Raw genomic sequence first — 57,671 nt, forward strand, 5'->3', positions numbered from 1 at the left:
AAATCGCCAGAGCCATCGAGCTGGCAAACCTGCGCAATGAATGCGACGTGCTCATTGTGGGACGTGGAGGCGGGTCACTGGAAGATTTATGGGCATTCAACGAAGAGGTCGTAGCACGCGCTATTTTTGCTAGCCGATTACCAATCATAAGCGCTGTTGGGCATGAAACGGATGTGACCATCGCCGATTATGTTGCCGACGTACGCGCACCTACGCCATCTGCAGCCGCAGAGCTTGTCAGTCGCAATCAAACCGAAATGCTTCGCCAATTGAAATCAGGGCAACAGCACCTAGAAATGGCGATGGATTATTATTTGGCGGCTCAGCAGCAACGTTTCGCACGTCTTCAGCACCGTTTACAGCAGCAACACCCACAATTACGCCTTGCTCGGCAACAAAATCAGCTTTCAGTCTTACGCCAAAAACTGACCAATTCCATCAGCCGTCAGCTACAATCCGCTACCTTTACCTTCGATAAAAACCAACGCCGTTTGATGCAAAATGATCTGCGCCCTCAATTGCAACGCCAACAGCGCCAATTGCAGCAAACTCAGTATCATTTGCAGAATATGCTGACCCAGTTAGTGAATAACTACCGCCAGCGTTTTGCTGTTGCCTGCTCAAAAATGGAGGCTGTCAGCCCTCTTGCTACCCTCGCCCGAGGTTTCAGTATCAGTGAAACCTCGGATGGCGCGGTATTGAAAAAAACCAGCCAAGTGAAATTAGGTCAACAGCTCAAAACTCGCTTAAATGATGGATGGGTTGAAAGCCAAGTTACCAATATTCAGAAGGTTCGAGCAAAAAAATCACCCAAATAACCTTTTTTTAAAATATTCCGCGCCATCTCGAATGGCGCTATCTGCCGTTGGCATAAGGCGCGAATAATGCAAAAAGGCATGCAGTACTCCTGGATACATTTTATATTCACAAGGTATTTTATGTGATTGGAGTGTTTGAAATAATGTTGCGCTATCATCAAGTAACGGGTCATATTCCGCACTTGCAATAAAACAAGGTGGAACATCTCGCGTAAGATCGTTATTGAACAAGCAATAGTAAGGTTCTTCACGACTTCCTTGTTCGCCTAAGTAAGCATTGTCATACTCTTGGAGTTCTTCTCGTCTTAGCCCATCCCATTCACCACCATATAAACGGCGGCTGCCGGAATCTTGTAAACCATATAACCCATACCACAGTAAAACTGCGCAGATATCACCGCAGTAGATTCGTTTATCTCGCAACCATAACACGGTAGCAAGGGATAACATCGCGCCAGCAGAATCCCCCGCAAATCCAATGTGATGCATATTTAGCGCATATTTTTCAGCATGTTGATAATAAAACTGGCATACCGCTGCCGCTTCTTCAATCGCTTGAGGATAACGTGCTTCAGGGGAAAGTGAATAATCAATACCGATGACCGTACAGCCAGAATACAACGCTAATAAACGCATAATTCGGTCATGAGTATCAAGATTGCCGAGGATAAACCCGCCACCGTGTAGATAAAACAGTGTGGCAGGTGTATGTTCAATAGGGTGATAAATTCTCGTGACAACGTCACCTTTAACGGTTTTAACCGTCATGTTTTCAACACGAAAAAGTTCAGGTGCGTTGGCGTTCCAATAACGGCGATCTTCATTATAAGCAATACGCTGAGCTTCATAGCTTCCATCAGTTGGCTCAGCTGGTCTCTGTTGTTCATAATATTGAATAACTTTTTGCATCTCTGGCGAAATTAAATCAAGCACATTGATTTTATTGGTAGTTTTCATTGCAATCTCCATACTTTTATTGGTTGATTGTAATGAATCCAAAGGGATAAACTGAGAGTCGAGTATCCAATATTGAAAAGCGTTTAGATAATAAGCCTATCAATCTTCCTTAGTCAGTAAAGCTAAAAATAATACTAAACGCTTTCCGTTAATTATCCCTTGATTAGAAACGCACTTGACCGCCAATCATGTAACTGCGCCCTCTTCCCGTTTCATTGTTTCTGCCACGTTCTTCCATCACTGCGCCAGAGTTCGCACGGTTTAGCACGTCGGTGTAGTTTTCATTAGTGAGGTTATTAATCGCCATCATTAATTTGAAATGTTTATTGATTTCATAGTCTGCGTACAGATCAACGATAGTTGGCTGTTTTTCATACTTTTCCGTCATTGCATCCCCGTTCATGTCACCGTCAGGAATTGGGCTGATACGTTTAGATGGTCCCGTCCATGTTACTGTCGAGCCTACGGTCAGTTTTTCATCAAACAGGCGAACACCCGAATCTAAAGTCACATAATATTCAGGTAATTGGGTAAAGTCCCCTGCACTAAATACCGATGTACTGTTGATTGATACTGGTTGTTTGCCAGACTCTTTGGTGTAAGAAACCATGGAGTAAAACACGCCAGCATCGTAGTTAGCTTGCAACTCATAACCGCGCAAATTAACATCTCGAGGGTCGTTCACATACATATCAGCACGTTGAAAAATATCTGGATTTTCTTTATCCCACACATCATCGTTAATTAAGCACCAATCAAATTCTTCTTGAGAGGTTGCACGGCATAACATGAAGGATTTACTGGTAATGTAGTCTTTAATATGAGTATGGAACCACAACGCTTTTAGGTTAAATTGGTCTCCTTCCACCACTAAATCTGGCTTAAAGCTATTAAAACCAATTTGCCAAGTTTTTGATTTTTCCCCCTTTAGGAACGGATTCATACTCTGACCGCCATTTGATGAGAAAAAGGCTTCTTGAGAATTTGGCGCACGCATCGAATGCGCGTAACTCACAAATGGCTGAAATTCAGGAATAATTTGTGCCGATACTAACACTCCTGGGTTAATACCACTTTCTCGTAAATTTAACGTACTGGCTTCTTGAGGGAAGCATTTCTCGGTTTCATCACAAGCGGGTTTATACCCTTGAACGCGATAATTTAAATAATTGAGGTCGAATGTAGCAGTATAAATATCGTACTGCGCCTCAAATTGCGTATACAAGCTCGCAATATCTTGTGTACCACTCGGCGAGAATGGGTTGTAAGTAATCGTGTTTGGATCTTCTACTGGCTTTGTGATTTTTTGGTATTTGGTCTTCATTAATTTCGAACCAACCTGCCACTTAAAATCAGTGTCACCATAAGAAAAACGGCTGGTATTGGAAATATTAATACTGTCAGATTTGTTCTCTGACTCGGCGTCTTTTAATGCACCGCCAATAGGCTCACCTTGGAATTTTTGGGTATTAAATCCATGGCTCGCCAGCACTTCCACATCAATCAATTCGTTGATTGGCGTGTATTTATATTTAAGATAATAATCTTCGCTATTAATCTTACGGCTGGTTAATTTATTTTGTAAAAATCGGCCGCTGAATTCGACTTCATGGCTATCATTCGGTTTATATTTTAATTTAGTTAATTGAGATTGCGGTTTTTGTTTGAATGTCGGATCCGTTGCAAATTCATCGGTATCAAACCCATCACCATTTTTATAACTGCCTGGGATATTGTGCCCACTCACCGCAATTAAGCCGCCAAAATAACCATCACCCTCATTTAATAACGTTTTTCCCGCAACTGAAACCATACCGTTATAGCCAAGTCCATTATCACCCCAGCTCCCTTTGCTACGTACTCCCCACAAATTATCTTTGAAAATTACATCATCGATAGATAAGGTTCGAAAGTTTGCGCTTCCCGCTAAGGCGTTAACACTGTTGCTGCCATTCAATTGCCCCTTTTCTACCTCAACCTCCACAATAAAGTTAGGGTCAATAAGTGAGCCAAAGTCATTACTCGGCTGCATGCCGTGGGTGAACTTACTCGGCGATATACCGTAATAGCTTTGCGTGACGCCATCGACCATCATATTCACGCGCCCAAAACCACTCAGCCCGCGAATATTCACATTGATGGTGCCTTGGCTCGCATCCATTTGGGTATAGGTTCCGGGCATCGAACGGATAATTTTATCCATGGATTGCAATTTATTTTCGGTGCCGACTGCGCTATAGGCGCCTGGTTTTTCCAATGCTTTGACTAACGGCGTTTGTTTTTGCGCGCCCGACACTTTTAATTGGCTAAAATTAACCACATCATCTTTCTGTTTATTTGTCTGCTGTGTGTTTTCAGACAAAGCGAAGCCGTGGAAGCCAGCGGAAATAGTCCCAGCCACCATGATTATTATTTTATTATTCATTAAACCATTCCCGTAAACGTACTGATAAAACAGTCGCTCACATTGCAAACGCAGAATAAAAATAATGTCTGCGAATAGGATCAGCTGCAGTGTTAATAAACCATACAACTGATCCTTAATAGCCTTATTTTTGGCTAATTATTATGGGTAACGCTATTTTAAATCTGGAAAATATTTTGCTTTATTTTCTAACATCAGAATAAAACTATATTCTCTGGCAATATCATCTAAGGCATTAAAACGGCCGGATTTTCCACCGTGTCCGGCATTCATATTGGTTTCTAATAACAATAAAGAATTGCCTTGTTTCAGATCACGCAGTTTTGCCACCCATTTTGCAGGCTCCCAATATTGTACTTGGGAATCATGTAGCCCCGTAGTGACCAAAATATGCGGGTAATGTTGAGCTTTGATATTGTCATATGGGCTATAGGCTTTAATGCGCCAGTAATCTTCCTCATTCTCTGGATTACCCCACTCATCATATTCCCCTGTAGTCAGTGGAATTGAAGGGTCAAGCATGGTCGTGACAACATCAACAAATGGCACTGCAGAAACCACGCCTTCATACAGATCAGGAGCCATATTGACAACAGCGCCCATCAGTAAGCCACCTGCGCTACCACCCATGGCGTAGACATGGCCTTTTTCCCCATAACCTTGCGCCAGCAAGGCATTAGTCGCATCAATGAAGTCCGTAAAGGTATTCATTTTATGGACGGTTTTACCCTGAATGTACCAATTCTTTCCTAAGTCTCCACCACCACGGATATGGGCAATAGCATATACAAATCCGCGATCAAGCAGTGATAAGCGAGAAGAACTAAATGACGGGTCGATACCATATCCATATGCACCGTAACCGTAAACCAGAAGTGGGTTTTTACCTTGTTTGAAACTATCTTTGCGATAAACTAACGAAACCGGTACTTTCACTCCATCTTGGGCAGTGATCCAAATACGTTCACTTTGATAATTCGCTTTATTGAAATCCTTCACTTCCTCTTGTTTTAATAGCTGTTTCTCTTGAGTCAGCATATTAATTTCATACACCGAGGATGGTGTTGTCATGGAGGAGTAGCCGTAGCGTAATTTATCAGTATCTGGCTCTGGGTTGTTGCCAATCCACGCCATATAAGCCGGATCATCAAAGCTGACAGAATGTTCTTTGTGAGTTAACCAACTAATTTGTCGAATATTCACTAAGCCGTTTTGGCGCTCTTCAATCACCAACCAGTTATTAAATAGCGCAAAATCTTCAAGGTCGACATCATCACGAGGTGCGATAAAGCTTACCCATGGTGCCGTGGCATTATCCGCAATATACAGCCCGAATAATGGATGCTGATGATTAGAGCGAATATAGAATTTGCCGTTAAAATGATCAGGGTAATATTCGATACCTGTTTTGCGAGGTTGTAGCACTATCGCATCACGTTCAGGTTGGTTCGCATCCAAAAGACGATATTCTGAGGTTTCGGTGCTGGTGATCCCAATCAGAATATAATCTTTGGAGGTGGATTTCGCTAAACTGACGAAGTAAGTATCATCTTTTTCTTCATACACCAATTTATCAGCGGATTGCGCTGTTCCATATTGGTGCTTAACCACTTGATAAGGCAATAGTGTTTGTTTGTCTTTGTTAACATAAAACAGTGTGCGGTTGTCATTTGCCCACACAATATTGCCGGAGGTGTTAGTTAGGACATTTTCTTGCCACTTTGCATCATCAACTTTGCGGAACGAAACCGCATAATCATTACGACCTTGGCGGTCTTCAGCGATCGCTATCGTGGTGTTATCGGGAGAAATGGCTAGCGCCCCCATTCGGTAATATTCAGTGCCTTCCGCACGTTGGTTACCATCAACCAAAACTGTCCATTCGCCATCACTATTAATTGGGCGTCTTTCATAAATGGAATAGTTTTTACCGGCGACAACGCGAGAACGGTATGTATAGCCATTGTAGTTGTATGGCACAGACTCATCATCTTGCTTTACGCGAGATAATAATTCGTCGTAAATTTCCTGTTTTAATGGCTCACCCAATTCAAGCTGTTGCGTGGTGTAGGCATTTTCTTGATTCAGATATTCAAGGATCTCAGGAGCTTCACGGTTATCGTCTCTTAACCAATAATAGTTATCAACGCGCTGATCCCCATGAATAGACATAGTGTGGGGCTGTTTTTTCGCTATTGGTGCTAGCATTTTGTCCTCCGCAGCACTGCTGGCTGCATATAACCCAAGTAGTGTGACCACGCAATAAGTGGTGATTCTATTACGCATGGTTTTATTATGTATGGTTTTATGACGCATGGTGAGTCCAATCTATTTATCATTAAGAGTAAAATCAATAGGTAACCTGACTGTTATCCGTCCATTCTTAAGTATTTCTGCTGGCGGTACGGGTAACGGTGCCGCGCGAGATAACACCTGCTGCGCTTCTTTGTCTAAAGAACGTGTGCCTGATGAATTCGCTAGACTGCTATCAAGTAAAAAGCCTTGGCTATCTACCGTAAACATCACCACGGGTTTACCTACGCGATTACGCCTTCCTGCATCTTCAGGGTAACGTTTATATTTATTCAATTTTCCAAGCACCATCGCTTCCCACTCTTTTTGAAGGCTATCGAGGGCTTCTGACTGGCTATTAAGTTCCGCTGCAATTTGCTGGCTTTGGACAAGTGCCGCCGCATCGCTGGTCACTGGCGCATCGCTGGCTTTCGAATCTGTGGTTTGCACCTTCTTCACTTGCTGCTGTTCTTGTTTCTGCTTTTTCAACTCAGGCTTTGGTTTTTTCGCCGTTGTTTTCGTGAGTTGCACTTCCGCTTGCTCATTAACAGGCAGTGTGGGAATAATGGCGTCCTCTGCTTGTGCTTTATGGGATTCACTCGCCACTGCTAGCTCTTGAGTTTGACCAATGTTCACTTCCGTTAATTGTTTGGCTTGTGCTTCGATAGATAACTCCATCACCACCGAGGGCGGCGGCAGGGATTCTTCCCATCGCGCATTGTGTGTTACCCAGATAAAAAAACCCACAATGACAATATGCAGTGCCACGGCTAAAACCAGCCAGCCGCCCATTTTGGAAGTTCTACTCACATACCCACTTTCAAACGTTATTGTGCTCATATTCATCTTACGTGCTTTTACAGAGTTGCAAATGATAATTAATAACGAATGCAAATGGAAATTATTTGTAAATAAATGTGACGATTACTTCACAAAATTAACGATTTTAAATCATCATATTGCTTGTCTTTGTTGATTATTTAGGCGTGTACCAAACATAATCCGCATGCAAGTTATCGATTTCCTCGCCTTGCTCCGAAATAATCAATACTTTCAATGGCTCATCTGGTGCTAAATCGAGCATATGTAACGGCACACCAATCGCTCGCGTTGCATGATAACCACCTGCAAATAACAATGCGGGAGCCGGAGCATCTAATAATCCTTGAGCCATCGCCCTATCTCTTAGTTGCTGGATCACCAGCATCTTTTTCGCTTGTTTATCATCCAACTCACCATTGTGTGAGCGTTTAATGGTTTCACTGATCAGTTCCTGAATAACAGGCTGAGTTGAATGTGTTCCTGTGATCGTAGGCGGATTGTCATAAGCCTTCAGCACAGCATCTCGATTAATATTCGCGGCTAAAACTGGGGATGGCTGAGCCAGTAAATACTTCACGAGTTCCCCATATTGCGCCCACGGCCAACCACTATTCCAATGTAAAATTTCTTGCAGTTTTTCATCTCGAATATACGGGTTCCCTTGCATCTGTTTTTGGACATTGTTAACTCGACTCTGTTGATCTGGGGTGAGCATTTCCAACAGCACCGCACCTTGAGGACGTATTTGCTGCATTTCCTGGGCGACCCATTGCTCAATTTGATGATGGTAAATATTGTCGTGTTTCTCCCCAACAATCACACGAGGAGAGGCTGCAAGCTCTTGAATTAACTGCTGAGGAGTGATGGATTTGCCCGAATCTAAATCAATGATTTTGCCAGCTTGTGTGAGTTGGGGATCCAATTGCTGAGCGGGTTTTGGTGTTTGTGAGGTACATCCTAACTGTGTGAAACTCAAAACGAAAAGCATCCCTAAACTCAACAATGAGGGTTTTTTCGTTAAATAATTCAAAGAACGTGCTGATATCATTATCTTTTCCATATAGTGACTTTGAAGCCATTCAAAATACAGATAATGATAATCATTTTCAAATAAAAAAGACTCCCATTAACCACAATGGAAGTCTTTATGCGGAACTCGATGATTAATCAATCATTCGAGAAACTATTATAATGAAGCTAATTACAGTGGATTCGTTTGAGCTTCCACTGCGGCTAACGCCACCATGTTGACAATACGACGAACAGATGCGATTGGCGTTAAGACGTGGACAGGTTTCGCAACCCCCATCAGTACAGGACCCACAGTAACACCATCAGAACTGGTGACGCGCAGCAAGTTATAGCTAATACGCGCCGCTTCCATATTTGGCATAATCAGTAAGTTTGCTGAGCCTTTCAGTGGGCTATCTGGCATCACATCTTTACGGATTGATTCAATCAATGCCGCATCCGCATGCATTTCCCCGTCAATTTCCAAGTTTGGTTCACGCGCTTTCACTAATGCCAGTGTATCGCGCATTTTTTGTGCTGAACCACAATCTGAAGAACCGAAGCTCGAACGTGATAACAGCGCCACTTTAGGCTCAATACCAAATCGACGAACGGTATCCGCTGCCATTAAGGTGATTTCCGCTAACTCTTCTGGTGTTGGATCTTCGTTCACATAAGTATCTGCAATAAAGGTATTACCGGTTGGTAATAACAAGGCATTCATTGCCCCTGCAGTATGTGCACCTTCACGGAAGCCGAACAGGTCTTTGACGACCTGGTAGTGTTCACTGTAGCTACCGATTGAGCCACAGATCATCCCATCAGCTTCACCACGTAGAACCATGATACCGCCGATAATAGTTGGGTTTGCAACTAATGCACGGCGCGCCATTTCTTGAGAAACACCACGGCGTTTCATAATTTGATAATATTCTTGCCAGTACTCTTTAAAGCGTGGGTCATTTTCATTGTTGACCACTTCAAAATCTTTACCTAGCTCAATATGCAGACCCAGTTTTTGGATACGCATTTCAATCACGCTAGGGCGACCGACCAGAATAGGGAATGCTAAACCAAGAGAAACCAGCTCTTGAGTTGCATGTAATACGCGCTCTTCTTCCCCTTCCGCTAATACGATGCGTTTTAGCTCTTTTTTCGCTTGGGAGAAAATTGGCTTCATAAATAAGTTTGTTTTATGAACAAACTGATTCAGCTTTTCAACATACGCATCCATATCCGTGATTGGACGTGTCGCGACGCCTGATTCCATTGCTGCTTTTGCTACTGCTGGCGCAATTTTCACGATAAGGCGCGGGTCGAATGGTTTTGGAATGATATATTCAGGGCCAAAGAATAAATCTTGGTTCCCGTACGCTGAAGCGACTTCTTCACTTTGTTCCGCCAGCGCTAAGTCAGCGATAGCGTAAACGCAGGCCAGTTTCATCTCTTCGTTGATTGTCGTTGCGCCGACATCCAGTGCGCCACGGAAGATGAATGGGAAACACAGAACGTTGTTAACTTGGTTCGGATAGTCAGAGCGCCCTGTACAGATAATGGCATCTGGGCGAACTTCTTTTGCTAATGGTGGCAGAATTTCCGGCTCAGGGTTGGCTAATGCTAAGATCAGCGGGTCTTTTGCCATGGTTTTCACCATTTCAGGTGTTAATACGCGAGGACCTGAGCAACCTAAGAAAATGTCAGCATCAGGAATAGCATCCGCTAATGTGCGCTGACCATTATCGTCAATCGCATACGCGGCTTTAGTCGCATCCATTCGTTCATCGCGACCTTTATAAATCACCCCTTTTGAATCGCAAACGGTGATATTTTCGCGCTTTAATCCTAACGCCACTAATAAGTTCATACAGGCAATCGATGCGGCACCCGCACCGGATACCACTAAACGCACATCGCCAATGTCTTTTTTAACGATACGTAGACCGTTAATCACCGCCGCAGTACAAATAATGGCGGTTCCGTGTTGGTCATCATGGAACACAGGAATATTCATGCGTTCACGTAATTTTTGTTCAATATAGAAGCACTCTGGCGCTTTAATATCTTCGAGGTTGATACCGCCGAATGTTGGTTCCAGCGACGCGATGATATCAATCAGCTTATCAGGATCGGTTTCATCGACTTCAATATCGAAAACATCAATACCCGAGAATTTCTTAAATAGCACCCCTTTCCCTTCCATGACAGGCTTACCTGCCAATGCACCGATATTCCCTAATCCTAGTACCGCAGTACCGTTAGAGATAACTCCCACAAGGTTACCTTTCGCTGTATAACGATACGCTTTTAGTGGTTCTTCTGCGATTTCTAGGCAAGGTACCGCAACGCCCGGGGAATAAGCTAAGGCTAGGTCACGTTGAGTGGTTAACGGTTTGGTTGGTGTTACAGTAATTTTCCCAGGATGAGGAAACTCATGAAAATCGAGAGCACTTTGTTTTAATTTATCATCCATCATCAAGTCCTTTCAAAATTTGGTAAGGTAAGAGCCATCACAGTATAAACACATCTTGTTAGCAAATCATGATCACGCCTATGATTTCCAGAAAAATCTTTCAGTTACAAGAAATTTACACAGATTTGCCACAAAAATACAATGGCGAATTTATAGACATACACAATATTGTTATTATTTTTATTCATATCATTTTTTAAATCACTTTAATTTTTTTCAATCTTAGTTATTATTTTTTTGAAATTAATGTATTATTCTAAAGCTCGTTTCTTTTTAGCCTTAATATATCCAGCTCCATAATATTCGCTCCCATTATTCATGCTTTTATGCAGCTAATTAATTCATCAATTAAGAATAATGATTTCATGTAATCTTAAATATATTATATTTTAACTATATCAATTCTAGTTAATCTAATAAGTTGTCAGACATAAAAAAGGAACCCACTATGTCTAATCACACGGTTATGATTATCGATGAACACCCTATTTTTCGTTTTGGATTATCCCATTTATTAAAATCAAAAGCTGACTTTGACGTAACGGCAGAAGTTTCAAATAGTAAAGAAGCGCTGAATATCGCCACCAGCAAACAACCCAATATGATACTGATAGATACTATTCTTCATGGTAATAAAACATTCGAAACGATTCGATTACTACGTAAGCATTGCGCTAATAGTTATTTGCTGGTTCTTTCGCTCTCAACGATGAAGACCGATATCTACGCCGCTATCGATGCCGGTGCTCAAGGTTATTTATTAAAAAATAGCGAACTCGATATGTTGCTTAATAGTATGAAAAAAGCGATGGAGGGGCACCATGTATTTAGCGAAAAAGTTTATCAGCATCTGATTACTCGGCATCAATCTAAAGATCCACTCTCCACATTAACTCGCCGTGAATGCGAAATATTGCACGAAATGGCAGCAGGGTTAAAGAACAGAGAAATCTCTCAACTATTATTTATTTCTGAAGAAACCGTTAAAGTTCACATTCGAAATGTTTTAAAAAAATTACGAGTCCGATCTCGTTTAGAAGCCAGCCTAATATACATGCGTTCAAAATAATTTAATCTGATTTAATTTAATTAACGTAAGTTGTCTAAATTAATTATTTTATTATTTATATATAAAATTATGAATATTAACTCTGCCTTAGTTATTATTAAATCGCTTGTTAGATTAATAAATCTTTTCGATTCAAAGGGGTAGACCATAATTGTATTTTCCCGCATTATGTATGGCATACATTGTTCGCCATCAGAGGAAAATCATATGTCCAACACCCCTGCATCCCCTTATATCATGTACGGAATTAAAAACTGCGATACCATTAAGAAAGCTCGCCGTTACTTAGACGATAACGCAGTCAGCTACCAATTCCATGATTATCGCGTTGATGGCATCACTGATGAACTCCTCTCTACATTTTTGCAACACATCGATTGGGAAACCTTGGTGAATAAACGAGGTACAACTTGGCGTAAGCTCAGTGATGAAGAGAAAAATGCAGTTGTTGATGCTGATAGCGCGAAAAAAGTCTTACTGGCTGAACCTGCGATGATCAAGCGCCCTGTTCTTGTTTCCGCTAATGGTCATTATCTTGTCGGGTTTAACGCCGACGACTACAAAAAATTCACAAAATAAAGGTGACTCAATGAATTGCCCTGTCATTGAACTTGCAAAACAACTTATCGCCCGCCCCTCTATCAGCCCAGATGACCAAGGTTGCCAAGATTTACTCATCGAACGTTTGAATAAAATCGGCTTTACGGTAGAAAAAATGCCATTTGGGGATACTCTCAATTTTTGGGCTCACCGTGGTGATAATGGCAAAACTCTCGCCTTTGCGGGTCATACCGATGTCGTCCCTGCTGGCGACCACAGTAAATGGCAGACTCCGCCATTTACACCAACAATTATCAACCAGCATTTATACGGTCGTGGTGCTGCCGACATGAAAGGCTCTATTGCCGCCATGGTCGTTGCCGCTGAGCGCTTTGTAGAAAAACACCCAACCCATACTGGTCGCCTCGCGTTTTTAATTACCTCCGATGAAGAAGCCAAAGCCACTCACGGCACCGTAAAAGTGGTAGAGACATTACAAGCACGTCATGAGTCAGTCGATTACTGCTTAGTAGGGGAACCGTCCAGCCAGTCTGCGCTTGGTGACATCATTAAGAATGGTCGTCGCGGCTCTATCACCGCTCACTTAACTATTTTGGGTACCCAAGGGCATGTTGCCTATCCACATCTGGCGGATAACCCTGTACATCGTGCAACGGGCTTCCTTCAAGAGTTAGTCTCCACTAAATGGGACGATGGCAACCAATATTTCCCAGCTACCAGCATGCAAATCGCCAATATCAATGCAGGTACAGGCGCCGATAACGTCATTCCCGGTGAACTAAAAGTACAATTTAATTTCCGTTTTAGCACCGAACTGACAGATACCGTGATCCGCGAACGTGTGGTTGACATGTTAGAGCGCCATGGGCTGAATTATCATTTAGATTGGTTCTTATCGGGTCAGCCATTCTTGACCGGCGACAGCGAATTAGTGAGTGCAACGGTGCAAGCAATCCTAGAAGTCACAGGGCGCGCAACCACCTTATCTACCAGCGGCGGCACCTCTGACGGGCGTTTTATCGCCCAAATGGGTACCCATGTTATCGAGCTAGGTCCATTGAATGCGACGATCCATAAAGTGGATGAGTGCGTTAGCGTCGATGATTTACAACAGCTCGCCGTGATCTACGAACGTATCATGGAGCTACTATTACTATGACTCTCTCCATCGAGATGTTAACCGGGCGCTCTACCGACCATTTAGTGACTTTGGGCGGTAATCACCGCCTACAGTTTAATACCACTAAAGCATTCCTTGCCATGCAGCAAGCGGCGGCACGCGCCGGGTTTAAACTACAATCCGCCAGTGCTTTTCGTGATTTTGCTCGTCAGCAGATCATTTGGAATGAAAAATTTGCAGGTAAACGCCCTGTTCTTGATACCCACAGCCAACCATTAGATATTTCAACATTATCTGAAGGGGAATTATGTGAGGCAATCTTGCATTGGTCTGCGCTACCAGGGGCTAGCCGCCACCACTGGGGTACAGAGATTGATGTTTACGACCCCCTACGCATTCCTGCTGGGCAAACCCTGCAACTAGAACCTTGGGAATATCAAGAAGGGGGGTATTTTGCTGAGCTTAATCACTGGTTAACCGACAATATGGCGACCTTTGATTTTTACCGCCCTTTCACCGCAACCAATGCAGGTGTAGCGGAAGAACCTTGGCACATTAGTTATTGGCCGTTGTCCCATGAAGCTGAGCAGCTATTAACGTCAGGAATTGTTAGGCAGGTACTAACCGAAGAAGATATCAGTGGAAAAACCTGGTTATTAGATAACCTTGAGTATGTTTTCAACCGCTATATTAAAGTGCCTGAATGATTTATCTGTCACTCAGTCTCTCGCTGAGTGACAACTTTCCTTATTACGAACCTTCGTTATTCTGATCCGAATTTGACACATCCACGACAGGCAAGCGGTACATAAAAATCAGTAACCAACACATCCCTAAAAATAACCCAATTTTTAGCCAGTCATAGCTGACCACCCAAATCGAAAAAGCAAACGTAATAACAATTAATGTCATGGCTTTCGGTTTTACACCTTTTGGTAGCGCGCGATGCGTTTGCCAGTGACGTAAATACCCGCCGAACCATGAACGATATAGCAACCAGTTATGAAAGCGTGGTGAAGAACGCGAAAAACACCATGCCGCTAATAATAAAAAACAGGTCGTTGGCATGACGGGTAAAATAGCGCCAAGAAAAGCTAAGCCAACAGCAATCCATCCTACTGTAATGAATATGATTTTCTTTATATTCACTCAGGCTCTCCCGTTACAACAAAAAACATGGTTAAATGACCCCACTAAAACCTACCAACTGCGTCATGTGGGCAGGGCTACACATTATTATGATTAAAATAAGAAGGCAAATATGCATTGGTTAGCCGATTACTGGTGGATCATCCTACTGTTATTAGTCGGGGTCATTTGGAACTCAGTAAAAGAGATGATGCGACTCGACCCCAAAAAATATTTGGATGACAAACCTGAAATTCCGCCTCACAAAGATAATAATCACCTCTGGGATGATGAAGACGACGACTGGCCTAAAGACAAAAAGCGCTAATTTGTTGCCTTAAACTTTTCACCACTTCAGGGTAATAGTCATTCAGCCACTGCGCGACTTCGGCTCTTGCGTGTTTTAACCACTGTTTTTGCCCTACTAACCCTAAGTGCATAGCAATACACTCCACAGATAATCCTTGATGATAATACTTCGCAAGGGTAGAACCTGTTATTTCAGCCGAATGTTGTTGCTGTAAAACCGCTAAAAAACGCTGTAGTGACGGCTCACTTGCGGCTAACGAACGGTGGTAGTCGCTAAAGCCGACCAATTCTAGCCAATCTCCAGCGTCAAGATGCTGTTCAAATGTGCTTTTCAGACTAAATTCATTAAGATCATGACGCCAGAATAGGTCTCGTTCTAATCTCTGTTGCCCTAAATAGCAAATTGACTGAGCTTCTGCGGATAATGGCAATATCGCCATTGCCGTAAAACAGCCGCTACTTGCCTCAACATGCCGCCCAATTCGCACGATCTGGAACCCTGATGATTGCCAAAAAGCCAATAATTCTGGGGTTAAACCAAAGCTGACCGATAGAAAGTCTAAACCGTCCTGAATGCCTTGCTCGATTTGCGATTCTAATAACCGGTAGCCAATTTTTTGGCGACGATATCCAGCATTTACAGCGATACGCATCACTCGTCGAGAACGTAATGTCGGGGCTTGAGGGAAATAGCAATGCGCAGCAAGGGATTGAGCAACCAGATTTCCCCGTGGGCGCCGCTGTCCTGCCCAAATTTGCCAGCTTAGGTTTTCATCTAAACCCCCTTCATCCACCATCCATACTGCGCCAATAACATCCTGATTATGATGGCTTGCGACAGCAAAGTGCTGGTGTTGCGCATCCAATAATCGGCGTAAATCTAACGGCGAAGTCCGATAATGCGCTGCGGTCAATAAACCATAAAATGCGTGGAGTTGTTTGGGATCATGAGCCAGTTGCTGCTGGCTAAGTGATTTAAGAATAATCGGTTCTGACACAACATTCGCCGATATAGAGCTTTCCAATAATAAACTTTGGTTAATCACCCTTTCGAGCGGGTCATGTTCTGCAAAGCGAATCGGCTGAGTGAGCGACAGCGAGGTGAAATTTTCGAGGCTATCACAAAATTTCATCATAAACCCACGCCCCGTACCTTCATAACCTTCCACCGTCGTGGTCATAAGTACCCGTGGGAAAAAGGCGATAATCTGCCGCAAAATATGGGATGGAATGGCGGCCGCTTCATCAATAATTAACCAATCAGCATCAATCTTTTGCTCTGATTGGCAATAGTGCAAAAGCGCATCAGGCGCCCAAAATTTGAGTTCATGCTCTGCATATTCAGCAATCACACCGGTGGTCACTTTCGCTGGCGCACAACACCAACATGCACCTTTCCAAGCCTTTATCAGCATACCCGCAACGGTGGATTTGCCTCGTCCGCGAGGGGCTATTAACCCCCATACTCCGTTTTCTGCTGACAGCAATTGTCCAAGCGCATCTTGTTGCTGTTGGGTCGGCTGACCACTGGGTGCTATCCATTTGGGGTGATCAGGTAGCAAATTCAGTACACGCGTTTGGTTTTGTTCTTCAAATTGTTGATCAATAAACAGCACATCAGGGCGATTCCGGAAAGTGCGTTGTAAATGATGAACAAAATTCGGTGTGGGAATTTCACCAAATTGCTCATTCCATCTCACACTATCCTCATCATTTTGCTGCGCCCACAGAGATTGGGGTGGAGTGCAAAGCACCAATAAACTTCCTGCTTTTAGGGTTCCCGCTAAGATAGCCAGCGCTTCGCTGTGTAACCCTTTACGCGCATCAAAAATACCATGAACAAATTCACGACCAAGCAATAGTTGGGCTTTTTCTGGTGGAATGCTATTGGGTAATTCAGGTGAAAGACAGAGCCAATCCCCTGCTAAGAAATCTTGAAATTCCTCAAGCTGAGATGTGATCCACTCATGCGTCCCAGATAAAACCAGCAGGCGGCGGAAACCGGTATGATGTAGCTGCTCAACAATCGCTTGTAATGAATTTTTCATCGCCAAGATTATGATTTACCAATAAGTAATGACAGAATCCCTGCGGCGATCAATGGTCCAACAGGAACGCCTCGGAATAAGGCAACACCAATCACCGTACCCACCAATAGCCCTGCCACCGTCGAAGGCTGGCTCCCCATCAGCGCTACACCCCGACTGCCTAGCCAAGAAACCAATATACCAATCACTATTGCCAGTAATGATTTCCAATTCAAAAAGGAACTTAATACATCATTTGCTGAGATTTTTCCGCTTGCAATGGGCGCCATGACGCCTATCGTCAAGATTAAAATCCCGATGGTTAACCCATATTTTTCGACCCAAGGGAAGAAATTATTCAGTGGCGTGATCCGCACCACCAGCAAAAATAGCATGGCTAACGTCACTGTCATGTTGTGGCTGATAATGCCTAATCCTGCCAATACCAGCAAAATGATCAGTGTAGGATCCACTTGGCTCATAATTTTTCCCCTGTAAAATAAATGCATTGCGACAACACAGTTCCACCGCGTCAATTGAGTGAGTATGTTATTGATCTCGAGTTGAAGAGGCAAATCATCCTTCACCTTCAAACGCTATTTTCTGTAGTCTATCTGAAAAAAGTTTATCTTAGAAAATAGGTTTCCCTTCATTCATGGAACCCTAATAAAACTTAAGTTAAATAATCAGAATATTCGATACTCCCCATTGTTTTTTCATCCACTATTCCGACCTTCTTGATCAATATTTTTTAAGATACAGAGTGTTTCACTAAAAAAAACCAAAAAAAATGCCTTTAACAGACAACAATTTATCTATTCGTATAATAGATTGCCGTAATCTATAAACACGATTCACTAGGATCTCGGCTATGTCTCACGATTTAACCACTTATTCAAACGCTCGCTTTATCGCACTGCGTCTACGTCCAGGGGAAGATGTCATTCTTACCTTACGTGAACAGGTCAAACATCATCAGTTGCAAGCCGCATTTATTGCTGGCTGTGTGGGTAGCTTGACCGATGTCGCCTTGCGTTTTGCTGGGCAGGAAAAAACCCATCTTACCTCAGGTAAATTTGAAATTGTGTCACTGATAGGCACCCTTGATGCTCAGGGTGAACACCTGCATTTGGCGGTTTCCGATGAAAACGGGCAAATGAGCGGTGGACATATGATGCCGGGTTGCACCGTCAGAACTACCCTCGAATTGATTATTGGCGAACTGGAAAATAAAACCTTTACCCGTGAGCCTTGCGCGCTCTCAGGATATGAAGAATTGGTCGTCACTTCTCGTTAGTTTTTGTTCTATTTTGATTTCATTCTAGCTTTAATTTACAACTTATTAGGGATATTTAATTCATGGCAAACTCGTCAATCATTTCCAGCCGAACATTGGCTTTAATTGTTTTTTCGATTGCAATCAACATGGTAGTTGGGCAATTAAGTTCCATGCTAAAACTGCCTATCTTCCTTGATTCTATTGGCACGATTATCTGTGCGCTGCTCGCAGGTCCGTGGGCAGCTATCTTTAGTGGTTTAGCGACTAACTTGCTTTGGGGTCTTTTAACTGGGCCTATCGCAGCAGCATTTGCCCCAGTCGCAATGATGATCGGCTTAAGTGCTGGTTTGCTAGCGCGTGCTGGCGGTTTTCGTACCCTACCACGCGTTATTTTATCGGGAGTGGTGATCACTATCGCACTGATGATTGTCGCGGTACCTATTCGCACCTACTTATTTGCAGGAACCACTGGTAGCGGAGCAGACTTTTTTGTGGCTTATTTCCATGCTGTCGGTGAAAACTTATTAGAGTCTGTGGCTATCACTGTTTTAGGCGCCAATATTGCGGATAAGATAATTTCAGCCATTGTAGCTTGGTTGCTTGTCCGCCGTTTACCTGAGCGCGTTCAGCGTACTTTCCCAAATATGGCTAAAGTTCGCTAGGGGTTAGAATGCACCCTTTTACTTCATTGACCTTATGGTTCTGGTTTAGCGCTAGCACATTGATGCTACCGCTAGGCTGGGGGTTAGTTATCGTTGCTTTCGCTACCCTTGCCGCAGTCATCTTGCGCTCAGCGTCATTCCATCGCTGGAAATTTATCGCGGGAATAATGTTACCAATGGCGGTAGGACTTTGGCTAATCCACGGAGGGTGGCTAAGTGAATTATTAACAGGCTCACCGCCACAAGCCCTTCAGCAGCAAAAAGCCATGGCTTTATGGTTGCGTCTGCTCGCCATCATTAGTGCCTCTCAGTTATGGCTACAGTATGTTCCCACTGAACGGTTTATCCGAGCGCTATTTGCCAGTCGCCTCCCGGCCAGCTTTGCCTATGTGCTTGCGGGTCCACTTTTACTTGTTGAACAACTTCGTCAGCAGCTTGCCACGATTCGTGAAGCTCAGCTTGCCCGAGGCGTTCCCTTAGATGGCCATTTTTGGCAACGATTAACGACGTTACCCGCCCTATTGCTTCCCCTGGCGAGCCAAGCACTCAGTGAGCTGACTGTCCGCAGTGCAGCCCTTGATATGCGAGGTTTTCGCTACACTCGCCATCGCACCACATTGAATAAACCTGCGGATAGTCGCTTTCAATATGCATTGCGTCTTGGCTTATTAGCACTGATCGTGATTGAAGCAGGGGTGGCGCTATGTTGGTAAACATGATGGAAAATAGGGTGGTAAGTCTACAGCAACTAACATTTACGCCTCAAGACAGCGAGAAACCTATTCTGTCAGAGATTAACCTAGCCCTATCACACGGAAATTGGCATTGTGTGTTAGGCGGAAATGGCAGCGGAAAAACCACATTAGCCCAACTATTAGCGGGTTGGTTGCCTGATCAGCTAACCGGAAATATCACGGGTAATGGCATGATCCTTGCTCAACCATTAGGGGAGCAATCTTTAGTTGAACTCTCTATTGAGCGTCAACTCGTGCAACAATCTCCGCAATTACAACTCTCTGGCTGTACGTTTACCGTTGAGCAAGAAGTGGCTTTTGGCCCCGAAAATTTAGGGCTTCCGCCTGAAGAAATCGTTCAACGGGTTGAACAGGCTCTTGAGTTAACGTTCAGCCAAAACTTACGCACTCGTCACCCAGCAACACTCTCTGGCGGAGAAGCTCAGCGTGTTGTATTGGCGAGTGCTCTTGCTATGCAACCACGATTATTACTCTTGGATGAAGCCTTTAGCCGCTTAACTCCCGCAGCCACACATCGATTACTCACTCAGTTAAAAAATTACAGTGAACAAACCGGCTGTTGTGTAATTTTGTTCGAACGGCATTTACTGCCAGCTCTGCATTTTTGCGAAGATTTTTCGTTGCTGGAACAAGGCAGTATTACTGCTCAAGGGGATATTGACGCCATATTTTTCCCCGCACAGCAGACAATCAATATGCCCGATGCATGGCGTGTTATCGGGAAATTAATGGAACGTGGTAGTTGGCATTCCCCAGTGCCTCGCAATGAACACCAACTGATTCAAGGTATTGAGGCGTGTTATGCTGCAAATTAATCAATTAAGCTTTCAATACACCCCGAAAATCGCATATGCCATTGAGGCTCTCACACTGACAATTCACTCTGGGGAATGGGTGGCATTGGTGGGAGATAATGGCGCAGGCAAATCCACCTTATTGCGTTTAATGGCCGGTTTATTGCTGCCTTCACAAGGGGAAGTCGATTTTAATCAACAACCTCTCAGTAGATTGAAAGCAGCAAAACGCGCTCAGCAGATTGGGATTTTATTCCAAGAAGCTGAAAAACAGATTTTTCACAGCACGGTGAAAGATGAGATTATGTTTGGATTACGCCGCCAAAAATTATCCTCATCGGATATCGCTGAAAAATTAGAGCGAGCTTTAACACTCTGCCATTTAACAGATGTTGCGAATAAACACCCGCTTGATTTACATTCCGCTCAGCGGCGCATGGTCGCAGTGGCCTGTTTAACCGCTGTTCAGCCTAAATTACTGCTGTTAGATGAGCCAAGCCGTGATTTCGATACACAGTGGTTAGGGTATTTTGAGCAATGGCTCGATTATCAAAAACAATTGGGTGCTACGGTTGTCACGATCAGTCATGATTTGGATTTTGTGGCTCGCCATTTTCCTCGAGCACTGCATTTATCCCAAGGTCGCTTAGTGGCAGATGGTAATATTGAAACAGTATTACGCCACCCTGAATTACAGCCTGATTCTGTTTTACCTTCCCCTACTTTGCATTCTCTCAGCCATCAGCTAAATCTACCTATCGAAAACCAAGCTGAGCGTTGGGTTCAGCAATTTGTGGTACAGTCATGATTTGAAGGCAAAAAATAGCCTGCGGTTGGCAGGCTATCATTCTTCATATTAGTGAAGTTTTAGAGGCTTAATCGAGTTTAACGCCGATACGACGAGCGACTTCTTCATAAGCTTCAATCAAGCCACCAAGGCTTTGACGGAAACGGTCTTTGTCCATTTTGTTCAGGGTTTCTTTATCCCACAAACGGCTACCGTCTGGAGAGAATTCATCACCCAGCACAACTTCACCTTTAAATAGACCAAACTCAAGTTTGAAATCGACTAAGATAAGACCTGCGTCCGCAAAAATCTTGCTTAAAACATCGTTCGCTTTGTAGCTCAGTTCGCGCATTTTCGCTAAGTTTTCTTTGCTCACCCAACCAAACGTTTCGCAGTAAGACTCGTTCACCATTGGGTCATGCTTAGCGTCATCTTTCAGGAATAAGTCGAACAGAGGCGGGTTTAAAATCATCCCTTCTTCAACCCCAAGGCGCTTAACCAGAGAGCCTGCCGCACGGTTACGGATAACGCATTCAACCGGCACCATATCCAGTTTTTTAACCAATGCTTCAGTGTCAGATAATAAGGCTTCCATCTGTGTAGGAATGCCTGCTTCTTGCAACTTAGTCATGATGAAATGGTTAAATTTGTTATTAACCATTCCCTTACGGTCAAACTGTTCGATACGCTCGCCATCGAGTGCTGATGTATCATTACGGAACTCCAGAACTAATAAATCTGGATCCTCTGTGGTATAGACCGTTTTTGCCTTGCCACGATACAACTCAGCTTTCTTTTGCATCTTAAACACTCCAGGGATGTGATTACACTCAATAGAAATCAACCTGCACAGCAGATTCAGATAAGTAACAGTAGAATAGATCGCTAAAAATAGCGGGTTCATTGTTAATTTTCTGCTCTGATTCAGTCAGTTATCCCAAAAACACTGATACAGCGCTAACTAACTGATATTCAATATTTTATGATTAACTGCTAATTATGATAATAAAATTCTCTTGCATACGCAAACGATTACTTAGCTGCAAATACTGATTTTTTGTCCATTTGTTTCACTGAGAATTTTATGAAGGATAGATGTGCAGATGGGTAGTTAAAGTAATGGATGTTTGCTGATCACAATCAGTTTGTGGGTATATACGTCGATATCTCTACCCCAAAGTTGATTAATCCATTGCTCAAAAAATTCAGATTCAGTATGGATTTGCGTTAGTGGCCTGTCTTCGAGCGTGCCATCGGAAGCATAAATATAATAGCGTTGATAAAATGCCCAAGAAATCATGATTTCCCAGAAGCGTTGCCCATCACGAGTATGCTCTTCATCCGTTACCATGATGCTATGATTGTCGAGTAAATGAATGAAAAATATTCGAGGTAAATCGCCAATATTATTCCGATGTAGATGGGATATAGTGCGCCAAACTTTAATTTGCGTGCATGTGGTTTCACCAAAGACAATATCGGTACGCAGTTTCAATTCTTAGCAAATATATCGTTTCTGGCTCTTCTCCAGTAGTCACCATCCGATATTGGTTTTTCTTACATGATTTCATTAATCGGTATCCTTGAGGTACCACATAATTTGGTAAATCAAAAACAGTGGCCCCCTCCTCTAGAAAACTTCTTGTATGAGCAATATTATTTAATGAATTTAGTAAATTATCATTAAAGCTTGTCCCAGCAATTCTTCTTGGCATCGTTATATTATTCCTACTATCCATTGGTTTCGATGCGCTATTATCCATAACTTTTCTTTCACTGTTAGCCATTAGAGCCTGAAGTTTATCCGAAAAAAAACGCCATCCCATAGGACGGCGTTTTCACTTGATAGAACAAATAAGCTAGATATGTAAACTTATTTTTTAGTCGGTGCTTTACTGAAAGCGGCTTTCAGTGCGGCGACCATTTCATCATTCTGTTTCTGAGTTAATGGCACGCCTTTAGTGTTGATAAACTGTAGGCTACTACGGTTATTCAAGTCACCCACTTGGACTTTATAGTCATCTTCCGGTACCGATGGGTCATCAATACCCAGCGCTTGCCACTCAGAGCTGCTCAAGCCTTTGTAAGTCACCATGACGGAACCTGCTGAACGGCTACGGTCACCCACTTTCATACCAACGCTTTCTAATGCGTGAGGTAAACGCTCCCAAACTGCATCGTACGGCGCACGAACGATGACCACAGGTAAGCCAGTGTCATTGCTACCGGTTTGAACATCAATGATGCCATAGGCGCTTTGCAGGCTATTTTTGCTTGAGGTATCACGCAGGGTGTACAGAGCGTCGGTTAAATCGTTTAATAACAGTTTGTTAAAGCGTTGAATTTCCGCTGCATCTGTTACCGTTTCATCACCTTGGCGTAATCCTAGGTTAGTCACGGTTAATGCAATCATGCCATTTTCTGGCTGAACAGTGACTTTATGACGGCTCTCTAATGGGACGTTTTCGTCTGCACGATCCCATTTAATCCAGTCAGTTTCGATAGAGCGAGAACCATCGTTCTTCGTAGAGACTGGGATGCCACGCTGTTCTAAAATCATGGTCACTTGTGACCATAACGCATTATTTTCAGGAGTATTATCTAGCAACAAACGGCTGGCTTCTGCGCTGTTTTCAGTGCGTGAACCGGCTAATTGTGAAATCGTCAGTACTGGTGGGCGAATATCTAACGCTTTCCCAACCGCCCCTGTTGAGGTGGTTTTAGGAATGTCATATTCACCATTAGGTGCTGGTAAAGTGATCCCCTGTGGCGCATTCAGCACTTTCAATGGCGTAGCATTAAGATATTCCTCATCACCACTAACCTGACGTTTATAGCGCTGATCGCTGGAGCAGGCTGCCAGTAACACGACAAGTGACAGGCCAGCAACCTTCATAACCTTCGATTTTTGCAATAATGTTGCCATTAAAATTCCCTAAATTTTACAGTAAACCCGCGAGTTTCAAGGCATCTTCAACCTTTTGCTGTCCAGATACAGTTAACGGTGTCATTGGTAACCGTAAAGTATCATCCGCAATAAGACCTAAACGATGACAAGCCCATTTCGCAGGGATTGGATTCGGCTCAACAAATAACTGATGATGAAGTCCCATCAGCTGTTTATTCAATTCACGGGCCTCAGTATATTTGCCCGCAAGCGCTAAGTCACACATTTTTACCATCTGCGCAGCCGCGACGTTGGACGTGACCGAAATGACGCCCTTTCCACCGAGTTGCATAAAATCAAGTGCGGTCGCATCATCGCCAGAAAGTAGAACAAAATGGTCATCAACCAACTCTTTGATTTGATGAACCCGTGCTAAGTTCCCTGTGGCTTCTTTAATTGCCACAATATTCGCCAATTTCGCCAAGCGGCCCACAGTTTCAGGTAATAAATCACATCCAGTGCGCGATGGTACATTATAGAGAACTTGTGGCAAGCTGGTGTTTTCTGAAATAGCTTTAAAATGCTGATATAAACCTTCTTGTGACGGTCTATTATAATAAGGTGTTACTGTTAGGCACGCAACTACACCACTGTTTTCAAACTCATTTGTTAGTGAAATTGCTTCTGCGGTTGCATTTGCGCCTGTTCCCGCAATAATTGGGATACGTCCATCAGCTAACTCAAGCGTCGCTTTCACTACATCAACATGCTCTTTATGGTTTAATGTTGCTGATTCCCCCGTTGTTCCCACTGACACAATCGCAGAGGTTTTATTTGCGACATGGTAATCCACCAGCTGTTTCAAGCTTTTTCTATCAACGTTACCCGCCGAATCCATTGGTGTGATCACAGCAACAATACTGCCTTGTAAAAAGTCTTTGTAGTTTACGTTTTGATTAGCCATCGCAATTGCCCCCTAAATAGTGAGTTCCCATGTTACGTTTTCATTTCACAGAAGAAAACCACCCAAACGCAAGATTTTAATGAATTTTGTTAATGCCGATGACATTAACTTAAATAGAAGTAATAATTCAGCCATATTTGTCGCAAGAGTGAATCGCCCCACTTGGCAGATTCACAATTTTATGGTTTCCTTACCAGCATCCTGAGTCAATATCATTGACCTAAATTTAGTCAAAATAAGGAAGATACTTTGCCTAAGACTGAACCGCAATTTCTTGTTATTACTGCGCTGGGAACAGATCGTCCGGGCATTGTGAATACAATTACACGCCTTGTCAGTGAATGTGATTGTAATATTGAGGATAGTCGACTCGCCATGTTTGGCGAGGAATTTACTTTTATAATGATGTTATCCGGCAGTTGGAATGCTATCACGCTTCTAGAGGCGATTTTACCGACTAAAGGGGCAGAGTTAGATTTGCTGATTGTTATGAAACGCACGCATAGCGTACAAAAAACCTACTATCCGTCTACTGTAACTGTGAATGTGATGGTGGACGATGCGCCGCGTATTATTGAACAGTTTACCAATTTGTTTACCACTCAACAGTGCAACATCGCAGAATTAATTTCTAAAACACAGCCTGCAAATGATACACAACCGGCTCAATTGGAAATTCAAATTACAGCCCATGACCCACTGGATGATAATGGCATAATTATAAAGAATAAATTTCAACAACTATGTACAATGCTAAATGCCAAAGGCAACATCAGTATTGTTAACAACCCCAAAATGCAGAGTTAACGGAGATATATGTAATGAACCCATTGAAAGCCGGTGATAAGGCACCTCAATTTAGCCTTCCTGACCAAGATGGTGAAATCATCAATCTTTCTGATTTCCAGGGTCAACGCGTATTAGTTTACTTTTATCCTAAAGCGATGACACCAGGCTGTACAGTTCAAGCATGTGGACTGCGTGATGAGATGGATACACTAAAAGCAAAAGGTGTCGAAGTTTTAGGTATTAGTACAGACAAACCAGAAAAATTGGCTCGTTTCGCTGAAAAAGAGTTATTAAACTTCACACTGTTATCCGATGAAGATCATCAAATTTGTGAACAATTTGGTGTGTGGGGTGAAAAACAATTTATGGGTAAAACTTATGACGGTATCCACCGCATCAGTTTCCTTGTCGATGCAAATGGTACCATCGAGCATGTATTTGACGATTTTAAAACCAGTAACCACCATGAAATCGTATTAGCGTACATCAATGCTAACGCCTAATACTGATACATAGTGACTAAAACCTAATCACTAAAAAGGGTTGCTTATTTAGCAACCCTTTTTTCTTATTGGCTCTTTTAGCCTTCTGTTTTTTCTATTGTTTCACTATCACTCAAATCTTGTGGCCACGCGTTAATCACCGCTTTGATTAAAGTTGCGAGCGGGATAGCAAAAAATACGCCCCAGAATCCCCATAAACCACCAAAAATAACCACTGACAAAATAATCACTAATGGATGTAAATTCACCGCCTCAGAATACAACAGTGGCACAACGATGTTACTGTCTAGCCCTTGGATCACCAGATAAACAATAAACAGTGACCAGAACTCCGTGCCAATGCCCCATTGGAATAGTGCGACTAAAACCACCGGAATGGTGGCTGCCACTGCACCGATGTACGGGATCAAAACAGAAACGCCAACCAATACCGATAACAGCACTGAGTAACGCAAATCAAAATAGGCAAAACCAATATAGGTACAGACGCCAACAATCACCATTTCCGTGACTTTACCACGTAAATAGTTGGTAATTTGTTGATTCATTTCCAACCAGACTTTACTCACTAACTGGCGATTTTTCGGGAGAAGTTTAACAAAGCTTTTGGTGATCTTTTCTTTATCTTTTAGTAAGAAAAACATCATTAACGGCACTAAAACCAGATAGACGGCTAACGTAAAAATACCAATTAATGAAGCGACTGACGCTTTCACCACAGACTCCGCAACAACTGACAACCTACTGCGCACATTATCTGCCATCATATCAATGATACCAGCATCAACCAGTGCAGGATATTGCTCCGGTAATCGACGAGCAAACTCGCTAAAGCGATTGACCATGTTAGGTAAATCCGCCACGAGGTTGATCCCTTGTTGCCACGCTGTTGGAGCAATAATTAAGATCACCATGGCACTTATTCCAGCAAACAAGGTCAAAATGATGCTAACCGCTAAAACGCGGGATAAACCAAGTCGTTGGAGTAAATGTGTTGGCCATTCAAGTAAATATGCTAAGACAATTGCGACTAATAATGGAGCCAGTATACTGCTGAAGAAAAAGATGACCAGAAAGCCAATAACCAGCAAACTAAACAAGGCAACTGCTTGCGGGTCAGCAAAGCGCCGACGGTACCATTGCAAAAACATTTCTAACATTCATTGGCTCCTGGGAATGTAAAACAAAGACAGTTCCTAAATTAAAGAAAATTATACCGAATAACAGATTTTACGATAGCTTTTGCTATCATATCTCCCAATTAATTCGTATTTTCTGTAGGTAATAAGTGAAGATATGCACTATGACTAAAAAATTGAAATATCCACTGCTCGCTATCCTGATGTCCGCACTTATCCATGGTGCTGTATTACCTGCCTATAGTGCTGTTGAAGATACCCTACCCGATATCGGTACAACCGCGGGAGGAACTCTCAGTATTAACCAAGAAATCATTATGGGTGATGCCATCACTCGTCAAATTCGAGGAAGTACACCCCTCATTTATGACCCATTACTAACCCAGTACGTGAATAAGCTGGGGCAACGTTTAGTGACGAATGCAGATTCTGTCAAAACGCCATTTAAATTTTACCTAGTCAATAACCCGAATATTAACGCTTACGCCTATTTTGGCGGCAACGTGGTTCTTCACTCTGCACTATTTCGTTATAGCCAAAATGAGAGCCAGCTTGCTTCCGTTATGGCGCACGAAATCTCTCACGTGACTCAGCGCCATCTGGCGCGAATGATGGAAGACCAGAAAGCCACAACACCGTTAGCTATCGCGGGGACTATCGGTTCTCTATTACTGGTGATGGCGAACCCGCAAGCCGGTTTTGCCGCATTAACGGGAACATTCGCGGGAATGCAGCAAGGAATGATCAGCTTTACACAAGCCAATGAGCAAGAAGCCGACCGCATTGGTCTGCAAACATTGCGCCGTTCTGGGTTTGACCCTCATGCCATGGCTGACTTTATGCAAATCATGTCTGACCAGACCCGCTATATGTCTAAACCACCAGAAATTTTGCTGACTCACCCCTTACCAGACAGCCGTTTAGCCGATGCCCGTAACCGTTCAAACCAATATCCGAAAGTCCATGCCCCATCTTCATTAGACTTTATGTTGGCACGCGTTCGTATTTTGTCTATGTACAGCCCTGCGGATCAACGCAATGCGCTGGACCAAATCATCGAAAACTACAGTAAAGGTAATGCTCAAGAGCAAATGGCAGCGAAGTACGGTAAAGCATTATTGTTATCTCAAGATAAAAAATACAGCGAAGCGGGCGTTATTATTTCTGAATTGTTAGCCAAACAGCCGGATAACCCATGGTTTATCGACTCCATGACCGATATCGATATTGAGCAAAAACAAGTCGGTAAAGCGGTCGCACGTTTGCAAGATGCCTTGAAAAAATCACCAAAAAATACGGTATTTATTGTCAACCTTGCGAATGCGTATGTCAGCAATGGACAGTATAAAGATGCCACTAATTTATTGAATAAATACACGTTTGATTACCCAGACGACCCAATTGGCTGGGATCTGCTTGCCGAAGCCTCCGCAAAACTTGGGGATCGTAATGCGGAACTGGCGGCGTATGCCGAAGGTATGGCACTGCGCGGCAACTATGACACTGCCATCAATTATTTAAGCGAAGCGAGCCGTAAAAGCCGTTTAGGCAGTTATGAACAACAACGTTTTGATGCGCGAATCGATGAACTCACTCGATTAAAAGAGCGCGATAGCAACGCAAAACCGTAAGGAATAAAGATAATGACGGATTCAATTAAAATTTATCACAACCCTCGCTGCTCCAAGAGCCGTGAAACACTGGCTTTATTGCAAGAAAAAGGCATCACGCCGACGGTGGTTGAATATTTAACGACGCCACCTTCAGTACCTGAGATTGAAAAATTGCTGAAGATGCTTGGATTTGCCGATGCGCGCCAATTAATGCGCACCAAAGAAGATATCTATAAAGAATTGAAATTAGCGGATAACGCCGTAACTCAAGCGCAGCTTATTCAAGCCATGCATGATAATCCAAAGTTAATTGAGCGCCCGATTGTGGTAAAAGGTAAAAAAGCCAAGTTGGGTCGACCACCAGAGCAAGTGCTGGAAATTTTATAAGCCGGCTATTTGGCAGACAATAAATTGGCAGTCGATGGGCTGCCAATCTTTTATAATTTGAGAATGTCTTTAACGAAAGGAATAGTCATTTTACGCTGAGCGACAATCGAGGCGTGATCAAGCTTATTTAAGATATCGAATAAAGTGCCCATCTTTCTGTCTAACCGTTTTAATACAAACCGACAAACATCTTCAGGCAATTCAAATCCACGAATACTGGCACGTAATTGCAGCGCACAAATTTTGTCTTCATCACTTAAAGGGTGCAGTTTATAAATTTGCCCCCAATCGAGGCGAGAGGCTAAATCCGGTAACTTCAAGTCAATCTGGCGCGGTGGGCGATCCCCGGTGATCAGTAAGCACGTTCGACCAATTTCTAAAATGCGGTTATACAAATTAAACATGGCCATTTCCCACTCTTCATCTCCTGCGATACATTGAATATTATCAATACAGACCAGAGAAAGATGTTCCATACCTTCAAGCACATCAGGTACAAAGTAAGCGCGTTTATCCAGCGGCACATACCCCACAGCAACACCTTGCTCAGACAACTCAGCACATGCCGCATGCAGTAAATGACTCTTACCGCCCCCTTCTCTTGACCAGTAATAAATATAACTACCATGAGGCTGATTAATCGCCGTTTTGAGCGCAGAGAGTAATCCCTCATTTTCCCCAGCATAGAAACTCGCAAAGGTTTCATCATCAGGAAGAGAAAGTGGTAATGAGAGTTGAGATGGTGTATTCAGAAGCGCCTCTGATTGTGCAGTTCAATTAACGCCATTGAGTTTATCATAAATAACAAGAAGAGATGAACAGCCTGGCGGTTAATTGCCGGAGCTTTAGCCACTCCGGCAATCTATTTTAGTTAATCGTGACTTATTTTTTATTTTCGTCTAAGACTTTCACTTCAGAAGTCACAAACTGTTTTTCTGGACGAACAAAGGTAATAAAGCGGAATAACAGTGCCATCAGAATACCAACGATAGTCGCCAACGCCATTCCTTTCAGTTCAGCTTGACCAATGTGGATCACTGCGCCACTCACACCGATGATTAAAATTACTGAAGTTAAAATCAGATTTTGTGGTTTGTTATAATCCACTTTCGAATCAATCAGAACGCGAATACCCGAAGCACCGATTACGCCGTACAGTAACAGTGAAACACCGCCCATGACGGGTACTGGCACTAATTGAATCGCAGCCGCTAATTTGCCCACGCAAGAGAGTAAGATAGCGATAATTGCCGCACCACCGATGACCCACGTACTGTAGACCTTAGTAATCGCCATTACGCCAATGTTTTCACCGTATGTCGTATTTGGTGTCGAGCCAAAGAAACCCGATAACACAGTAGAGAAACCGTTTGCGAACATAGAACGATGTAAGCCAGGGTTTTTCATTAAGTCGCGCTCAACAATATTCGCGGTCACCACTAAGTGCCCAACGTGTTCCGCAATGACCACTAACGCCGCAGGCAGGATGGTTAGAATCGCAAACCACTCAAAACGCGGAGTATAGAAAGTCGGAATGGCAAACCATGGCGCTTCGATAACCGGTGTAAAGTCAACAATCCCCATAAAGTAGGAAAGTGCGTAACCTGAGAGGAAGCCAATTAAGATTGGGATAATCGATAAAAATCCACGGAAAACCACGGCACACAAGATAGTGACCGACAATGTGGTGATCGAGATAATTAAGGTGTTTGAATCAACCGCGGCGCCTTCTTTAGGTAATAAGCCCGCCATACCCGCTGCCGTTTGCGCTAGTTCCAGACCGATAACCGCGACAATCGCCCCCATCGCTGCGGGTGGGAACATCACGTTGATCCAGCCTCGCCCTGCCACTTTGACAATCAATGCCACGATACAGAACAGCACCCCGCAGATAATAAATCCGCCAAGCGCTAACTCATACCCAAGAGGCAGTAAAATTAATACCGGAGAAATAAAGGCGAAGCTCGAGCCTAAATAAGCCGGAATTTTGCCCTTGCAGATAAATAAATACAGCAGCGTACCGATCCCGTTGAATAATAAAATCGTTGCCGGGTTCACGCCAAACAAAATAGGAACAATAACCGTTGCCCCAAACATGGCAAACAAATGTTGAAAGCTTAATGGAATGGTTTGTAGTAGTGGTGGTCTTTCTTCAACACTTATCGTGCGGCGTGTCATGCTCGTCATCCTCTTATGCGTCGTGAATATTCTTTTTTTTATCAAAAAAAAGCCGACTCTTAAGTCGGCTTCATTATTATTTAGTACCAAATATCTTATCGCCCGCGTCTCCTAGACCCGGAACAATGTAACCTTCTTCATTTAAGTGTTGGTCAATTGAAGCCGTGTACAGTTCAACGTCTGGGTGCGCTGCTTCTAATGCAGCAATACCTTCCGGTGCAGCAACTAAAACTAAGACTTTAATTGAATTACAGCCGGATTTTTTCAGAAGATCGATGGTTGCAATCATAGAACCACCAGTTGCTAACATTGGGTCTACAATCAGCGCCATGCGCTCATCAATGTTAGAAACTAATTTTTGGAAATAAGGGACAGGTTGTAACGTTTCTTCATCACGGTAAATACCCACTACGCTGATACGTGCACTTGGGATGCTTTCCAATACGCCGTTCATCATACCAATACCCGCACGCAGGATAGGGACTACAGTGATTTTTTTACCTTTAATTTGTTCAATTTCTACAGGACCACACCAACCATCAATTGTTACTTTTTCAGTTTCTAGGTCAGCGGTCGCTTCATAAGTCAGTAGGCTACCAACCTCTGAGGCCAGTTCACGAAAGCGCTTAGTGCTTATGTCATGATCTCGCATCAGGCCGAGTTTATGTTTAACGAGAGGGTGTTTTACCTCAACGATCTTCATGGGTTTCTCCTACTTTTTTAAAACGTCACCGGACAAAAAAATCGCGGGATTATACCGCTTTTTTCCCTCAATGCCACTAGTATCATCTTGATTAAGGTCAAACAATCATCAATCAGGCGTTATTTGCTGAATTAGTATACACATAATATTTTTTATGGTGTAGGCAGCGAATAAAATCATGCGCTTTGCGTCACGACATCACGATTTATTGCATCAAATATTTCAGTCAGAAAGCTATCGCAAACGTTTGCGGAGCCTGATAGAATATCGGCAAATGAAGTTATCTTTTCCAAAATGCAATTGCCTTGGGGGCCGTAGTGACTGATAAAACCTCTCTCAGCTATAAAGATGCCGGTGTTGATATTGATGCAGGTAACGCATTGGTTGAACGAATCAAAGGTGTGGTGAAAGAGACTCGCCGTCCAGAAGTGATGGGAGGATTGGGAGGGTTCGGCGCACTGTGTGCCCTACCACAAAAATACCGTGAGCCTGTTTTAGTCTCAGGCACTGACGGTGTGGGAACTAAACTACGCCTCGCGATGGACTTAAAACGTCATGAATCCATCGGTATCGATTTAGTCGCTATGTGCGTCAACGACCTGATTGTCCAAGGTGCTGAGCCACTGTTCTTCTTAGACTATTATGCAACCGGTAAGCTGGATGTGGATACCGCTGCAAGCGTTATCACCGGTATCGCTGAAGGCTGTAAGCAGTCTGGCTGTGCATTAGTCGGTGGTGAAACCGCTGAAATGCCAGGCATGTACCACGGCGAAGATTATGATGTTGCTGGCTTCTGTGTGGGTGTCGTTGAGCGTTCTGAAATTATTGATGGCACAAAAGTCAGTGCGAGCGACGCGCTGATCGCGTTAGCCTCAAGCGGTCCTCACTCTAACGGTTACTCATTGGTGCGTAAAATTCTGGAAGTCAGCAAAACCAATCCAGAAACCACGCAATTAGCGGGCAAACCGCTTGCTGACCACCTGTTAGAACCAACGCGTATCTATGTTAAAAATGTCTTAGAATTGATCGCGAAAAACGACATTCATGCCATTGCACACATTACTGGCGGCGGCTTCTGGGAAAATATTCCTCGCGTTTTACCTGACAACACCCAAGCCATCATTGATGGCAACAGCTGGGAATGGCCTGCTGTATTCGAATGGTTGCAACAAGCAGGTGATGTCACCACTCACGAAATGTATCGTACATTTAACTGCGGCGTCGGCATCATCATCGCTCTGCCTCAAACCGAAGTTGAGTCCGCATTAAAACTGCTGACCACATTAGGTGAAAATGCTTGGCAGATCGGGACAATTGGCGAATTACCTGCGGGTGAAGAGCAGGTTGTTATCCGCTAATGAAAAACATCGTTGTTTTGATTTCAGGCAGTGGCAGTAATTTGCAATCAATGATTGATGCCTGCCAACGCCATGAAATCGATGGGCAAATCGTCGCAGTGGTCAGTAATAAAAGTGATGCTTACGGTTTGGTTCGCGCACAAGAGGCTGGTATTCCAGCCCTTTGTGTTAGCTCAAAAGCATTCACCGACCGCCAAGCTTACGATGCTGCACTGTTAGACACTATCGAGCAATACCAACCGGATTTAGTGGTCTTGGCGGGGTTCATGCGTATTTTAACCCCTGAGTTTGTGAAACATTTCACAGGAAAAATGCTGAATATCCACCCTTCTTTACTGCCTAAATATCCGGGGTTACATACTCATCGACGCGCACTTGAGAACGGTGATAAAGAACACGGTACTTCCGTGCATTTTGTCACTGAAGAGCTCGATGGCGGTCCGATTATTTTACAGGGACATGTGCCGGTTTTACCGCAAGATACTGAAGACGATTTGGTTGAACGCGTTAAACTGCAAGAGCACCTGATTTATCCTCAAGTTATTGCGTGGTTTGTTTCCGGTCGCCTCGTAATGCAAGAGGGTAAAGCCCTGCTCGATGGCCTGCCGCTATCGGCAACGGGCTATCAAGTAAATTAATACGCAGTTCGATAGCTTTAAATACATTCGCTCAGATTTGGTTGACAGGTCTGAGCGAATAATACAAGCCCAGCCATTTGCCCTTTGTAATAAATGTTTTGTCAGGCAACCCGAGAAGTAGTTTTGAGCGGAAAGCGGGCGTCAGTGTGAAATAAACAGACACCCGATAATATTAATTCCGAAAAATTATTTCACTCGTTTCCCTGTTTCATCTATAACCCTTTCACCATCCTCTTTAGTAAAAGAACCTTTCTGAGCTTCAGGTAGAATATCCAGCACAACTTCTGAGGGACGACAAAGACGTGTACCAAGCGACGTAATTACAATTGCTCGATTAATCAGAATAGGATGCTGAAGCATAAAATCAATCAACTGCTCATCAGAGAATTTGTCTTCATCAAGACCCAATTTCTCATAAGGTTCAACGTTTTTACGCAGCAATGCACGCACAGAAATTCCCATATCTGAAATTAGTTTAATAAGTTCATCGCGGGTTGGCGGCGCATCAAGATAGTAAATAATCGTTGGTTCATTACCGCTGTTACGTATCATCTCTAGTGTATTACGTGAAGTGCCGCAGGCTGGATTGTGATAAATAGTAATGTTGCTCATATCAATATCTCATTACAAAGTGATAGATAGCCGCCACGCTAGCGCGACCAGAGTAAAAAATAACACTGGTAAGGTCATGATAATGCCGATACGGAAATAATACCCCCACGTGATTGTCATATTTTTCTGAGCCAATACATGAAGCCATAACAGTGTAGCAAGACTGCCTATCGGGGTAATTTTGGGGCCTAAGTCGCAACCAATCACATTGGCGTAAATCATTGCCTCCTTGATGACACCAGTTGCAGCACTCCCGTCTATCGACAGCGCTCCAATCAGCACCGTCGGCATATTATTCATCATCGACGATAAGAAGGCGGTCAGGAAGCCAGTACCGAATGTCGCAGCCCATAAGCCTTTATCCGCCAGTATATTGAGTACGGAAGAAAGATAGTCAGTGAGTCCAGCATTACGGAGACCATAGACAACCAAATACATACCCAGAGAGAAAATCACGATCTGCCAAGGCGCTCCGCGAAGCACTTTCCCAGTATTAATGGCATCTCCCCTCTTGGCTACCACTAGCAATACCACTGCGCCAATAGCTGCTATCGCGCTGACAGGGATCCCCAGCGGCTCCAGAACAAAAAAACCAACTAGCAGGAACAGCAGAACAACCCAGCCAGCCCTAAACGTTGCAGGATCCTTAATCGCACTACTAGGGATTCTCAGCAAAGAAACGTCATATCTGGCAGGGATATCACGACGAAAGAAGAGATGCAGCATAACCAGCGTGGCAGCAATAGCCACCAAATTCACAGGAACCATCACGGAAGCATACTGCGTAAAGCCCAGACCGAAGAAATCTGCTGAAACAATATTGACTAGGTTAGAGACAATCAGAGGTAAGCTAGCGGTATCAGCGATGAATCCTGCCGCCATGACAAATGCCAGTGTTGTTCCCTGACTGAACCCCAGAGCGAGTAACATTGCAATCACAATCGGTGTTAATATCAATGCAGCACCATCGTTTGCAAACAGTGCAGCAACCGCAGCGCCAAGCAGGACAATCCAGGTAAACAGCAGACGACCGCGGCCGTTTCCCCAGCGGGAAACATGCAATGCAGCCCATTCAAAGAAACCAGATTCATCTAGCAGCAAGCTGATGATGATGATCGCAATGAATGCTGCTGTAGCATTCCAGACGATATGCCAGACGACGGGAATATCATCAAATTGGATCACCCCCGTTCCCAGAGCAAGCACGGCTCCAATACTTGCACTCCAGCCAATACTGAGTCCTCTTGGTTGCCAGATGACTAGAACCAACGTCAGTATAAAGATGCTTCCAGCAAGAAACATTTCCAGACTCCTTCATATATGTTTACGCGCATATAATTAAACTTATCAGCAAGACGCACATACGGACTTTTTCAAGCGTTCACGTATATCATCGCGCAAGCAGTGCCATCCCGTCGTTATTGTTTCACTCGCCCATGCGGGAATGTGGGGTGAGAGACGATAGTGAATCCATTTACCTTCTCGACGATCTAGTACCAGCCCAGCCTCACGCAGAATAGCCATATGACGAGAAATTTTAGGCTGTGATTCAGTAGTAACCGCACATATATCGCATACGCACAATTCACCCGATTCCCGGAGAAGCATAACAATAGTGAGACGAGTTTCATCCGATAAGATTTTAAAAAGCTGAACAGGTTGTAGCATTGTTTACTCCGTTTAGCATGCCAAACACATATGGTATACCATATGTGTTTATTTTGAAATCATCAAAACATCTCGTAGGAGCAAACGTAATTATGGCTTGGTTCTGCGCATAAAGTGAGCACGTAAAGCGAATGACAAGACCTTGCTTTTCAACCCCCTGAAAATACGATGGTATTGTCTGATCGATACATGAAACGATAGTGTGGAAAAATCAAATACACCTTTAAAGAAAACCGACTTAATCTAGCGTTTTTATTTCTATAACCTATAAAGACTACAGAAACTCAACCGGGTAATAAAAATTCGGTATATTTTTTATTGTGCGTTAATAAGAACGCGGAGAGAAAATGATTCTAATCTTTACTATGTTTATGTTTTCCTTAACGATGTCAATTTCACCAGGTCCTGTCAATATGGTCATTGTCTCTTCAGCCGCAAGCCATGGCGTTAGAAGAACTCTCCCATTTGTTTCAGGCGCCACAATCGGATTTACGTTATTACTTATATTTATCGGATTTGGTTTCTACACAGTCATCGATAAGCATCCACTGTTCCTTAAATACCTCAATATTACTGGATCAGCGTTTATAATATATATCGGTTATAAAATTGCCTCATCCCAGCCTGAGTTAACTTTGAATAAAGTTGATATCCCAAGTTTTACCCACGGTTTTTTGCTTCAATGGCTCAATCCAAAAGCTTGGATAGCTTGCGCTTCAGGGATTGCCTTGTTCTCTGAACCATCAACGCAAACTACACTAATAACCTTTATCATGATCTACTTTCTCGTGTGTTATTTCTCGTTGACTGCATGGGCTATTCTTGGGGACAAAGTTTCAATATTACTGAATAGCACCCAGAGAATTCGCATTTTTAATTTTTTGATGGGGGGAACATTAATTATTACAGCATGCTATCTGCTTTATTCCCAATAACTCAAATTGTCAGTTGCCATTAATACCCTAATCACTCAACAATCCAATTGATGAGACTCAAACGCATTATAAAGCTTATTAATCAATGTGTAAGCAATACTGCTAGTCGATATATTGGGAGGCCAAATTGCATAAACTTTAAGCGGCTCTAATGACCACTCAGGGAGTACCTCTTGCATCTCTTCACGTTTAATGTCTTCTCGGCAGAGATAGAGGGGAGGAGCAGTTAGACCCACTTGCTGTTTTGCAAGGGTGTAGGCAGCCTCAACATTATCAACATTAACAGTTGGTGTGTACTTAATTAAAGCTACCTCCCCATTTTTGTGCTTAAATTCTCGAATACTCTGCCGCATAGTTAAACCAATCCAAGGCATTTTTTCTAAGTCCTTAGGATGGTTTACTGGCTCGTAATTTCTGAGAAATCGCTTAGATGCTACAACTTGTCTGGGCAATACAAAAAGATGTCGAGATTTGAGTGAACTGTCCGGAAGTTCCCCAATCCGAAATGCAACATCAATACTGTCCGCAATGATGTCTCTGCGTGTATCACTATAAGAAATATTCAGGCAAACATCTGAATATTCTTTTATAAAATCAGCAAGATGATGAGTGAAATCACTATTTAGAAAAACAGCGGGGATAGAAATATTCAACTTATTTGTTGTTGAAATGGCACGTTGCTTAAACTCAATAAATCCCTTTTCATACAACTCAAGCATGGAATTTGCTGTCTCAAGTAATTTGGCGCCATCATAAGTTAGAGAGAGTTTTCGGGTATTTCGATATAACAATGCACTTCCAAGGTTTTTCTCAAGTTTAGATAAATGAGTACTTGCCGTTGCAGTAGTGAGCCCTAAAGCGTCTGCCCCTCCTGAAATTGAGCCTGACTCCACAATTTTTGCAAAAACAATCAGGTAACGGATATCATCTATCATTTATATACCTATGGACATGAATAAACTCTCAATTTGATATTCATCATACTATCGTATTCTACACCTAATTCGAAATGGCTATATTTTTATAAATAACACCAAAGCCTATCCTCTGAGAGCGATTCATCAACGCCCACTCATGGTACAAAGCGACCAGCCTGACTAGATTAATATCACAATCATCTCAGTGTACCGCTAACTACATGCTAATCATTCCCACTTAAACAAACTAATCTTCGACAAACTCTCCCTCACCCTGCTTTCTGTCATTATTTTATTGCAAATAAGTGGTATCCTTATTACAGCGCTAAGTAATTAATTTTCTAGTTGATACTTTCGCCTTAAATAGTTTTATAATTAACAACAATCGAGGTGTTTTATGACGACCGGGCAAGCTCATCTGTTTAAGTTGCGCCCACTTGAGCGTGAAGATTTAGCTTTTATCCACCAGCTGGACAATAACGCCAACATTATGCGTTATTGGTTCGAAGAGCCTTATGAGGCATTCGTTGAGCTCAGTGATCTTTACGATAAGCATATTCATGACCAATCCGAACGCCGCTTTATTGTCGAATCTGACAGTGAAAAAGTCGGTTTAGTTGAGCTGGTTGAAATTGATTATGTTCACCGTCGTTCTGAATTCCAGATTATTATTGCACCCCGCTATCAAGGCAAAGGGTATGCAAGCCGCGCTGCAAAACTGGCCATGGACTACGCCTTTTCAGTGCTCAATTTGTACAAACTTTATCTGATAGTCGATAAAGAAAATGTCAAAGCTATCCATATTTATAATAAACTCGGTTTCCACACAGAAGGCGAGCTGATTGATGAATTTTTTGTTAATGGTCGCTACCACACCGCAATCCGTATGTGTGTGTTCCAGCACCAATATTTTGCAATGAAACAGCAGTCTGAAAACGCGTAACATTTCCACGAATAGCGCAAAAGAAGTCAAAGGTGATAATCGGTTTTTATCAGCATTAACCAGTCGAATACGGAGCAACAATGTCCCAAGAACGCCTCTATCATGAAAAAGAGCTCAGCTGGCTCTCTTTTAACGAACGAGTTCTCCAAGAAGCCGCGGATAAGCGGAACCCTCTTATAGAACGAATGCGTTTTTTGGGCATTTACTCCAATAACTTAGATGAGTTCTATAAAGTCCGTTTTGCGGATGTAAAACGTCGCATCTTAATCAATGAAGAGCGCGGTTCCGCCAGCGGTGCTCGTCATCTACTCAAACGCATTCAATCTAAAGTGGCCAAACAAGAGCAAGAGTTCGACGTTCTCTACAACGACCTGCTCCTTGAAATGGCACGTAACCAAATATTCTTAATTAACGAGCGTCAAATTTCACCTCGTCAGCAAATTTGGTTACGCCAATATTTTCGTCAAAATTTACGCCAACATATCACGCCAATTTTAATTAATCGTGATACTAATTTAGTGGAATTTCTGAAAGACGATTACACCTACCTCGCCGTAGAAATTATTAATGGTGCTGAAGTGCAATACGCTTTATTAGAAATCCCATCGGATAAAGTTCCGCGTTTTGTTAATCTCCCGCCAGAGATGCCAAAACGCCGCAAATCAATGATTTTGATTGATAATATCCTACGCTATACTCTCGATGAAATTTTCAAAGGCTTCTTTGATTACGACAAGCTCAACGCCTACTCCATGAAAATGACCCGTGATGCGGAATATGATATCGCCACGGAGATGGAATCTAGCCTGCTGGAAATTATGTCATCCACGTTAAAACAGCGCTTAACGGCTGAGCCTGTTCGCTTTGTTTATCAACGTGATATGCCCGATGAAATGGTCGCGCTGCTACGAGAAAAACTGGGGTTATCAAGTGATGACTCGGTGATTGCGGGGGGGCGTTACCATAACTTTAAAGATTTTATTAACTTCCCAAATGAAGGAAATAAAAACTTACTCAACAAACCGCTACCGCGCTTACGTCACCGTTGGTTTGATAATTTCCGTAACGGATTTGATGCCATTCGCGAACGCGATGTGTTGCTCTACTACCCTTATTATACCTTCGAGCACACATTAGAATTGCTGCGCCAAGCGTCGTTTGACCCAAATGTGTTATCCATCAAAATCAATATTTACCGTGTGGCAAAAGACTCACGCATTATCGACTCGGTGATCCATGCTGCCCACAACGGTAAAAAAGTCACTGTGGTGGTGGAGCTGCAAGCGCGTTTTGATGAAGCCGCCAATATTCACTGGGCAAAACGCCTGACTGAAGCGGGTGTTCACGTTATCTTCTCCGCGCCGGGGCTTAAAATTCACGCCAAGTTATTTATTATCTCCCGAATGGAAGAAGGACAAATTGTTCGCTATGCCCATATCGGTACGGGTAACTTTAACGAAAAAACCGCTCGTCTCTACACCGATTACTCATTACTCACCTGTAATGAGCAAATCACCAATGAAGTGCGCCGAGTATTTAGCTTTATTGAAAACCCGTATCGCCCTGTAACTTTCGATAACTTGATGGTGTCTCCACAAAATACACGCACCAAAATCACTGAATTAATTGACCAAGAAATTGCGAATGCTGAAGCTGGGTTACCTAGCGGCATCACGCTGAAAATTAATAATTTAGTTGATAAAGAACTGACCGATAAACTTTACGATGCTTCCAATGCGGGCGTTAAAATTCGCTTGTTAGTGCGTGGTATGTGTTCACTTGTCTCAGGGCAACAAGGTTATAGCGAAAATATCCAGGTCACCAGTGTGGTGGACCGATTCTTAGAGCATGACCGAGTTTATGTCTTTACCAACGGCGGTGACGAAAAAGTCTTTATCTCCTCGGCCGATTGGATGACCCGCAACATCGACTACCGTATCGAGGTGGCTGTTCGTTTGCTGGATCCGCGACTTAAACAGTTGGTTTTAGATATCCTCGAATTACAGTTCAGTGATACTGTCAAAGCCCGCTTTGTTGACAAAGAACTCAGTAATCATTATGTTCCCCGCGGCAATAAGCGCAAAATTCGCGCTCAATTAGCTGTTTATGAATTTTTAAAAGCACTCGAAATGCCTGAAACAAGAGCTTGATACTATGCCAATTGCCAGTTCATCTACCCCAAGACCACAAGAAATTGCGGCAATTGACTTGGGTTCAAACAGTTTTCATATGGTTATTGCGCGTATTGTCAATGGAGCACTACAAGTTCTAACCCGTTTAAAAAAACGTGTTCATCTTGCTGATGGGCTGAGCGATACCAACGAACTCAGTGAAGAAGCCATGGAGCGCGGCTTAGCGTGTTTATCGCTATTTGCTGAGCGTCTACAAGGTTTCACGCCTGATAACGTCTGTATCGTCGGTACCCATTCATTACGAGTCGCCACCAACGTTGAAGAATTTCTACGCCGAGCCAAAGCCATTATCCCCTACCCGATTGAGATTATTTCAGGACAAGAGGAAGCGCGTTTGATTTTTATGGGCGTTGAGCACACGCAGCCGGAAAAAGGACGCAAACTGGTTATCGATATTGGCGGCGGTTCCACGGAGCTGGTGATCGGTGAAAAATTTGAACCGATTTTAATTGAAAGCCGCCGTATGGGCTGCGTTAGCTTCGCGCGTCACTATTTCCCTAATGAATCGATTTCCCCAGATAATTTTAATCGCGCTTATTTAGCCGCCTGCTTAAAACTGGAAAGCACCGCTACCCTGTTTAAGAAGCAAGTTTGGGACGTCGCGATGGGGGCCTCCGGCACCATTAAAGCCGCACATGCGGTGATTGTAGAGATGGGCGACCGTGATGGGATTATTACCCGCGAACGCCTTGAAAAAATAAAACAAATAGCATTGAAGTACAAAACGTTTAAATCACTAGAAATTCCAGGACTTTCTTCTGATCGTAAACAAGTTTTTGTGCCGGGTTTAGCTATCTTAATTGCGGTGTTTGATTCCCTCGACATCAAAGAATTACGGCTCTCAGATGGCGCTCTGCGTGAAGGTGTTCTCTATGAAATGGAAGGCCGCTTTCGCCACCAAGATATTCGGCAACGCACCGCATTAAGCCTTGCCGAGCACTATAATATCGACCGAGAACAAGCCAAACGGGTTTTGAAAACCATGGAAGAGCTGTATTATCAGTGGCGCCAGCAGAACCCTAAACAGGCCAACCCGCAATTAGAATCCATTTTAATTTGGGCGGTTATGCTGCACGAAGTGGGATTGAGCATTAACCATAGTGGCATGCATCGCCACTCCGCTTATATCTTACAAAACACCAACTTACCAGGATTTAGCCAAGAGCAACAATTACTATTAGCGACATTGGTTCGTAATCATCGTCGTGCCATTAAATACGATGAAATACCTAAATTTAACTTATTTAAACGCAAGCAATTTATGCCGTTGATTCAGATTTTGCGCTTATCTATCTTATTGAATAATCAGCGCCAATCGACAACGACACCTTCGACTATGCGCATTGAAACCGATGAAGGTCATTGGACACTTTTCTTACCTGAGCAATATCTCGCCCACAATGCGTTAATGCTGCTAGACCTTGAAAAAGAGAGTGCCTACTGGGAAGAGGTTCCAGGCTGGAAACTCACCATTTGCGCAGAAAATGAGCCATAGGCTTATATGACTCAAAAATGAATATGATTTAGAAAATAGAAATAAAAAATAATGAGTTGCGGTCAGTGTTGTTTTGTTCTTCTTATTCGAAATATGAACAGATTTGATATTTTTTTGGGATCAGCGACAATACTTGGGTAGAAGTTTCGTCACCTCGCAGGCGAATTAATTTAAAGCGCTTCGGCGCCGAATGGTTTAAGGATTAACATGTCACAAACTGCTTTTTCAACTGATGCGGCACCAATAATCAATCCGCATTCACAAAGACTGGCGTATATCCGCCAGCAAATACTGACGTTATTCATGGAAGACGAAGAGTTTGTTCACGCTCTTGTCGAAAAAGACCAACACGTCAGTATGGATGATAAAGCATTTAGTGAAAAAATTAGCACTGTTAAAGAACTGCTTGTTGACCTCCACACCGCGGATATCGCCGATATCCTTGAAATGCTCCCGTACGACGAGCGCCTCGCACTTTGGCGCTTAGTCGACAACAACGAACGCGGTGAAGTATTGGTCGAGGCCTCCGTCTCTGTTTGGGACAGCCTGATTAAAGATATGTCAGACCGAGAACTGCTGCGAGCGGTTGCTGGCTTACATGTGGACGAACAAGCGTATATCGCCGAGCACTTGCCTCGCGATACGATGCGCCGTCTCCTTACCTACTTAGACCCAAGCTTACGCAGCCGTATTCGTGAAGTTCTCCAATACGCCAAAGACAGCGTTGGGCAAATGATGGATTTCGAATTCGTCACCGTACGTTCCAATGTCACCTTAAAAACAGTGCAACGCTATCTACGCCAACGGGGAAAAATTCCTGAAGCAACGGATAAAATTTTCGTTGTCGATAAAGATAATTATCTGCAAGGTGAATTACCCCTAACCACCATTTTGATCCAAGCGCCAGAACGTATTGTTGCCGACGTGATGAAAACCGATACCGTCACTTTCTTACCCGATGAAAAAGGGGAAGATGCGGCAAGCGCGTTCGAACGTTACGACTTAATTTCTGCCGCCGTTGTAGACAGTAACGGTTTACTGATGGGGCGTCTAACCGTTGAGGACATCGTTGATAATATCAGCGAAGAAAACGACAACAGCATCCGCCGTATGGGGGGGTTAAGCCCTGAAGAGGACGTATTCGCCCCTGTTGGTCAAGCTGTTAAAACCCGTTGGACATGGCTTGCCATTAACCTGTGTACCGCGTTTGTGGCTTCCCGCGTTATCGGTGTGTTCGAAGATACCATTTCACAGTTAGTTGCCCTCGCAACATTAATGCCAATCGTGGCGGGTATCGGTGGTAATACCGGTAACCAGACTATTACCATGATTGTCCGCGCCATCGCATTACACCAAATCCAGAACGGTAGCTTCTCCTTCCTGATGGTCAGAGAGCTCGGAGTCGCCTTTATTAACGGGGTGGTTTGGGGTGGTATTATGGGCGTCGTCACCTACCTTCTCTATGGGGATCTCGCCATGGGCGCCGTGATGACCCTTGCGATGGTACTCAACCTCTTGATGGCTGCCATCATGGGTGTTCTGATCCCATTAATTATGATTAAGATGGGTAAAGATCCTGCTATCGGCTCTAGCGTGATGATCACCGCAATAACTGATACTGGTGGTTTCTTTATCTTCTTAGGGTTAGCTACCCTGTTCTTAGTTTAACAGCCAACCCGCGTACTTTGCCTTAAGCTAGGTGCGCGGGTTTATAAAAACCTGCCATTTCCTGCAAAACCTCCTAATCCTACTAAAATAGAAATCACTGACAGATCATATCAGCGAGTATTATTTATTTAAATAGCCTTATCCCCTGCAAATTAATTATATTGTTTTATCTATACCCGCTATTAATTCTATTTAATTTCACACTTAATAAATGAGTACCATTATATTTATTACCTTTTTCGCCATTATTTTACATCTCAAAATATACAATCGTCTGTAATTGCTAGTTTATTAATATCATATCGTGGCATTCAATTATCATTTAGAGTAGTAATTTGACCTTTTTTAACTAAATAGAATCTTATGCTTGTTTTCAAGGTGGCAGTTTACAGAATATGAAACTTTCTGCTATAAATGAAGGCACGTTAGAGATACAGAGTATTACCTTGGTTTATTTTCCCTCGTTTTATCTCTCATATCCTTTGCCAAATAATATTAATTACTTCGCTATTTAACGTACCTATTATTACAAATAACCTCATCGCGCTAATATTGAAATGTTGTGTATTTAGAAGGACAGAATTATGACATCGCAAACAACCAGCCAGCCTGCGGCCAGACCGTTGGGCAAAGAAGATTATAAAACATTGGGCTTATCCTCTTTAGGTGGCACTTTAGAATTTTATGATTTCGTTATTTTCGTTTTTTACGCGAAAATTATCTCCCAGCTATTTTTCCCGGGCGATAATGAATTTCTCGCATTAATGGCGACGCTGGGTCTGTTTGCTGCGGGTTATCTTGCTCGCCCATTGGGCGGCATTATCATGGCCCACTTTGGCGATAAAATCGGTCGTAAGAAAATGTTTACCTTAAGTATTTTCTTGATGGCATTCCCAACTTTTATTATTGGTTTCTTGCCGACATTTGAGACCATTGGCGCTGCTGCACCACTGTTACTGTTATTAATGCGCATCATGCAAGGCGCTGCTATCGGTGGTGAAATGCCAGGTGCATGGGTGTTTATTGCCGAACATACACCGAAACAGCGTTATGGTTTAGGCGTGGGAACATTAACCTCAGGGATCACTGGCGGGATTTTATTAGGATCTATCGTCGCTATTATCATTGAGCGTTCTTATACCACCCAAGAAGTGCATGATTTTGCGTGGCGTATTCCGTTTATCTTAGGGGGTATCTTTGGTTTTATCTCTGTCTATCTGCGTCGCTTCTTGCAAGAAACCCCGATTTTCAAAGAGATGGCTGCTAAAAAGGCATTGACCAAAGAGTTACCAGTAAAAACCGTGGTTAAATCCCATAAACAAGCTTGCATGATCACCGCGGCACTGACGTGGTCGCTGTCTACTGCTATCGTTGTCACCATTTTGATGACCCCTGACGTGGTATTAAAAGGCATTTATGGCATCGATCGTAATATTGCTTTGCAAGCCAACTGCGCGGCAACCTTGACCTTAACCTTAGGCTGTATTTTCTGGGGCTGGTTAGGGGATAAAACGGGAACTCGTACGTCGATGACCTTGTCTTGGGGAGGATTAGCTGTCACGGCTATCTACTTCTATTCATCATTGTCATCCGATATTTCTGCGAATACCTTAACATTTAATTACGCATTAATGGGCTTCTTCGTGGGCGCGATTGCGACAACGCCAATTATCAGTACTCGTGCGTTCCCACCCGAAATTCGTTTCTCTGGATTATCCTTTGCATACAACTTGGCATATGCCGTATTTGGCGGGTTGACCCCAATCTTAACAGGGGCATGGTTACAGCAATCCCATATGGCGCCAGCCTACTATGTGGCGGGGGTTTCCTTGTTAGCCGTTGCTGTAGCGTTTATCCCTCTGTCATACAAAGGTTGGACTCGTACCGCAACAGAGGAACGTAACCCTGCGGCAGCATTAAAAACCAGCGTAACTCAATAAAACGAATGAGAACAATTACTCGCCTGTGGCTGTAAAGTCACAGGCTTTTTTATTTTCTTACGAAAAACCGTGCTTTTATCCATAGTTCTTTTCCATTTTTTCATATTTCCTCCATTTTCTTTTGTTCCCCTCAGGCTAAACTATTAAAATACGCAACTGATTAATTTTTAATATATACCTTATTATATTCAGTTAAATTTATTGGAATGGCTCCTAACTGATTTTACTCAACCTTGAGTTAAGCGAATTACCCACCATGACGACACAGAAACGCCGTACAATTTTGACTCGCTCTGCCCTGTTTGTTGCTCTGTTAGCTGCGGCTGGCGCAACCTGGTATGTCTACCATAAAAATAACCAAAATGAAGTACCAACCACAGCCAGTGCAACTCAAGATGGACAAGGGAAAAAAGCAGGCGGAAGACCAATGCGCCCACTTGCACCCGTTCAATTTGCCACTGCCCAAGAAAAAGTCGTTCCGCGCTTCCTATCCGGTTTAGGTACCGTGCAGGCCGCTAACATGGTGACGGTCACTAGCCGAGTTGAAGGTCAATTAATGAATATCTACTTCACCGAAGGGCAATCTGTTAAAGCGGGTGATTTACTCGCGCAAATTGACCCACGTCCTTTTGAAGTGCAACTTGCTCAAGCGGAAGGTCAATTAGCTAAAGATAAAGCGACTTTAGCCAATGCTCGATTAGACCTGACCCGCTACCAAAAACTGGCGGGAACCAAAGTCATCTCCCAACAAGAGCTGGATAACCAGCGGGCTACTGTGTTACAAGCCGAGGGTAGCATCAAAGTTGACCAAGCCGCGGTTGATAACGCCAAGCTGCAACTCACCTACAGTAAAATTACCGCCCCTATTTCTGGACGCATCGGTTTAAAACAAGTGGATGTGGGTAACTTTATCTCTTCAGGGACTTCCACGCCGATTGTGGTGATCACCCAAACACAACCTGCTGACGTGCTATTTGCTTTACCTGAAGGCGACATTCCTGCAATCCAGCAAGCACAAGCAGCAGGAAATAAAGTCCTGATTGAAGCGTGGGATCGTAATAACATTGCTATGATTGCGCGCGGTGAATTACTGAGTACCGATAACCAAATTGATCCAGCAACCGGTACACTGAAAATCAAAGCACGCTTTACTAACGAAGAGCAAAAACTGTTCCCGAACCAGTTTGTGAACGTCAAAATGCAGGTAGAGACCTTACAAAATGCCGTCGTGATCCCAACTGCTGCCCTGCAAATGGGGAATGAAGGTCACTATGTTTGGGTATTGAGCGACGATGATACCGTGACGAAACACCTTGTGACGGTGGGCATTCAAGACAGCCAACAAGTGGTGATTGAAAGCGGTTTATCCGCCAATACCAAAGTCATTACCGATGGCGTCGATAAGCTAACAGACGGCGCGAAAGTTGAAGTAGTCAACGCTTCAAGCATCGAAAAGAAACCCGCTTCCGCTGAGAGAAAACCTCGCAATAGCGCGGAGAAAGCCTAATGCAGCCGGAAACACATAAAGGCGGTGGCCCATCCCGCCTCTTCATTCTGCGCCCTGTTGCAACCACCTTATTTATGGTGGCGATTTTGCTCGCGGGGATCATCGGTTATCGGTTTTTACCTGTGTCAGCATTACCGGAAGTGGATTACCCAACTATTCAGGTGGTGACCTTATACCCCGGTGCTAGCCCTGATGTAATGACGTCGGCTATCACTGCACCGCTAGAAACTCAATTTGGTCAAATGTCCGGTTTGCAACAGATGTCATCACGCAGCTCCGGCGGCGCATCGGTGATCACCTTAATGTTCCAGCTCTCTTTGCCTCTCGATGTAGCAGAGCAAGAGGTTCAAGCAGCGATTAACTCCGCCACCAGCTTGCTGCCCTCAGATTTACCGTATCCACCGATTTACAACAAAGTAAACCCTGCGGATCCGCCCGTTTTAACGCTCGCCGTCACCTCCGATGCGATGCCGTTAACGCAGGTACAAGATATTATTGAAACCCGCGTGGCGCAGAAAATTTCCCAAGTGACTGGGGTCGGTTTAGTCACCTTAGCGGGGGGGCAACGCCCTGCCGTACGCGTTAACCTTAATCCGCAAGCCATGGCGGCAAAAGGGCTAGACAGCGAAACCATTCGCACCGCTATCAATAATGCCAACGTCAACTCTGCAAAAGGGAGTTTTGATGGTCCAACCCGCTCTGTAACGTTATCTGCCAATGACCAGATGAAATCCCTTGAGGATTACCGCAAGCTGATTGTGGCTTTCCAAAATGGTGCCCCTGTTCGTTTGGGAGATATTGCCACCATTGAACAAGGCGCTGAGAACGCCTATCTCGGTGCATGGGCCAATAGCCAACAAGCGATTGTCATTAACGTTCAGCGCCAACCTGGCGCTAACGTGATTAGCACCACGGATACTATCCGCGCGTTGTTGCCTGAATTGATTGAAAGCTTACCAGCATCCGTTAACGTGGATATTTTGACCGACCGTACCAGCACCATTCGCGCCTCTGTCAATGATGTTCAATTCGAATTAATGCTCGCTATCGCCCTCGTGGTGATGGTGATTTACCTATTTCTACGTAATGGTATTGCGACGCTGATCCCCGGCATCGCCGTACCTTTATCGTTAGTTGGCACCTTTGCCGTCATGTATTTTTGCGGTTTTTCCGTCAATAACCTCACCTTGATGGCACTCACCATCGCCACGGGATTCGTGGTGGATGACGCCATCGTGGTGATTGAAAACATTTCTCGCTATCTCGAACAAGGGGATAAGCCGGTTGTTGCCGCCTTAAAAGGCGCAGGAGAAATCGGTTTTACCATTATCTCCCTGACCTTCTCTTTGGTTGCCGTACTGATCCCGCTGCTGTTTATGGGGGATATTGTCGGGCGCCTATTCCGTGAGTTTGCGATTACGTTGGCGGTGGCAATTCTGATCTCTGCGGTGGTATCCCTCACCCTCACCCCAATGATGTGCGCCCGCTTACTTAAACCAGAATCTCAGCATAAACATAACCGCTTTGAAATCGCCTGTGAGCGTTTTTTTGAGTGGATGATTGCGGGTTATGGTGTTTGGCTAAAACGCATTCTTAACCACCAATGGTTAACTCTGTGTGTCGCGCTGGGAACCTTGGTACTTACTGTGCTGCTGTATATGTGGATCCCGAAAGGGTTCTTCCCACTGCAAGATAGCGGCATTATTCAAGGCACGATTGAAAGTCGCCAATCCATTTCGTTTGCCGCGATGTCGAAGAAACAGCAAGAAGTGGCAGGCATTATTCTGGCAGATCCGGCGGTTGAGAACGTTACCACCTATGTGGGTATCGACGGTAACAATGCCACACTGAATAACGCCCGTATTCAAATCACATTGAAGCCCCTTGATGAACGCGACGATCGTGTTCCTACGATTATTCCTCGCTTACAACAAGCCACCAGCGGTATTACAGGGGTTAATCTTTACTTGCAACCGTCACAGGATTTAACCATTGATACGCAGGTTTCCCGTACCCCGTATCAATTCACGCTACAAGCTGGCTCACTGGATGAACTCAGCACTTGGGTACCAAAATTGCAAGAAGCCTTAAATCAGCAACCTGAATTGATTGATGTCAGCAGTGATTGGCAAGACAAAGGCTTAGTGGCGTATGTGAATGTGGATCGGGATACCGCGAGCCGTTTTGGTATTAGTATGTCGAATATCGATAACGCGCTGTATAACGCATTTGGTCAACGAATGATCTCCACCATCTACACCCAAGCTAACCAGTATCGCGTGATTTTAGAGCACAATACCCAAACCCGTGATGGAATGGATGCGCTCAATGATATTCGCTTGAAAGGTACTGATGGCGCCATTGTTCCGCTTAATACCCTTGTGAATATTCAAGAAGGCTATGGACCTTTGGCGATTAATCACCTTGATCAATTCCCGTCAGTCACGTTCTCTTTTGATGTAGCGGGAGATTCTTCATTAGAAGAAGCCGTCAATGCGGTGAAACTGGCTGAAAAACAGATTGCGATGCCAAAATCGATAACGACACAATTCCAAGGCGCTACCCTCGCCTTTGAAGCGGCGCTGAGTAGCACCGTTTGGCTGATTTTTGCTGCTATTATCGCAATGTATATCGTGCTGGGTATTCTGTATGAAAGTTTTATTCATCCAATCACTATTTTATCCACTTTACCAACCGCTGGTGTGGGGGCTTTGCTCGCACTCATGATGGCGGGCAATGAGCTCGATGTTATCGCCATTATCGGGATTATTTTGCTGATCGGGATTGTGAAAAAGAATGCCATTATGATGATTGACTTTGCACTCGCCGCAGAGCGTGAGCAAGGTTTGTCCCCGTATGATGCGATTTATCAGGCCTGTTTACTGCGTTTTCGCCCAATCCTGATGACCACCATGGCCGCGTTGCTTGGTGCGCTGCCACTGATGCTCAGTACCGGTGTCGGCGCAGAACTGCGTCAACCGCTGGGGGTCTGTATGGTGGGCGGGCTGATCATGAGCCAGATTTTAACGCTGTTCACCACGCCTGTGATTTACCTGATGTTTGACCGTTTAGCCCATCGCTTCAATCGCCGTGAGCACAAGGTACAGGAGTCTTAATGAAACGCTTCTTTGCTTTGTTTATTAGCCGTCCGGTTGCGACCACGTTAATCAGTGTCGCCATTACCCTGTGCGGTGCATTGAGCTTTCTGTTTTTACCTGTGGCGCCATTGCCACAGGTAGACTACCCTGTGATAAGAGTGACAGCGTCACTTCCTGGCGCCTCCCCTGAAACCATGGCATCCTCTATCGCGACACCGCTTGAGCGCTCATTAGGTAGTATTGCTGGGTTAAATGAGATGACCTCGAGCAGTTCGTTAGGGCGAACCTCCATTACCTTAGAGTTTGATTTAACCAAAGATATCAATAATGCCGCGCGGGAAGTACAAGCGGCGTTGAATGCCGCACAAAATTTATTACCTAGCGGCATGCCAAGTCGACCACGTTACTATAAATCAAACCCGTCTGACGCGCCGATTATGATTTTAACCCTCACATCAAAAACCTTAAGTACCGGGGAAATGTATGATGTGGCATCCACACGCTTAGCTCAGCGTATCGCGCAAATCGATGGGGTCAGTGAAGTTACCGTAGGGGGTGGTTCTCTTCCTGCTGTCCGTGTGGAACTCAACCCAACCGCCCTATTTAATCAAGGGGTTTCCCTTGATGCTGTGCGCTCTGCCATCAGTAGTGCCAACGTGCGCCAGCCCCAAGGTTATATTAATAATGACGATAATCGCTACCAAGTCCAGACTAATGACGAACTGAAAAAAGCCGCCGATTACCGTCCGATTATTGTGCATTACAGCAATGGCAATGCCGTTAAACTCAGTGATGTGGCCGTCGTAAAAGATTCCGTCCAAGATGTGCGAGCCGCAGGGATGTCCAGTGGTGAACCGGCGGTTTTGATCATTATTCGCCGCGAAGCGGGTGCCAATATCATTGAAACTGTCAAACGCATTCGCGAAGAACTTCCTGAATTTAAAGATATGATCCCCGCCGCTATTGATTTACAGGTTGCTCAAGACAGAACACCCACAATCAAAGCGTCGCTGGCAGAGGTCGAACGGGCGTTAATGATTGCGATTGCGCTGGTGATCCTCGTCGTATTGCTATTTTTACGTTCAGGGCGTGCCACTTTAATTCCCGCTATTGCGGTACCTGTCTCGTTAATTGGTACCTTTACCGCCATGTATTTATGCGGGTTTAGCCTCAATAACTTGTCATTGATGGCCTTAACTGTCGCCACCGGATTCGTGGTGGATGATGCCATTGTAGTGTTAGAGAACATTTCTCGGCACATTGAAAATGGTCGAAAACCGTTTATCGCGGCGGTTAAAGGGGTTTCTGAGGTTGGCTTTACTGTCGTTTCTATGAGTATTTCTTTAGTGGCAGTGTTTATCCCACTGTTATTGATGGATGGATTAGTTGGGCGATTATTCCGCGAATTTGCTATTACGCTCTCTACTGCCATCGGAATATCATTGATTATCTCGCTGACGTTAACCCCGATGATGTGCGCGCATTTACTGAAAAAACGTGGCTCTGCTAATACCAAGCAACGAGGATTTGGACGTGTTCTTATTCGGTTACAAGAAAGTTACGCTGTCACGTTAAATTGGGTACTATCTCATCGTCGCAGTGTACTGGCGGTGCTGATTGCGGCAATTGGCTTGAATGTTTATCTGTATATTTCGATCCCTAAAGCCTTTTTCCCTGAGCAAGATACAGGGCGTTTACTGGGATTCGTTCGAGCAGACCAAAGCATCTCATTCCAGTCAATGAAGCAAAAAATGACCAGCTTTATGCAGCAAGTGAAAGCGGATCCTGCCGTGGATAGCGTCACTGGATTTACGGGCGGCAGCCGCGTCAACAGCGGTTCTATGTTTATCTCCTTAAAACCACTGGATGAGCGCAAAGAGAGTGCCAACAGCGTGATTAATCGCTTGCGCATGAAACTGGCGAACGAACCCGGTGCCAACTTATTTATGATGCCCGTGCAAGATATTCGCGTGGGCGGACGCCAATCCGAAGCCAGCTATCAATTCACCCTGTTAGCCGACGAGCTGGATGCATTACGTTCATGGGAGCCCGCTATTCGCCGAGCGCTGGGGGATTTGCCTCAATTAACCGATGTGAACTCTGATAAAGAAGATAAAGGCGCGGAGATGGCATTAACCTATGACCGCGATTTGATGGCGCAACTGGGTATCGATGTGCGTGATGCGAACAACCTGCTCAACAACGCCTTTGGTCAACGTCAAATTTCCACCATTTATGAAGCCATGAACCAATATAAAGTGGTGATGGAAGTGGCGCCGGAATATACCCAAGACGTCAGTTCGCTGGATAAAATGTTTGTGGTGAATAAACAGGGAGAAGCTATTCCCCTCTCCTATTTTGCCCGCTGGCAACCCGCCAATGCACCTTTAAGTGTTAACCACCAAGGGTTATCAGCCGCATCTACCATTTCCTTTAACGTGGCAGACGGTTATACCTTAAACGATGCGATTGTGGCGGTGGAAAAAACCATGACCGCTTTAGGCGTTCCATCGACGGTACGCGGTACTTTCGCAGGAACAGCGCAAGTTTTCCAAGACACCTTAAAATCTCAGTTATTTTTAATCTTAGCAGCGATTGTCACGGTCTATTTGGTACTGGGTATTTTGTATGAAAGTTATATTCACCCGCTCACCATTTTATCGACACTGCCATCCGCAGGTGTCGGCGCGTTATTAGCCTTGGAATTATTTGATACGCCATTTAGCCTAATTGCCTTAATCGGCATTATGTTGCTTATCGGGATTGTGATGAAAAACGCCATTATCATGGTAGATTTTGCCCTTCAAGCCCAACGCAATGCGAACTTATCAGCGAAAGAAGCTATTTTACGCGCGAGCCTGCTGCGCTTTAGGCCGATTTTAATGACGACCCTTGCCGCGATTTTTGGGGCGCTCCCTTTGATGCTAGGTACAGGTGATGGCGCAGAATTACGCCAACCACTGGGGATCGCAATTGTTGGTGGTTTGGTCATGAGCCAGTTGCTGACGCTATTTACCACCCCAGTGGTGTATCTCAGTTTTGATAGCCTGAGACAGCGTTTTTCGCGTAAAGCGCCTTCAATGCAGGAGAAATCCCATGAAGCTTAAACTCTCGAGCCTCAGTACTCGGTTATTTATCGCTATCTTTGCCACCTGTTTGCTGCTGGTTGCTATCATGCATCAAGGGGTCAGAATGGGCTTCCAGCATGGTTTTATCGACTACATTAAAGAGAATGACCAGCAACGCGCTGAGTTACTCGCTTTGGCGCTTGCCGAGCAATACGAGGAAGAAGGAAGTTGGCGTTTCTTAGCGGTGGATGAGCGGATGTTTTTCCGTATTCTACGCAATGTCGATAATCAGCACCAAGGGCAAGGTCATGGCGGCGGTCATAAGCGAATGCGCGGTATGTTTTGGGTTTATGACACCAATGACAACCTGATTTGGGGGCGTGATCTCCCCCCTCCGGATCAAGTCATCCGCGTGCCAGTAAAAACGAGCCGAGGAGCAACCGTCGGCTGGCTAGTTGCCAGTTATGAAAGTGGTATCAGCAACCAATTAGACCAACGTTTCGATACCCAGCAGATGCACATTAGCTGGGTAATTGCAGGACTATCCCTGTTCGTGGCGCTGTTAGTGACCCTATTTCTAGCTCGCGGCTTTTTAAAGCCCATCACCCGATTATTGGAAGGTACTCAACAGCTCGCTAAAGGCAATTTCAGCGCACGGGTATCTGAGGTTGGTCAAGATGAGTTGGGGCAATTGGCGAAAGACTTTAACCATCTCGCCTCGACTTTGGAAAAAAATGAGCAAATGCGTCGCGATTATATGGCGGATATTTCCCATGAATTACGCACCCCGCTCTCCGTTTTACGCGGCGAACTTGAAGCCGTGCAAGATGGTGTGCGCCAAGCTACTCCTGAAACCATCAATTCCCTACTCAATGAGACTCAAACACTGATAAAACTGGTCAATGACCTACATCAGCTTTCGTTATCCGATAGAGGCTCCTTGGTTTACCGTATGGAATTTATCGATATTATCCCGATTATCGAGATGAATTTAGGACAAGCCAAATGGCGATTGGAAGATAGACAACTGACGTTAGAAACTCAATTTTCTACCCATTTCCATCTATTCGCTGACCCTGACCGCATTAACCAACTGTTTTATAATTTGATGGAAAACAGCCTGCGCTATACGGATCCTCACGGTAAAATTGCCGTCAACGTGAGCCAACATGACCAACAATTAGTGATCACGTGGGAAGATAGCGCACCGGGATTAAGTATTGAACAGTGCCAGCGTCTATTTGAGCGATTTTACCGTGTGGAAGTTTCTCGTAACCGTGCGAGTGGAGGCTCAGGTTTGGGGCTGGCGATTTGCTATAATATTGTCGAAGCCCATAACGGGACTATTTCTGCGGCACCCTCTCCACTCGGTGGCGTGAAGATAACCATTCAAATTCCCATTGCGACGCAGGAGGAGCAATAGTGTCTTTGCCTGAATCCCCTTTATTGGGAGCCAATAGCGCCCATGTTCTGATTGTTGAAGACGAACCTAAACTTGGACAATTACTGTTTGATTATCTGCAAGCCGCTGGCTATGTTCCTGCTCTGCTGATGCGCGGGGATGAAGTAATCCCCTATGTGAAAAAACACTTTCCTGACCTGATTTTATTAGATTTGATGTTGCCGGGACTCGATGGCATTTCAGTCTGCCGTGAACTGCGTAAATTCAGCGACGTTCCTGTGATTATGGTGACAGCCAAAACGGAAGAAATTGACCGTTTATTAGGGTTGGAAATTGGCGCCGATGACTATGTTTGTAAGCCCTTTAGTCCGCGAGAAGTGGTAGCCCGAGTGAAAACGATTTTACGCCGTTGCCAAAAAGCCCCTTCATCTACAGATAGCCAAGAAACTCAACTGATTATCGATGAAAATGCGTTCCAAGTCCGTTATGGCGATAAATTACTGGAATTGACCCCTGCAGAATTTCGCCTGCTAAAGTTTTTGTCAGATAACGCAGGTACGGTGTTTTCTCGGGATCAATTGCTGGATATTTTGTACGATGACCATCGTGTGGTCACCGACAGAACCATTGATAGCCACGTCAAAAACTTACGCCGTAAGCTCGAATCGCTGGATGACGAAAAAACCTTTATCCGCTCTATCTATGGTTTAGGCTATCGTTGGGACGACATCTAATTGCTGCCAGCTTTTCTGTAACAAAATTATAACCCTGTTTTTTACATGGGAAATTTGGCATTCCCGTCATTTAGCGTTAAAATCCCCACCCTCGAATTTTTACACCAAGCCATCCGGCTTGGTGCTGACCTGACATCAGACTGAGAACTAACATGTTTACACCAGAATTATTATCCCCAGCAGGTTCCTTGAAGAACATGCGCTATGCTTTTGCTTACGGTGCCGATGCGGTTTACGCTGGCCAACCACGTTATAGCTTACGCGTGCGTAATAACGAATTTAACCATGAGAATCTCGCAAAAGGGATCAACGAAGCCCACGAGCTGGGTAAAAAATTCTATGTGGTCGTCAATATCGCGCCACATAATGCCAAGTTAAAAACCTTTATTCGTGACCTGACTCCCGTGATTGAAATGGGTCCCGATGCCCTGATTATGTCCGACCCCGGTCTGATTATGATGGTGCGTGAAGCCTTCCCTGAGATGGATATTCACTTATCGGTTCAGGCTAACGCCGTCAACTGGGCTTCCGTGAAATTCTGGAAACAAATGGGATTAACTCGCGTGATTTTATCCCGCGAATTATCGTTGGAAGAAATCGCTGAAATCCGCCAGCAAGTGCCTGAAATTGAGCTGGAAGTGTTTGTACACGGCGCTCTGTGTATGGCCTATTCTGGTCGCTGCCTGCTGTCTGGTTATATCAATAAGCGTGACCCAAACCAAGGCACCTGCACTAACGCGTGTCGCTGGGAATATAAAGTTCAAGAAGGCAAAGAAGACGATGTGGGTAACATCGTGCATGTTCATGAGCCAATCCCCGTTAAAAACGTGGCGCCAACACTCGGTGAAGGTGCTCCAACCGATAAAGTCTACATGATTGAAGAAGCGATGCGTCCGGGCGAATACATGACCGCCTTTGAAGACGAACATGGCACTTACATCATGAACTCAAAGGATTTACGCGCCATCGAACACGTTGAAACACTGACCAAAATGGGCGTTCATTCACTGAAAATCGAAGGTCGTACTAAATCATTCTATTATTGTG

Annotated in this window: 49 protein-coding genes and 1 pseudogene (2 of these 50 cut by a window edge); 29 read left to right on the forward strand and 21 right to left on the reverse strand. The window is 44.1% G+C overall.

Annotated elements, in window-relative coordinates; all coding sequences use genetic code 11:
* Positions 1–818, forward strand: partial view of an exodeoxyribonuclease VII large subunit gene (gene xseA / locus HFU86_RS10615; protein ID WP_132496047.1) — the 3' portion only. Its footprint begins 550 nt before the window's first position; the window shows 818 of its 1,368 coding nt (coding positions 551–1,368); its start codon lies off the left edge, out of view; its stop codon occupies positions 816–818.
* Here xseA and aes read toward each other — a convergent pair.
* The 6 genes from aes to maeB form a co-directional block, all read right to left on the reverse strand.
* On the reverse strand, positions 807–1,775 hold the full coding sequence (aes, locus tag HFU86_RS10620) for an acetyl esterase (RefSeq protein WP_132496048.1): 969 nt from the start codon (positions 1,773–1,775) through the stop codon (positions 807–809). The genes xseA and aes overlap by 12 nt on opposite strands.
* A gap of 163 nt (positions 1,776–1,938) precedes the next feature.
* Positions 1,939–4,200, reverse strand: a complete 2,262-nt coding sequence (locus tag HFU86_RS10625; RefSeq protein ID WP_187129242.1) for a TonB-dependent receptor domain-containing protein — start codon at positions 4,198–4,200, stop codon at positions 1,939–1,941.
* A gap of 153 nt (positions 4,201–4,353) precedes the next feature.
* Complete coding sequence (locus HFU86_RS10630) at positions 4,354–6,486, reverse strand: S9 family peptidase (RefSeq protein ID WP_187129844.1); 2,133 nt, start codon at positions 6,484–6,486, stop codon at positions 4,354–4,356.
* A 42-nt stretch (positions 6,487–6,528) separates the two neighbouring features.
* The gene (locus HFU86_RS10635) at positions 6,529–7,302 is read right to left on the reverse strand and encodes an energy transducer TonB (RefSeq protein WP_320205277.1); all 774 of its coding nucleotides are present in this window, start codon (positions 7,300–7,302) and stop codon (positions 6,529–6,531) included.
* 166 nt (positions 7,303–7,468) lie between these two features.
* A complete protein-coding gene (locus HFU86_RS10640) occupies positions 7,469–8,362 on the reverse strand; it encodes a ChaN family lipoprotein (RefSeq protein WP_282551744.1) in 894 nt (297 codons plus the stop codon).
* Between the two features lie 153 nt (positions 8,363–8,515).
* Positions 8,516–10,795, reverse strand: coding sequence for an NADP-dependent oxaloacetate-decarboxylating malate dehydrogenase (gene maeB / locus HFU86_RS10645; protein WP_036953259.1), 2,280 nt, complete (start codon positions 10,793–10,795; stop codon positions 8,516–8,518).
* A 448-nt stretch (positions 10,796–11,243) separates the two neighbouring features.
* On the opposite strand from maeB, the gene HFU86_RS10650 reads away from it, so the two are divergent.
* The 4 genes from HFU86_RS10650 (at position 11,244) to HFU86_RS10665 (ending at position 14,252) form a co-directional block, all read left to right on the forward strand.
* Positions 11,244–11,864, forward strand: a complete 621-nt coding sequence (locus HFU86_RS10650) for a LuxR C-terminal-related transcriptional regulator (protein WP_187129243.1) — start codon at positions 11,244–11,246, stop codon at positions 11,862–11,864.
* A gap of 207 nt (positions 11,865–12,071) precedes the next feature.
* Positions 12,072–12,443 carry an ArsC family reductase gene (locus HFU86_RS10655; RefSeq protein ID WP_132496051.1) on the forward strand — a complete coding sequence of 124 codons (372 nt, stop codon included), beginning with the start codon at positions 12,072–12,074 and terminating at the stop codon, positions 12,441–12,443.
* Between the two features lie 10 nt (positions 12,444–12,453).
* Positions 12,454–13,584, forward strand: coding sequence for a succinyl-diaminopimelate desuccinylase (dapE, locus tag HFU86_RS10660; RefSeq protein ID WP_132496052.1), 1,131 nt, complete (start codon positions 12,454–12,456; stop codon positions 13,582–13,584).
* Positions 13,581–14,252 carry a M15 family metallopeptidase gene (locus HFU86_RS10665; protein ID WP_132496053.1) on the forward strand — a complete coding sequence of 224 codons (672 nt, stop codon included), beginning with the start codon at positions 13,581–13,583 and terminating at the stop codon, positions 14,250–14,252. Before dapE ends, HFU86_RS10665 begins: the two co-directional genes overlap by 4 nt.
* Positions 14,253–14,295: 43 nt before the next feature.
* On the opposite strand, the gene HFU86_RS10670 is transcribed toward HFU86_RS10665, so the two are convergent.
* On the reverse strand, positions 14,296–14,688 hold the full coding sequence (locus HFU86_RS10670) for a DUF454 family protein (protein ID WP_165906938.1): 393 nt from the start codon (positions 14,686–14,688) through the stop codon (positions 14,296–14,298).
* Between the two features lie 118 nt (positions 14,689–14,806).
* On the opposite strand from HFU86_RS10670, the gene HFU86_RS10675 reads away from it, so the two are divergent.
* Positions 14,807–15,001 carry a YpfN family protein gene (locus HFU86_RS10675; RefSeq protein ID WP_036953252.1) on the forward strand — a complete coding sequence of 65 codons (195 nt, stop codon included), beginning with the start codon at positions 14,807–14,809 and terminating at the stop codon, positions 14,999–15,001.
* Here the strand turns inward: HFU86_RS10675 and HFU86_RS10680 are convergent.
* Both HFU86_RS10680 and HFU86_RS10685 read right to left on the reverse strand, forming a co-directional pair.
* Positions 14,982–17,030, reverse strand: coding sequence for a tRNA(Met) cytidine acetyltransferase TmcA (locus HFU86_RS10680; protein ID WP_187129244.1), 2,049 nt, complete (start codon positions 17,028–17,030; stop codon positions 14,982–14,984). The genes HFU86_RS10675 and HFU86_RS10680 overlap by 20 nt on opposite strands.
* A gap of 8 nt (positions 17,031–17,038) precedes the next feature.
* Positions 17,039–17,491: a DUF441 domain-containing protein gene (locus HFU86_RS10685; protein WP_036953250.1), complete on the reverse strand. Its 453-nt coding sequence runs from the start codon at positions 17,489–17,491 to the stop codon at positions 17,039–17,041.
* 389 nt (positions 17,492–17,880) lie between these two features.
* On the opposite strand from HFU86_RS10685, the gene HFU86_RS10690 reads away from it, so the two are divergent.
* From HFU86_RS10690 to HFU86_RS10710, 5 genes are all read left to right on the forward strand, one after another.
* The gene (locus HFU86_RS10690; RefSeq protein WP_187129245.1) at positions 17,881–18,306 is read left to right on the forward strand and encodes a PPC domain-containing DNA-binding protein; all 426 of its coding nucleotides are present in this window, start codon (positions 17,881–17,883) and stop codon (positions 18,304–18,306) included.
* Positions 18,307–18,368: 62 nt separating this feature from the next.
* Positions 18,369–18,950, forward strand: a complete 582-nt coding sequence (locus HFU86_RS10695; RefSeq protein WP_036953246.1) for a membrane protein — start codon at positions 18,369–18,371, stop codon at positions 18,948–18,950.
* An 8-nt stretch (positions 18,951–18,958) separates the two neighbouring features.
* On the forward strand, positions 18,959–19,663 hold the full coding sequence (locus HFU86_RS10700; protein WP_165906936.1) for an energy-coupling factor transporter transmembrane component T: 705 nt from the start codon (positions 18,959–18,961) through the stop codon (positions 19,661–19,663).
* On the forward strand, positions 19,654–20,520 hold the full coding sequence (locus HFU86_RS10705) for an energy-coupling factor ABC transporter ATP-binding protein (protein WP_255425971.1): 867 nt from the start codon (positions 19,654–19,656) through the stop codon (positions 20,518–20,520). The genes HFU86_RS10700 and HFU86_RS10705 overlap by 10 nt, the downstream gene beginning before the upstream one ends.
* Entirely contained in the window at positions 20,507–21,307 is an 801-nt protein-coding gene (locus HFU86_RS10710) for an energy-coupling factor ABC transporter ATP-binding protein (RefSeq protein WP_187129246.1), read from the forward strand. Before HFU86_RS10705 ends, HFU86_RS10710 begins: the two co-directional genes overlap by 14 nt.
* Before the next feature lie 67 nt (positions 21,308–21,374).
* Here HFU86_RS10710 and purC read toward each other — a convergent pair whose 3' ends face one another.
* The 4 genes from purC to dapA all read right to left on the reverse strand — a co-directional run bounded on the left by purC (position 21,375) and on the right by dapA (position 25,137).
* Positions 21,375–22,088 carry a phosphoribosylaminoimidazolesuccinocarboxamide synthase gene (gene purC / locus HFU86_RS10715; protein ID WP_036953240.1) on the reverse strand — a complete coding sequence of 238 codons (714 nt, stop codon included), beginning with the start codon at positions 22,086–22,088 and terminating at the stop codon, positions 21,375–21,377.
* 309 nt (positions 22,089–22,397) lie between these two features.
* Positions 22,398–22,781 (reverse strand): hypothetical protein, encoded by a 384-nt coding sequence (locus HFU86_RS19770; protein ID WP_255425972.1) that lies wholly within the window; start codon positions 22,779–22,781, stop codon positions 22,398–22,400.
* A gap of 378 nt (positions 22,782–23,159) precedes the next feature.
* Positions 23,160–24,212, reverse strand: a complete 1,053-nt coding sequence (gene bamC / locus HFU86_RS10725) for an outer membrane protein assembly factor BamC (protein WP_187129247.1) — start codon at positions 24,210–24,212, stop codon at positions 23,160–23,162.
* 16 nt (positions 24,213–24,228) lie between these two features.
* Positions 24,229–25,137: a 4-hydroxy-tetrahydrodipicolinate synthase gene (gene dapA, locus HFU86_RS10730; RefSeq protein ID WP_051422710.1), complete on the reverse strand. Its 909-nt coding sequence runs from the start codon at positions 25,135–25,137 to the stop codon at positions 24,229–24,231.
* 249 nt (positions 25,138–25,386) lie between these two features.
* Between dapA and HFU86_RS10735 the strand changes: the two genes are divergently transcribed.
* Both HFU86_RS10735 and bcp read left to right on the forward strand, forming a co-directional pair.
* Positions 25,387–25,944: a glycine cleavage system transcriptional repressor gene (locus HFU86_RS10735; RefSeq protein ID WP_036953236.1), complete on the forward strand. Its 558-nt coding sequence runs from the start codon at positions 25,387–25,389 to the stop codon at positions 25,942–25,944.
* A 14-nt stretch (positions 25,945–25,958) separates the two neighbouring features.
* Entirely contained in the window at positions 25,959–26,429 is a 471-nt protein-coding gene (gene bcp, locus HFU86_RS10740) for a thioredoxin-dependent thiol peroxidase (RefSeq protein WP_036953234.1), read from the forward strand.
* 77 nt (positions 26,430–26,506) lie between these two features.
* Here bcp and HFU86_RS10745 read toward each other — a convergent pair whose 3' ends face one another.
* Positions 26,507–27,589, reverse strand: coding sequence for an AI-2E family transporter (locus HFU86_RS10745; RefSeq protein WP_108478038.1), 1,083 nt, complete (start codon positions 27,587–27,589; stop codon positions 26,507–26,509).
* Between the two features lie 143 nt (positions 27,590–27,732).
* Between HFU86_RS10745 and HFU86_RS10750 the strand changes: the two genes are divergently transcribed.
* Both HFU86_RS10750 and arsC (HFU86_RS10755) read left to right on the forward strand, forming a co-directional pair.
* Positions 27,733–29,199, forward strand: coding sequence for a beta-barrel assembly-enhancing protease (locus HFU86_RS10750; RefSeq protein WP_036953230.1), 1,467 nt, complete (start codon positions 27,733–27,735; stop codon positions 29,197–29,199).
* A 12-nt stretch (positions 29,200–29,211) separates the two neighbouring features.
* Entirely contained in the window at positions 29,212–29,568 is a 357-nt protein-coding gene (gene arsC, locus HFU86_RS10755) for an arsenate reductase (glutaredoxin) (protein WP_132496059.1), read from the forward strand.
* A gap of 50 nt (positions 29,569–29,618) precedes the next feature.
* On the opposite strand, the gene hda is transcribed toward arsC (HFU86_RS10755), so the two are convergent.
* The 3 genes from hda to upp all read right to left on the reverse strand — a co-directional run bounded on the left by hda (position 29,619) and on the right by upp (position 32,449).
* On the reverse strand, positions 29,619–30,320 hold the full coding sequence (gene hda / locus HFU86_RS10760) for a DnaA inactivator Hda (RefSeq protein ID WP_187129846.1): 702 nt from the start codon (positions 30,318–30,320) through the stop codon (positions 29,619–29,621).
* A 130-nt stretch (positions 30,321–30,450) separates the two neighbouring features.
* Positions 30,451–31,746, reverse strand: coding sequence for a uracil permease (uraA, locus tag HFU86_RS10765; protein WP_036953224.1), 1,296 nt, complete (start codon positions 31,744–31,746; stop codon positions 30,451–30,453).
* Positions 31,747–31,822: 76 nt separating this feature from the next.
* Positions 31,823–32,449, reverse strand: coding sequence for a uracil phosphoribosyltransferase (gene upp, locus HFU86_RS10770; protein ID WP_036953223.1), 627 nt, complete (start codon positions 32,447–32,449; stop codon positions 31,823–31,825).
* Positions 32,450–32,766: 317 nt separating this feature from the next.
* Between upp and purM the strand changes: the two genes are divergently transcribed.
* Positions 32,767–33,807 (forward strand): phosphoribosylformylglycinamidine cyclo-ligase, encoded by a 1,041-nt coding sequence (gene purM / locus HFU86_RS10775; protein WP_187129248.1) that lies wholly within the window; start codon positions 32,767–32,769, stop codon positions 33,805–33,807.
* Positions 33,807–34,445 carry a phosphoribosylglycinamide formyltransferase gene (purN, locus tag HFU86_RS10780; RefSeq protein WP_187129249.1) on the forward strand — a complete coding sequence of 213 codons (639 nt, stop codon included), beginning with the start codon at positions 33,807–33,809 and terminating at the stop codon, positions 34,443–34,445. Before purM ends, purN begins: the two co-directional genes overlap by 1 nt.
* A gap of 186 nt (positions 34,446–34,631) precedes the next feature.
* On the opposite strand, the gene arsC (HFU86_RS10785) is transcribed toward purN, so the two are convergent.
* The 3 genes from arsC (HFU86_RS10785) to HFU86_RS10795 are packed head-to-tail and all read right to left on the reverse strand — an operon-like array spanning position 34,632 to position 36,725.
* On the reverse strand, positions 34,632–35,057 hold the full coding sequence (gene arsC / locus HFU86_RS10785) for a glutaredoxin-dependent arsenate reductase (protein WP_187129250.1): 426 nt from the start codon (positions 35,055–35,057) through the stop codon (positions 34,632–34,634).
* 12 nt (positions 35,058–35,069) lie between these two features.
* Positions 35,070–36,359 carry an arsenic transporter gene (locus HFU86_RS10790; protein ID WP_187129251.1) on the reverse strand — a complete coding sequence of 430 codons (1,290 nt, stop codon included), beginning with the start codon at positions 36,357–36,359 and terminating at the stop codon, positions 35,070–35,072.
* Between the two features lie 45 nt (positions 36,360–36,404).
* Positions 36,405–36,725, reverse strand: coding sequence for a metalloregulator ArsR/SmtB family transcription factor (locus tag HFU86_RS10795; RefSeq protein WP_132496062.1), 321 nt, complete (start codon positions 36,723–36,725; stop codon positions 36,405–36,407).
* A gap of 347 nt (positions 36,726–37,072) precedes the next feature.
* On the opposite strand from HFU86_RS10795, the gene HFU86_RS10800 reads away from it, so the two are divergent.
* Positions 37,073–37,660 carry a LysE family translocator gene (locus tag HFU86_RS10800; RefSeq protein ID WP_036953212.1) on the forward strand — a complete coding sequence of 196 codons (588 nt, stop codon included), beginning with the start codon at positions 37,073–37,075 and terminating at the stop codon, positions 37,658–37,660.
* A 35-nt stretch (positions 37,661–37,695) separates the two neighbouring features.
* On the opposite strand, the gene HFU86_RS10805 is transcribed toward HFU86_RS10800, so the two are convergent.
* Positions 37,696–38,595: a LysR family transcriptional regulator gene (locus tag HFU86_RS10805; protein WP_187129252.1), complete on the reverse strand. Its 900-nt coding sequence runs from the start codon at positions 38,593–38,595 to the stop codon at positions 37,696–37,698.
* A gap of 379 nt (positions 38,596–38,974) precedes the next feature.
* On the opposite strand from HFU86_RS10805, the gene speG reads away from it, so the two are divergent.
* The 11 genes and pseudogenes from speG to trhP all read left to right on the forward strand — a co-directional run.
* Positions 38,975–39,520, forward strand: coding sequence for a spermidine N1-acetyltransferase (gene speG / locus HFU86_RS10810; protein WP_132496064.1), 546 nt, complete (start codon positions 38,975–38,977; stop codon positions 39,518–39,520).
* An 80-nt stretch (positions 39,521–39,600) separates the two neighbouring features.
* Positions 39,601–41,670, forward strand: a complete 2,070-nt coding sequence (gene ppk1, locus HFU86_RS10815; RefSeq protein ID WP_036953204.1) for a polyphosphate kinase 1 — start codon at positions 39,601–39,603, stop codon at positions 41,668–41,670.
* Between the two features lie 4 nt (positions 41,671–41,674).
* Positions 41,675–43,207: an exopolyphosphatase gene (gene ppx / locus HFU86_RS10820; protein ID WP_132496066.1), complete on the forward strand. Its 1,533-nt coding sequence runs from the start codon at positions 41,675–41,677 to the stop codon at positions 43,205–43,207.
* A gap of 387 nt (positions 43,208–43,594) precedes the next feature.
* Positions 43,595–44,875 (forward strand): annotated as a pseudogene (mgtE, locus tag HFU86_RS10825) (magnesium transporter); the annotation flags it as partial.
* Between the two features lie 584 nt (positions 44,876–45,459).
* Positions 45,460–46,815, forward strand: a complete 1,356-nt coding sequence (locus HFU86_RS10830; RefSeq protein ID WP_036953195.1) for an MFS transporter — start codon at positions 45,460–45,462, stop codon at positions 46,813–46,815.
* Positions 46,816–47,071: 256 nt separating this feature from the next.
* On the forward strand, positions 47,072–48,322 hold the full coding sequence (locus HFU86_RS10835; RefSeq protein ID WP_132496068.1) for an MdtA/MuxA family multidrug efflux RND transporter periplasmic adaptor subunit: 1,251 nt from the start codon (positions 47,072–47,074) through the stop codon (positions 48,320–48,322).
* On the forward strand, positions 48,322–51,438 hold the full coding sequence (locus tag HFU86_RS10840) for an MdtB/MuxB family multidrug efflux RND transporter permease subunit (protein ID WP_187129253.1): 3,117 nt from the start codon (positions 48,322–48,324) through the stop codon (positions 51,436–51,438). Before HFU86_RS10835 ends, HFU86_RS10840 begins: the two co-directional genes overlap by 1 nt.
* Positions 51,438–54,527 (forward strand): multidrug efflux RND transporter permease subunit MdtC, encoded by a 3,090-nt coding sequence (gene mdtC / locus HFU86_RS10845; protein ID WP_132496070.1) that lies wholly within the window; start codon positions 51,438–51,440, stop codon positions 54,525–54,527. Before HFU86_RS10840 ends, mdtC begins: the two co-directional genes overlap by 1 nt.
* Positions 54,517–55,911, forward strand: coding sequence for a two-component system sensor histidine kinase BaeS (baeS, locus tag HFU86_RS10850; RefSeq protein WP_187129254.1), 1,395 nt, complete (start codon positions 54,517–54,519; stop codon positions 55,909–55,911). Before mdtC ends, baeS begins: the two co-directional genes overlap by 11 nt.
* 5 nt (positions 55,912–55,916) lie before the next feature.
* Positions 55,917–56,624: a two-component system response regulator BaeR gene (gene baeR, locus HFU86_RS10855; protein WP_255426012.1), complete on the forward strand. Its 708-nt coding sequence runs from the start codon at positions 55,917–55,919 to the stop codon at positions 56,622–56,624.
* A 152-nt stretch (positions 56,625–56,776) separates the two neighbouring features.
* Positions 56,777–57,671: the 5' portion of a prephenate-dependent tRNA uridine(34) hydroxylase TrhP gene (gene trhP / locus HFU86_RS10860; RefSeq protein ID WP_154636889.1), read on the forward strand. It continues 482 nt past the right edge of the window; only the first 895 of its 1,377 coding nucleotides appear in the window; it begins with the start codon at positions 56,777–56,779; its stop codon lies beyond the right edge, outside the window.

It is taken from the genome of Providencia sp. JUb39 (assembly GCF_012272845.1).
Taxonomy (GTDB): domain Bacteria; phylum Pseudomonadota; class Gammaproteobacteria; order Enterobacterales; family Enterobacteriaceae; genus Providencia; species Providencia lanzhouensis.

Bases quoted from the DNA above. Each gene is read 5' to 3' on its own strand.
- aes (WP_132496048.1), bottom strand. From the start codon at position 1,775: ATGAAAACTACCAATAAAATCAATGTGCTTGATTTAATTTCGCCAGAG.
- HFU86_RS10625 (WP_187129242.1), bottom strand. From the start codon at position 4,200: ATGAATAATAAAATAATAATCATGGTGGCTGGGACTATTTCCGCTGGC.
- HFU86_RS10630 (WP_187129844.1), bottom strand. From the start codon at position 6,486: ATGCGTAATAGAATCACCACTTATTGCGTGGTCACACTACTTGGGTTA.
- HFU86_RS10640 (WP_282551744.1), bottom strand. From the start codon at position 8,362: ATGATATCAGCACGTTCTTTGAATTATTTAACGAAAAAACCCTCATTG.
- maeB (WP_036953259.1), bottom strand. From the start codon at position 10,795: ATGGATGATAAATTAAAACAAAGTGCTCTCGATTTTCATGAGTTTCCT.
- HFU86_RS10650 (WP_187129243.1), top strand. From the start codon at position 11,244: ATGTCTAATCACACGGTTATGATTATCGATGAACACCCTATTTTTCGT.
- HFU86_RS10655 (WP_132496051.1), top strand. From the start codon at position 12,072: ATGTCCAACACCCCTGCATCCCCTTATATCATGTACGGAATTAAAAAC.
- dapE (WP_132496052.1), top strand. From the start codon at position 12,454: ATGAATTGCCCTGTCATTGAACTTGCAAAACAACTTATCGCCCGCCCC.
- HFU86_RS10665 (WP_132496053.1), top strand. From the start codon at position 13,581: ATGACTCTCTCCATCGAGATGTTAACCGGGCGCTCTACCGACCATTTA.
- HFU86_RS10675 (WP_036953252.1), top strand. From the start codon at position 14,807: ATGCATTGGTTAGCCGATTACTGGTGGATCATCCTACTGTTATTAGTC.
- HFU86_RS10680 (WP_187129244.1), bottom strand. From the start codon at position 17,030: ATGAAAAATTCATTACAAGCGATTGTTGAGCAGCTACATCATACCGGT.
- HFU86_RS10685 (WP_036953250.1), bottom strand. From the start codon at position 17,491: ATGAGCCAAGTGGATCCTACACTGATCATTTTGCTGGTATTGGCAGGA.
- HFU86_RS10690 (WP_187129245.1), top strand. From the start codon at position 17,881: ATGTCTCACGATTTAACCACTTATTCAAACGCTCGCTTTATCGCACTG.
- HFU86_RS10695 (WP_036953246.1), top strand. From the start codon at position 18,369: ATGGCAAACTCGTCAATCATTTCCAGCCGAACATTGGCTTTAATTGTT.
- HFU86_RS10700 (WP_165906936.1), top strand. From the start codon at position 18,959: ATGCACCCTTTTACTTCATTGACCTTATGGTTCTGGTTTAGCGCTAGC.
- HFU86_RS10705 (WP_255425971.1), top strand. From the start codon at position 19,654: ATGTTGGTAAACATGATGGAAAATAGGGTGGTAAGTCTACAGCAACTA.
- HFU86_RS10710 (WP_187129246.1), top strand. From the start codon at position 20,507: ATGCTGCAAATTAATCAATTAAGCTTTCAATACACCCCGAAAATCGCA.
- purC (WP_036953240.1), bottom strand. From the start codon at position 22,088: ATGCAAAAGAAAGCTGAGTTGTATCGTGGCAAGGCAAAAACGGTCTAT.
- bamC (WP_187129247.1), bottom strand. From the start codon at position 24,212: ATGGCAACATTATTGCAAAAATCGAAGGTTATGAAGGTTGCTGGCCTG.
- dapA (WP_051422710.1), bottom strand. From the start codon at position 25,137: ATGGCTAATCAAAACGTAAACTACAAAGACTTTTTACAAGGCAGTATT.
- bcp (WP_036953234.1), top strand. From the start codon at position 25,959: ATGAACCCATTGAAAGCCGGTGATAAGGCACCTCAATTTAGCCTTCCT.
- HFU86_RS10745 (WP_108478038.1), bottom strand. From the start codon at position 27,589: ATGTTAGAAATGTTTTTGCAATGGTACCGTCGGCGCTTTGCTGACCCG.
- HFU86_RS10750 (WP_036953230.1), top strand. From the start codon at position 27,733: ATGACTAAAAAATTGAAATATCCACTGCTCGCTATCCTGATGTCCGCA.
- arsC (WP_132496059.1), top strand. From the start codon at position 29,212: ATGACGGATTCAATTAAAATTTATCACAACCCTCGCTGCTCCAAGAGC.
- uraA (WP_036953224.1), bottom strand. From the start codon at position 31,746: ATGACACGCCGCACGATAAGTGTTGAAGAAAGACCACCACTACTACAA.
- upp (WP_036953223.1), bottom strand. From the start codon at position 32,449: ATGAAGATCGTTGAGGTAAAACACCCTCTCGTTAAACATAAACTCGGC.
- purN (WP_187129249.1), top strand. From the start codon at position 33,807: ATGAAAAACATCGTTGTTTTGATTTCAGGCAGTGGCAGTAATTTGCAA.
- arsC (WP_187129250.1), bottom strand. From the start codon at position 35,057: ATGAGCAACATTACTATTTATCACAATCCAGCCTGCGGCACTTCACGT.
- HFU86_RS10790 (WP_187129251.1), bottom strand. From the start codon at position 36,359: ATGTTTCTTGCTGGAAGCATCTTTATACTGACGTTGGTTCTAGTCATC.
- HFU86_RS10795 (WP_132496062.1), bottom strand. From the start codon at position 36,725: ATGCTACAACCTGTTCAGCTTTTTAAAATCTTATCGGATGAAACTCGT.
- HFU86_RS10800 (WP_036953212.1), top strand. From the start codon at position 37,073: ATGATTCTAATCTTTACTATGTTTATGTTTTCCTTAACGATGTCAATT.
- HFU86_RS10805 (WP_187129252.1), bottom strand. From the start codon at position 38,595: ATGATAGATGATATCCGTTACCTGATTGTTTTTGCAAAAATTGTGGAG.
- speG (WP_132496064.1), top strand. From the start codon at position 38,975: ATGACGACCGGGCAAGCTCATCTGTTTAAGTTGCGCCCACTTGAGCGT.
- ppk1 (WP_036953204.1), top strand. From the start codon at position 39,601: ATGTCCCAAGAACGCCTCTATCATGAAAAAGAGCTCAGCTGGCTCTCT.
- ppx (WP_132496066.1), top strand. From the start codon at position 41,675: ATGCCAATTGCCAGTTCATCTACCCCAAGACCACAAGAAATTGCGGCA.
- HFU86_RS10830 (WP_036953195.1), top strand. From the start codon at position 45,460: ATGACATCGCAAACAACCAGCCAGCCTGCGGCCAGACCGTTGGGCAAA.
- HFU86_RS10835 (WP_132496068.1), top strand. From the start codon at position 47,072: ATGACGACACAGAAACGCCGTACAATTTTGACTCGCTCTGCCCTGTTT.
- HFU86_RS10840 (WP_187129253.1), top strand. From the start codon at position 48,322: ATGCAGCCGGAAACACATAAAGGCGGTGGCCCATCCCGCCTCTTCATT.
- mdtC (WP_132496070.1), top strand. From the start codon at position 51,438: ATGAAACGCTTCTTTGCTTTGTTTATTAGCCGTCCGGTTGCGACCACG.
- baeS (WP_187129254.1), top strand. From the start codon at position 54,517: ATGAAGCTTAAACTCTCGAGCCTCAGTACTCGGTTATTTATCGCTATC.